The organism is Vibrio sp. B4-6, from assembly GCF_963888245.1.
Taxonomy (GTDB): Bacteria; Pseudomonadota; Gammaproteobacteria; order Enterobacterales; family Vibrionaceae; genus Vibrio; species Vibrio anguillarum.
Genome location: NZ_CAWPIM010000001.1, coordinates 1 through 57671, shown reverse-complemented (window position 1 = coordinate 57671; position 57671 = coordinate 1). Strand labels below are relative to the sequence as shown.

The following is a 57671-nucleotide window of genomic DNA, read 5'->3' as shown; positions in this document are numbered from 1 at the left end:
GAGCTGCTTGATAAAAGTGTTCCTAAATATAATGCCAGTTATCTGCTCGAAAGCAGTAGTTCGGAAATTAAAAGACGGATCGAAATCATCTCAAATACGCGTAACAAAGTTGAGTTGGATGAGCAACGGCAACGTTTGGATAACGATTTAACGACGATCAGCAAAATATTAAGCGAGATTGAATTGAACAGCGAGCAGCAACGGCTGCTTGCTGGGTATCAACGGCTACGTAATCTTAGTGAGCAATTTGGTCTTCTGGTCGGGCAACGGATTGATCAAAGTCGTCAAATTGAGTTACTTCAAGAGCAGATCCAATGGCTACATCAAGATATTGGTTCTGAGTTGACTCCGCTGCGCCAAGAAATACAGTGGCAGCTAGAGCGTAAAATGAAAGGTAATGAAAGCGACATGCTGTTTGCGAGTTTAGGGGCTGTCCAGTCGATCTTAGATGGTGAGGCTCAAACGTTTATGTTCGCAAAAGAGCTCATCCAATCTAAGCATATTAGCCAAGTGAATAATGGCATGAAAGTACTACAGTTCCGCCTTGAAGAACTGTACGCACAGAGTGCGCCGATTTTTTCACAACCTGCAACCATCGCCTATCAACAATTACTCAGTGAGCTAATGGATGTATTGAGTTTGAATGGCTCTTTCCATCAAAACTTACGTTCTATGGTGCGTTTAAATGCCCAGCTTGATGATATTCGAGCTGAAGTTCAGCAACAGCTTCTCCACCAACATACTGATATTGCGATGTTGGTCGCCAACGCCGATGAGTCGTTTGTTCAAGCGAAAAAAGAGACCACGGAACTGGTTTCTCATGGTACCCGTATTCTGTTTGTCTGCTTTAGCTTATCGATCATTATCAGTTTGTTTTTGACTTACTATTTCATCAATCGTCGGATTGTGGGCCGACTTAACCGCCTTAGCGACAGTTTAGATGCCATCATTCATAACGATCTTTCACACCCTATTGTGGTAGACGGCAGAGATGAAATTGGCCGGATCAGTGAAAAATTGGTTCAGTATGGTAAAAAAGTGGAGGAAATGGACCGAACCAACGCACTGAGTTTGATTAACAATACGCAAGCGAGTTTAATCACTTGTGATTTGGATGGTTATATTGAATCGGCTAACTTAAGCGCTCGTGTTCGCTTGAATATAGACCAGAATGAGGACCCGAAAGCCTTTTGGCTCTGTTTTTCAACGTCAACTCAATCGCAGTTGCAAGCACTGTTTAACCCAGAGGCTAAGTTGATCGAAAATGGTGCAGATGTCATTACGCTATCGTTAGGCGATGTGGATAAACCTTATTACTTGCGCTTGTATTTACGTAAGTATACCCACGGTTTAAGCGATAAAGTTATCATCACGATTACGGATGTTACCGATCAAGAGCACGCTAATCGATTATTAGAAGAGCGAGTTCGAGCAAAAACTCATTCATTACGTGAAAAAAATCATCAGTTACTCGCTGAAATTGAGCAGCACCACCGGACCGAAAACCATCTTAAAAAAACACAAAGTGAGTTAGTACAAGCCGCTAAAATGGCGGTGGTCGGGCAAACGATGACCAGTTTAGCGCACGAATTGAATCAACCATTAAGCGCAATGTCGACTTATCTCTATAGCGTAAACCTTGCTTTAGAGCAGAAGAAAACAGAGCAAATCAGACATTCCATCGATCATATTGAACATTTAACAGAGCGAATGGGCAAAATCATCAATGGGCTACGTCATTTTTCTCGTAAAAGTAGCAGTGATGAAACCCTTACCCCTGTCTTGATTACTGATGTTATCGGTCAGGCTATGTTGTTGGTTGAAACGAAAGCGAAACGTCAACAAATAGTATTGCAAAGCCATATTCATCAACCAATTCAAGTCATTGCAGATCAAATCGGCTTGGAACAGGTATTGATTAATTTGTTGGTAAATGGCTGTGAAGCGGTTGTGGGATGTGAGCACAAAAAAGTTGACGTGATATTGCTGTCGAGTACGCCAACGCATCACGTTGTTGCAGTATGCGATTCAGGGGCTGGATTTGCTCATGATGTCGTTGAAAAACTCTTTACGCCCTTTACCACGACCAAAGAAGTAGGGTTGGGCTTAGGGCTGAATATTTGCCGCTCGCTCATAGGAAAAATAAAGGGTCAAATTTATCTTGCCTCGACAGTCAGCCGAGGTGCAATGGTCGTGCTGGAGTTGCCTTATGAATCATAATTATTCTGTTTTATTGATTGATGATGACCAAGATGTCCTTGACTCATATTCTCATCTTATGTCGATAGCTAATTTGCCATCAAAAGCACTTCTTAACCCCACCAAAGCGTGTGAGTTTATCCATTCTGATTGGGCTGGAGTGATATTGCTTGATGTCTATATGCCACAAATGAACGGCATTGAATTGCTTAAAGCGATTAAATCGATTGATGAGCATATTCCTGTGATTGTCATTACTGGCCACGGAGACATTCCTATGGCGGTAGAGGCGGTCAAAATAGGGGCATGCGATTTTCTTGAAAAGCCAATCAATCCTGCGGAGTTATTGAGCTTAGTGAAGAAAAATCTCGATATTCGTCGTCATTTTGTACAACAAAAAGCGGCTATGGCCAACTCAATCAAATGCGAACTCATCGGAAAATCCGCTCAAATGGGGCAAATTCGCCACCATGTTGCTCAGTATTCAATGCTGAACAGTCATGTTGTTATTTGTGGCGAATCGGGTGTTGGGCGGCATACTATTGCATATCTCATCCACCAACTGACACAGGGTAATCATGCTTCATCTTTGGTGGAATTAACCGTTTCATCAGCGACCACGCTCGCACAGATTGAACAAAAATTAGATGCAAGTGAAAACGGTACATTGCTAATAGACCACATCGAATTACTTTCTGAAGAATTGCAGCGTTATTTGACTCAGAGGATGCTTAACCAAGAACGCCTAAGCAAAGCTCGAACGCGCGTGATTGCTATTTTAGGTACGGAACCTGAAGCCTTGATTACGGCTAATCGGTTGCAGCCAGAACTCTATTATTTGCTAAACCAAGGCGTGATAGAGGTGCCTGTACTTCGACATCGTCCCGATGATATCGCTACTTTGTTCCATTATTTTCTCAAGCAGAGTTGTAATAAATTGGCGAAACCTTTGCCAGCGGTAGAACTGAGTTATTTGTCGCTACTGCGTGCACATCAATGGCCGGGAAATGTACGAGAGCTGAGAAATGTAGCTGAATTATATGCGATAGGTATTGTAAAACTGACGGGAAAAGAGCGTTTGTACAATCAGTCTGATCTTTTATCACCGCTTGATGAATTGGTGGATGATTACGAAAAGCAAATTATTGAAGATGCATTATTTCTCCATTCTGGTCGCGTCGCTGATGCCGCAAATTATCTGCAAGTACCGCGTAAAAAGCTCTACTTACGAATGAAAAAACATGGTTTAGAAAAGGATGACTTTAAAAGTCGTCATTAGTTTTTCAATTTTAGGTGGTGGATCAGTTTGATAATGCTGGCATGGTAATGAAAGGCCGCTACATAAAGTATCCAATACAAAAAAAGTACAAAAAAAGCAGCGCCCAATTGCGCTGCTTGATGTAGCTGAATCTATGCTATTGGAATGTGGAAATCACTATTCACTCGTCTAAAAAATGAGGCTAAATGATAGCTTGTTCCAAAATTTCCCGTGATTTTTCAAGCGTGATGGCTTGCTGTTCACCCAAAACAAGCATTCCATGTGCGTTCAGTTGAGCGATAACTGCGTCTATGGCCGCTTGCTTGCTACTGTTATGATCCGCAAATTGAGTTGGAACATTCAAGCTGTGGTAGAAGGCTTCAATCGCATCGATTGTGCGTAAGGCAAGATCGCTAGTTTGATTGAGCCCAAAGACATTTTTGCCCATTTGCTCAAGTTTAGCGCGTTTGTTCTCAAGTTGATTGCGCAGTAGGGAAGGCTGCACAATCGCTAGCGAACGGGCGTGATCAACATGCCATAATGCGGTGAACTCGTGACCAATCATATGAGTCGCCCAATCTTGTGGAACGCCAGTACCGATCAGGCCATTTAGTGCTTGGTTCGCTGTCCACATCAGGTTTGCTCGCCATCCATCATTATCACGCTGGTCATATTGTTGACCCAATACCAGCAAGTTTTTAAGTAAAGTTTCGGCATAGCCGTCTTGAACCATTGCATTGGTTGGCAAGGTTAAATATTGCTCACAGACGTGTACCCAAGCATCAACAATACCGTTGATCAACTGGCGCTCAGGCAGTGATTTCATTACGTCTGGATCAAGCACTGCGAACTTAGGCTGTACCGCTGGAGCCATAAAGGCCAGTTTGTCTTGTGTTTGTGCTTTGGTAATGACCGCGCCCATGTTGGATTCAGAACCGGTTGCTGGCAGAGTCAGAATTGCACCGATAGGCGTAGCTTCAGTAACTTGATGTTTACCCACCATGATGTCCCAGCCATCCCCATCATACTTAGCCGCCGCGGCAACGTATTTTGAACCATCGATAACCGAACCACCACCCACGGCAAGAATAAAGTCGATGTCCTGTTCTTTGACGATAGCAACCGCTTTATCTAAGGTTTCTTTGGTTGGGTTTGCTTCTACACCTGAAAACTCGACCCATTGGTGGTCAGTGAGTGCACTCACGACTTGGTCATAAACACCATTTTTTTTGATCGAACCGCCACCGTAGATCACCAGTACTTTTTGGTCATTTGGAATCGCCTGACTGATCGCCGAGATTTGGCCTTGGCCGAAGTGAATTAGAGTAGGGTTAACATAAGTAAATTTCATTATTCTCACCTTTGCTTATAGAAAAGGAGGCGGCGCCTCCAAGGCAGTGTTTTACGATGTGCATATTAGTATTAATTATCCAGTCAATATAGACCAATTTCTCGAAATTAATTGCCTAATTCTCTAATTGTCGTATTCTTCCTTCAGTTTTGATAAGGGGGCATTATGAGTAAATTGGCGCAACTGATGCAGCAATACATTGAAAAACAATCTTTAGATCATTTGGAAGGTATTCACCAAACGGCAGTGCCGGGCGTATTGTTTTATCGCAGCAGCCGCGGTAATGGTAGACAACCCCTTGTGTATCAATCCGGTATCATATTGTTGGGGCAAGGACATAAACGCATTCATATTGGTAGCCAACCCGTAAATTATGGCCCCAATGATTACTTGGTTGTTGGGGTACCTTTACCACTTGAGTGCGAAGCTTTTGCGTCAGAAAGTGAACCGTTATTGGGCTTGACTATTAATATCGATCACTCACTTCTCCTTAAACAGGTTGATCGACTTGAGGCTTCTGGTTTTTTATCTGATTGCATAGACAAATCAAAATGCGGGCTGAAATCAGTAGAAATGGGCGCAAAGATGCAAGCAAGTGCGATTCGTTTGATGTCTGCATTGGTTGATGATCTTGAAGCTAAAGTGCTTGGCGAAAGCTTAGTCGAGGAGATTGTGTTTCGGGCATTAACCAGCGAGCACGGTTATGTGCTTTTTGATCTCGCTCATCAAGAAGGGCACTACGCCCGGATAGCCAAAGCGTTGAGTAAAGTACATCAAGAATATGATCAGTCCATTACCGTTCAGTTACTCGCCGAAGAAGCCAATATGAGTGTTTCGGCGTTTCACCACGCCTTTAGGCTGGTGACGTTAGAATCTCCTTTACAATATTTAAAAAAAGTCAGGCTTAACAGAGCGAAAGAGCTGATTCGTGTGGAAGGCAAGCGTGTGAACGATGCCGCTCGTTTAGTTGGTTATGCCAGCGCATCTCAGTTTAGTCGAGAATATAAGCGACATTTTAATGAAACCCCAAGAGGAGTACAGCGTTAGAAATAGCGCATAAAGTTAAACTCTACATTTTTGTAACAATTAGTGTTATTGCATATTTTTTGCTCTTTTTGATAGTGTATAAGTTAAATAACCGGCAGGTAGCCCGTATATCGTTCTGATTTCGGCGCTTTTTTTAGAATCGGAAAATTAACTAATAATTAGTTGTTGATGCAAAATAACGATGTCTCTTTTGCAGAAATAGTGCAACTTGTTGCGAGTGATTTTTGATATTTGAACAAATTGAGGTGCTTATTTATCGCTCTGTCCTACAGTTGTTTCACGTGAGAATTAAAGTCTGGTTTCTTCTTGATACGAGGCTTTTTATAGTGAAACAATAACTTAAGGAATGAGCAGCTATGCATTTAAACAACAGGACAGTGGCAAAGGGTGTTTTTACATTGAGCACTTTAACGGCCTCTTGCTTGATGGCTTTTAACAGCTATGCAGCCGTTGATTGCACGACACTAAGCCCTTGGGAATCGTCAAAAGTTTATACTGGCGGTAACAAGGTTCAGCACAGTGGTACCGCCTACCAAGCTAACTATTGGACTCAAGGTAACGATCCAGCCAACTTTTCTGGTGATTATGCCCAGTGGAAAGTGTTGGATGTTTGCGCCACTTCCGGTGGTGAGAACCAGCTACCGACCGCGAATCTCTCTTCACCTTCCGCAGCAGATGTGATTGCTGTCGGTGATACCGTAATATTAAGTGCGAACGCAACCGATAGTGACGGCAGCGTTGCTCGAGTCGAGTTTTCTGTCGATGGTGCAATTGTGGGTATAGTCACCACGGCACCTTATAAAGCCACGTGGGTCGCAACCGCTGGTCAGCATGAATTCAGTGTTGTAGCCATCGATGATAAAGGTGATGCCAGCGTGAAAAGTGCAACGACCTTAACGGTGAAAGAGGCACAACAACCAGGCAACCAGGCTCCAACTGTTGATATTACGCTCTCTGCGGTCTCCGTTGACGTGGGGGCTTTAGTCACCTTAACCGCAAACGCTGCTGATACTGATGGAAGCGTCGATAAAGTTGATTTCTTCGTTGCGGGAACGCTGGTTGGAACGGCTGTTAGTGCTCCGTATACCTTAGAATACACCGCGACAAAATCGGGTAACTTGGCGGTGTTTGCACGCGCCACTGATAACCTTGGTGCGACGACAAATTCCACGTTAGCGACTTTAACAGTCAATGGCGCGCCAATAGCTAATAATTGTCGTCCTGATGGTTTATATCAAACCGAAGGTGTGAATGTACCTTATTGCACCGTTTACGATGCGGAAGGTCGTGAGATCATGGGGGCGGATCATCCACGTCGTGTGATCGGTTATTTCACCAGTTGGCGTGCGGGTGATGATCCGCAATCGGCTTACCTTGTAAAAGACATCCCTTGGGAGCAGCTCACGCACATTAACTATGCCTTCGTCAGCATAGGTTCCGATGGCAAAGTGAATGTGGGAGATGTGAACGATCCCAATAATGCGGCAGTGGGCAAAGAGTGGCCAGGGGTTGAGATTGATCCTGCATTAGGCTTTAAAGGTCATTTTGGTGCGTTGGCAACAGCGAAGAAAAAATTTGATGTTAAGACCTTAATTTCTATCGGAGGCTGGGCTGAAACTGGCGGGCACTTTGATACGGCAGGCAACCGTGTCGCCGATGGTGGTTTTTATACGATGACAACCAACGCTGATGGCTCTATCAACCACGCTGGTATTGAAAAATTTGCAACATCGGCTGTTGAAATGATTCGTAAATATCAATTCGATGGTGTCGATATCGACTATGAATATCCAACCTCAATGGCGGGCGCAGGTAATCCAGATGATAAAGCGATTATGGAACCTCGCCGTGCTTATTTATGGGCGTCGTACCAAGAGTTAATGAAGGTACTACGTCAGAAGCTTGATCAAGCATCGGCACAAGATGGTCACCATTACATGCTGACGATTGCAGCACCGTCTTCTGGTTATCTATTGCGTGGTATGGAGACGTTTGATGTCACTCAGTATCTTGATTATGTGAACATCATGTCTTATGACTTACACGGCGCATGGAATGATCACGTGGGTCACAACGCGGCTTTGTACGACACTGGTAAAGATTCAGAGTTAACACAGTGGAACGTATATGGTACGGCTCAATACGGTGGTATTGGTTATCTCAACACTGACTGGGCTTATCACTATTTCCGCGGCTCTATGCCCGCAGGGCGCATCAACATTGGTGTTCCTTACTACACGCGTGGCTGGCAAGGTGTCACGGGTGGAGAGAATGGTTTATGGGGGCGAGCGGCATTACCTAACCAAGCGGAATGTGCTCCGGGCACTGGTGAGGGTGAGAAAAACAACTGTGGCCACGGCGCGGTGGGTATTGACAACATGTGGCACGACACCGATCCGAAAGGAAACGAGATGGGCGCAGGTTCAAACCCAATGTGGCATGCCAAAAACCTAGAGAAGGGAATTTGGGGCTCTTACGCCCAAGCTTATAACCTTGATCCAGTGAATGAGCCTGCCGATCAACTTGTCGGTCTTTACCAACGTCACTACGACAGCGTTGCTGTCGCGCCTTGGCTGTGGAATGCCGATAAAGGGGTGTTCTTATCAACTGAAGATAAAGAGTCTATCAACACCAAAGCCGATTATGTCATCGATAAAGAGATCGGCGGCATCATGTTTTGGGAGTTAGCAGGCGATTATAACTGTTATGTATTGGACGCTAATGGTCAACGCACTCAAGTGGATTCAACAGAGCAAGCTTGTGCAAGCGGAAATGGCGAATACCACATGGGTAATACCATGACGAAAGCAATTTATGACAAGTTTAAGTCGGCAACGCCTTATGGTAACACGCTTGCAACAGGAACGATTGCCAGTGAAACCGTAGACATCGCGGTCTCCGTTGGTGGATTTAAGGTGGGTGATCAAAACTACCCAATCAATCCGAAAATCAGCTTTACTAACAACACAGGTCAAGAGATCCCAGGTGGTACTGAGTTCCAGTTTGATATCCCCGTATCTGCACCGGATAATGCTAAAGACCAATCTGGTGGTGGTTTGAAGGTGATTGCTTCTGGCCATACTCGCGCCAACAACGTCGGTGGTTTAGACGGCGTCATGCACCGCGTAGCGTTTAGCTTACCTAATTGGAAAGCTCTGCCCGCAGGCGGCGTGTATGAACTGGATATGGTTTACTATCTGCCTATTTCTGGGCCTGCAAATTACAGCGTAAACATTAATGGTGTCGATTACGCCTTCAAGTTTGAACAACCGGATCTTCCACTTGCTGACCTATCTTCTGGTGGCAGTGACGGTGGAGATACTGGCGGTGGCGATACCGGTGGTACCACGAATCCTAGCAATGTCATTACTTGGGTTCCCGGATCCACACAGGTGAAAACTGGCGATGTTGTGATTTACAACGGGAAATGTTTTATTGCCAAAAACAACCCCGGCGTTTGGGAGTCACCGACTCAGTCAAATTGGTTTTGGGATGCAACAACGTGCCCATAACCGAGCGTGATTAATCGGTATGTTTTGAACTCAGTGTAAAGTAAGAAGCCTTAGCGTGTGCTAAGGCTTCATTTTAATGAGGGATAAATTGAGTGGGCAAAAAATATAGGTTTAGAATTGATAACTTTCGGGTACCACAACAATGCCATTTTCTGAAATACGGAAACGCTGGGCATCTTCAACTGGGTTTAAGCCAATTTGGGTATGTGGAGGGATTTTTACATGTTTATCAATAATACATCTCATGAGCTGACACCCTGCGCCGACTTCAACATCATCAAATAAAATGCTATCGACCACTGTTGCACCATCATCAATTCTGACGTTTGAAGAAATAATGGAGTGTTGTACAGAACCTCCAGAGTTAATCACACCGTTTGAAATGATCGAATTAATGAATATACCTTCGTTACCTGTTGCAGAAGAAACCGTGCGCGCAGGTGGGTATTGCGCTTCGTATGTTCGAATGGCCCAGTTTTTTTGGTATAAGTTCATTGGTGGAACGGGTTCGAGTAAATCCATGTTAGCGTTATAAAAAGAATCAAGTGTTCCGACATCACGCCAGTAACAATCTTTAGCGACTCGCCCCCGGTCACCGCAAAACTCATACGCATAAACAGCATGGCTTTCAATCAATTTGGGAATGATGTCATTGCCAAAATCGTGACTCGAGTTTTCCAGCTCAGCATCATTAATCAAAGCACTTTTTAATACTTCCATATCAAAAATGTAGATCCCCATAGAAACTAAGCTGCGATGAGGATTATTGGGCATGGAGGGTGGGTCACTTGGTTTTTCGATGAATGAGGTGATTTTGAAGTTATTATCCACATTCATCACGCCAAAGGCAGAAGCTTGTTCTCTTGGGACATCCATGCAGGCGATAGTCAGTGCAGCATTTTTTTGCTTATGAGCTTCGAGCATAGAGGCATAGTCCATCCGGTAGATATGATCACCAGATAAAACAACGACGTGTTTGGCATCACTGCGTGAAAGTAGCCACATATTGTGATAGATAGCGTCCGCCGTTCCTTCGTACCATTTTCCGCCTTTTCTCATCTGCGGGGGGATCACAGAAATGAATTCGCCGAGTTCTGGATTGAAAATAGACCAGCCATCACGTAAATGTTTTTGTAATGAATGAGATTTATATTGAGTCAGGACCAAAATCTTTCGCAGCCCTGAGTGTAGGCAGTTGGTGAGTGTAAAATCAATGATTCGATATTTTCCACCAAAGGGTACAGCCGGTTTTGCTCTGTCATCAGTTAGCGGAGATAGCCGCGAACCGACGCCACCTGCTAACACAACGGTTAGTGTTTCTTGCATCTTATTTCTCCCTAAATATGTGCAATCTATTTACCATATTAGAGAGTAGTACAAGTTTTAAGCCAAAAGTAAAAATGATAGCGAACAATACGTTACAAACTAAGTTTGCGATAATTGCACGAAAATAAACCCATTTTATTTCTCGATGCACTTAAATGGTGCTAATTGTTAAGCAAATTCTTCCATCTCGACACTGGTCAATACCGAGACAAGATTACGTCCCGAAGCTTTTGACTCATACAATGCAATATCGGCCCGTTTATACACTTCTTCTGGTTTTTCTGTAATGTCAGTGATGCCACCACTGATCGACACTTCTAAACGATGATTTAAGTGAACGGCTACTCGTAAACGGTGCATGACCAACTCAGCTTCTGCCAGTGGTGTATGAGGCATAATGATGGCAAACTCTTCGCCTCCGATGCGAGCTAAAAAGTCCGTTTCTCTTAGGTGCTCACTTAATTGTGTTGCGACAGAACGAATGATTTTATCGCCTTCTGCGTGGCCTAATTTATCATTAATGCGTTTAAAATGGTCGATATCAATAATCGCTAAGCACGACTGCACTTGAGCTTGGTAACGTTTTACGCGTAAGCATTCTGAACGCATTTCTTGATCAAATTTCCTGCGGTTCCAAATGTTGGTGAGCGCATCTTTCTCGCTGAGCTCACGCAGGCGATTTTCTAGCTCTTTGCGATGACTAATATCAACAAAGGAGGCCACATAAAACTGAATAATTCCGTCTGAATCACGGATGGTTTGAATACGTAAGATCTCGGTTTGCATTGAGCCATCTTTACGCTTATTAATGACTTCACCTTCCCATAGCCCTTCGTCTTGCAGCACTTTCCACATATTCATGTAAAAAGCTTGATTGTGTTTACCGGAGGAAAAAACGGAAGGTTGTTTACCTCTTACCTCGGCTAAGGTGTAGCCGCTGATCCGGGTAAACTCATTGTTTACTTTGATAATGCGGTTATTACGATCGGTAATCACCATAGCGGACATACCATTCATCGCCGCCCTAGCCAGTTTGCTCTCAATACTGTTTTTATCGTGGTTTGCGTTCCAACGAATAAAACCGGCCGCAATCGTCATTACTAATAGCGCGATGCCAACCGCTTGAAAGCCAATTTTTAGCTCTGTGGCAGAAAGCAATTTATTGAGCGCATCACCATTTAATGACTGAATTAGGTAAATTGGCTCCATTTCAGGGAATATGGATTGCAAAGGAACCTGAGTAAAACTATACCAGCGGTTGTTATCCCATACCGTGCCAGAAGCTTGCTCTTGCATACTTTTCCAGAGTATAGGGACGACACTGTTCACATTCATCAGGTGGTATTTCGACGGGTTTTCTTGTTGAGATAAGATCTCATTTTCATGATGAATATACTGCCCCTTGAAACTGATGATGTCTGGGCGACTCAGTGAATTTAACCTCTGGTTAAATTTTTTGTACAACTGGGTTAAATTAAGATTTGCTACAAAATAGCCTTGCCTTTTTCCATCAAAATCTATTGGTGCAATAATCCTAAATACTGCGGTTATCTGGGAAGTAGCACCATAATTTTCTTCTTCTCTTTCACTATCAACACCGAAGATCCCAATTTGGTTTGGGGAAAGGTTTTGTGCATACTGAAAATAGTCTCGGTGCAATTTGTTTTTTAGTTGTGATCTTGGTACTGCTTCTGTTGATCCATTACTCTGATTCACGCGAATTAATTCGTTACCCGCTATATCAAAAAGCCTGAGCCGAGAATAAAGGGTTTGAATACGAGCTGCTAATAACCAAAACGCCTGTACCGCTTCGATATTTTCGGTGGAGGGAAGACGTAATGCGCTGTACAACATGGTGTTGTTTGACAATATTTGAGTGGAATTGTAAACGTCATTAAACGCAGTAAGCAGTTCGTGCTTATTGTATTCGAGTTGAGAATGGCTTTTTTGTTCGATCATTTGCACAGTTTGTTCATGAGCTTTGTCGAATTCTTTGACGAAATAAAGAAAGGGCACAACCCCAAGCACGACACTAACAAATAGCCATTGAGCTAAGTATTTATAGAAAGAGCGAAACATAGCGGCACATATAAGTTATTGAGTGCATAGTATATCGCTGATATATGAGAAGTCGCTTCCAAATATCTGATATCGTGGAGTACATCAAATTTGTGGGGTAATTCTGTTGATACAAAGAGTAAAAAGAAGCGCACAAGTAGCGAAGAAGCATCATGCGCTTAAGCCTGAAGGCCGCTTTACGTTTTAGAACTGAAAACGAACATTCATGACGATCTGTGGGCCGTAAACGCCGTTGTTTTTGGTTTCAGCTCCTAACGATAATTGTTCGGTAGAGTGAAAACGTAATCCAGCGCAAAATACCGAGTGTTCATCGTTCTTACCCAGTTTAATATTGGCTTCAATTTGGCTCGATAACCAGATCCGGCTGCCAATATTAAACTCCAACTGGGTTTCGCTTTTGCCACCCTGTTCATCGGTAGGTCTAATGTGGTGAACAAGCATTTGTCCGTAGACATCAGCAAATTGGTTTATTGGACCGTTAAAGCCAATTCCGCCAGCGGCATCCCAATCTCCGTCAAATCTCGAATCGTAACGAGCGACCAGGTGTGTGTTATCGGTTAAATAAGTACTAAATTCTGCACCTGAGGATTCAGGGCTGATAGCGGTTCTGACTTCAAAGAAGTTATAATTAAAATTGTTAGCTTGCGCAGAGAAAGAAAGAACGCATGACAAACCGACTAGGCCTAGTGAGTACGCTTTTTTATACATGTACGCTTCGTCCTGAAAAGATGAAAATTAAGCTGAATAAGATACAGCAATGGCCTGCAAATTACAGGCCATTTTCACAAAAAAATCCATCTTATTTTTTGTGTTTTACCATCAAGAGAGCAATAAACAGTAATGATTATAGAACTTGGATCTGATCCACTTCGATTTCAGGTGTCAGTCCTCCTTCATATTCGCCATAAAGGCGAACCTTAGTCTCGGCATTGAGTGGTGCTGTGAAGTGGATATCATCATCCAGTTCTACTTGAATCTCACCGTTGCCATCACTGAATACGAATGTGTCTTTTCTGATTTGACGAATCAACTTTCCTTCAACCACAACATGCTTTTCTGTAAACATATTGGTGTCTTTTAGCAACGATTCCACAGACGTAAGTTCGATAGGACCATTGTAATTGATGGTATTACTGTTTTGGTTATGGTTACCTGCAAAAGCGAAAACAGGAGCAATAATCATCGAAGCTGCTAGGGCTAGTGTTGTACGTTTCATTTTTAATTCCTCTATGGGTTTGTTGTTTTGATGAAGCGATTTAAACACTAAGATGTTGAACACACTCTGAGCGGAACATTAATATTCCATTCATTTTATTGAGTGAGTAGCAGCTGTGACGGTATGATTACCAGCAAACGTCTATCGTAGAGTTAATATGGAATCAACATTAAGGTCATTGATGGTGCAGGGCACCACTTCCGACGCTGGAAAAAGTGTGCTAGTTGCAGGCTTATGCCGAGTGTTAGCACGTCGAGGAATAAAAGTAGCCCCTTTTAAGCCGCAAAACATGGCGCTCAATAGTGCGGTGACGGCCGATGGTGGCGAAATCGGGAGAGCGCAAGCTGTTCAGGCTCAAGCGTGTGGCGTTGAGCCATCGGTACACATGAACCCTGTATTACTCAAGCCAAATTCAGACACGGGTGCGCAGGTTATCCTGCAAGGCAGAGCGCTCTCTAATATGGAAGCAACGGGTTATCACGATTATAAGAAAGTCGCGATGAATACTGTGCTTGATTCCTACGCTCGGTTACAAGCCGAGTATCAAAGTGTCATGATTGAAGGGGCGGGAAGCCCGGCTGAAATCAACCTACGCGAAAACGACATTGCTAACATGGGGTTTGCTGAAGCGGCCGATGTACCTGTGATTATCATTGCCGATATTGATAGAGGCGGTGTATTTGCTCATCTGTATGGCACGTTAGCGCTGCTTTCTGAATCGGAACAGTTGCGTGTAAAAGGGTTTGTGATTAACCGCTTTCGAGGTGATATTGCGTTACTGCAATCTGGCCTTGATTGGTTAGAAGCAAAAACGGGTAAACCCGTCATTGGTGTGCTGCCTTATTTACATGGCTTTGATTTAGAAGCTGAAGATGCGATCACTCAAGCGCAAACCCTCAGCAGCAACAATAAATTGAATATTGTGGTGCCAGTGTTAACTCGTATTAGTAACCATACTGATTTTGATGCGTTGCGTTTAAATCCTGATGTTGACTTACGTTATGTGGGAAAGGGTGAACGGATCGAAAATGCGGATCTGATTTTGCTTCCAGGCAGTAAATCTGTAAGGGACGATCTTGCGTATCTTCGCTCGCAAGGTTGGGATCAGGATATCAAACGTCACTTGCGTTTCGGAGGCAAAGTGATGGGCATTTGTGGTGGTTACCAAATGTTAGGTCGGGTAATTCGCGATCCACTCGGCGTTGAAGGTGAAGCGGGCGAAAGTGAAGGACTGGGGTTGTTGAACGTCAGTACAGAACTCACCGCTGAAAAAACGCTCAGGAATGTTCAAGGCGAGCTTATTTTACCGCAAGGTAAAGCGAAGCTCTCAGGCTACGAGATCCACGTTGGACGCACAACGCTCGATGATGCATCCTCAGCAATCATCACGTTAGACAATGGCAACCGTGACGGTTTATTAAGTGATTGCCAGCAAGTGTTGGGGACTTACATGCACGGAATTTTTGATAGTTTTCCTGCAACTGAGCTTATCTGTCGCTGGGCTGGTGCCGCTGATATAAGTTATTACGATCATGTGGCGCAAAAAGAACAAGCCATTAACCGCATTGCGGATGCGATTGAAGAGCATTTGAACTTGGCCTTATTATGGCCAGAATTAACGGAGCGTTAACATGAGAAAAATACTGCTCTCTATCGTCGCCATGCTGTGCTGCACGGCGGTTTATGCACAAGAGAAAATCACTGTTTATGCAGCGTCATCCATGACGAATGCGGTTAATGAATTGATTGCGGCTTACCAGCCGAAACAACCGTTAGACATTGTGCCCGTTTATGCGGGTTCATCCGCGCTTGCTCGTCAAATTGAGCAAGGTGCACCAGCGGATATTTTCATTTCAGCCAATGATAACTGGGTTACTCACTTGCTTAACAAGAACATTGTGACGAGCGATAAGGTCACATTGTTGGCTGGAAATCAGCTGGTGCTTATCGCCCCTCAATCGTCGAAGCTCAATTCGCTGGTAGTAAATGATGTTGCGGCATGGCTTGACGCCTTGAACGGTTCACGTTTAGCGATAGGTAACACAATGGCGGTGCCTGTGGGAATGTATGCCAAAGAGGCACTAGAAAAGTTAAAAGTGTGGTCGTCGCTCGCCCCTATGCTGGCTCAAACCAATAACGTACGTTTAGCGCTTGCGCTAGTTGAACGTCAAGAAGCCGCACTTGGTATTGTATATAAGACGGATGCATTGATGAGCAATAAGGTCAAAGTGGTACACGAATTTGATTCAAGCCTACACAGCGCCATCCATTATCCTTTAGTGCAGCTAACTGAGCGTGATACGGTGAATCAATTCATGCTTTTTTTACGCAGCGATCAAGCAAAAAGTATCTTACAGAACTACGGTTTTAGCGTGATGACAGGAACGGATTCCTTTGCTTTCTGAGTACGAATGGGTTGCACTGCAACTGAGCTTAAAAGTCGCGATTTATACCGTGCTTTGGCTCTTACCGCTGGGAATGTTTTTTGCGTGGCTACTCGCCAGAAAGCAGTTTTGGGGTAAAAGTATACTGGATAGCCTAGTGCATTTGCCGCTCGTATTACCGCCAGTGGTTGTGGGGTATCTTCTGTTGATCACCATGGGTAAACAAGGCGTAATTGGGCAATGGCTTGATAATATGTTTGGCTTGCGTTTCAGCTTCAGTTGGCGTGGAGCCGTGTTGGCGTGTGTCATCATCGCACTGCCCTTGATGGTTCGTGCGATTCGTTTAAGCCTTGAAAGCGTCGATCCTAAGTTAGAGCAAGCGGCTCGAACCTTAGGCGCTTCACCACTCAAAGTTTTTTTGACCATTACATTACCCTTAACGATACCCGGGCTGATCACTGGCGCGATGCTCTCTTTTGCTCGCAGCCTAGGTGAGTTTGGAGCCACCATTAGCTTTGTGTCCAATATTCCCGGTGAAACACAAACGCTTCCTCTTGCGATGTATAACTTTTTAGAAACGCCAGGAGCCGAAATGGAAGCGATGCGTTTGTGTATTATCTCCATCGCGATTGCCTTGGCTTCGTTATTCATTTCTGAAGTGATTAGCCGCCGAATGACTCGGCGCTTAGGGACTCAATGATGAGTGGGTTAAAGATTCAATTTGAAAAACAGTTAGGTGATATCAAGCTTAATGCGGATTTGGTTTTACCAAGCCGTGGTATTTGTGCGGTTTTCGGGCGTTCAGGGGCGGGGAAAACCTCCTTCATCAATATTATCAGTGGATTGGTGAAGCCTGAACTTGGTGAAATCGAGATCAATGGCCGCATCCTATTTAGCCAACGAAAAAAGATTAACTTGCCTGTTGAAAAGCGCAACGTTGGTTACGTTTTTCAAGATGCTCGATTGTTTCCACATTACACCGTTTATGGCAATTTAAACTATGGTGTCAAAAAAAAGGATGCCGACCACTTCGCCGCCATCGTAAAATTATTGGCTTTAGCGCCATTACTTACACGTTATCCGCATGATTTATCGGGTGGGGAGAAACAGCGAGTAGCGATTGGCCGAGCCTTACTATCCAAGCCCGATATTTTATTGATGGATGAGCCGTTGGCATCGCTCGATATGCCGCGCAAACGTGAAGTGATGCCTTTTTTGGAAGAGCTGGCTCATAGCGTGCATATTCCAATTCTCTATGTGACGCACAGCATGAATGAAATTTTGCGTCTGGCTAATCATTTAGTTGTGTTAGAGCAGGGCGCTGTGCTGATAAGCGGTGAGCTAGAGCAAGTGTGGTCTTCAAATTATATGCGTCCTTGGCAATCATTTGCCGACCAAAGTAGTCTGTTTTCTGCCCACATCTGCCAGCACAACAAAGATTATGCGCTCACACAGGTCTTACTTGCAGATGATGTCAAACTTTGGGTGCAATATGTGGAAGGCGAGGTAGGCTCTGCACTGCGATTACAGATCCGTGCAAATGATGTTTCGGTGGCGCTTGATAAGCCAAACCGGACGTCAATTCGTAATATTCTGCCTGCGCAGATTTGCCAGCTTGAAAAGCAGCCTCAAGGTACTGATAAACAGAGTGTGGGGATAAAACTCAAGTTAGGCGAAGGGTGTTACCTGTGGGCTACGGTAACCAAATGGGCGGCCGATGAGCTACAACTGGATGTTGGTGATTCGCTGTATGTGCAAATTAAAGGGGTGAGCGTGTCGCAGCGTGATATCGTCTTAACGCATTAATGTTTTTCATTATTAATGTATTGATTCAATAACCTAAGCCTCTCTTATCTCGAGTTCAGGTTCAATAGAAAAAGCCGTCATATAAAATTGACGGCTTTATGCTCAATGATGTGCGTTTTATTTTGCAAACACGTCTTTAAAATCGCGTTTTAGAATCGGGTCGCGGCGTGCTTTTTTGATCTGTTTAACCATATCTTTCACACAGTTATGCAGCACTTGATCAAGAAGCTCTGCTCGGTACTCTTCTTTATCTTGGTCTGTCATCTCTTTCGGTAAATTCAATGTTGGGAACTCCTCCATGACATTGACACCAGCAAAGGCTTGGCTGACAGAGATCAACGCATGAAACTGTTCAAAATTATCCAACACATTTTGCGCACTGGCTGGTAGAGAGTTCCAAGACTCGCGTACCGCTTCTTCAGAGACTTCATGTATAGACACGACCATGTAGTACATCTCTTGTGGCACTTGATCAAATTCAATTACTTGGCGCAATTCTGGCGAGATGGCGTCTAAGTCCACTACAGGTTGTTCGGTTTGCTTTACTTCAGACATGAAGATATCTCTTTAGGGGAAAAGCTACATGCTAAAAATTTATAGCGAAAAGTCAATATTGTGCGCAAAATTAAACAAAGAAAGTGAATAAATCTATGTTATACGTAAGCATATGATTGAAATTTAAAGGGGTTACAGATGGTAAGTTCGGGCTCTTCTATGAGGATCTTACTGGTCGATGACGTACAACTGGATCGAATGCAACTCACCATTCGTCTTAAGCAGCTCGGTCATCACGTGGAGGCGGTTGCCAGTGGACAAGCGGCATTGGATAGCTATTGCCAATTTGATCCAGAACTGATTCTGATGGATATTTCGATGCCCGGCATGAATGGTTTTGAATTGTCGAAAAAAATACGTCAGCAATACCATGAATGGGTGCCTATTATCTTTTTAAGTGGGCATGATGAACCGTCGATGATCGCGCAAGCGATAGAGGCAGGCGGTGATGATTACTTAACCAAGCCAGTCGATAAACTGGTACTCAACTCCAAATTATTAGCCATGCAGCGTATTGCAAGTATGCGTCGAGAGCTTAAACGCGCAACGGTTAAACTTGAAGAGCTAAATGGTGTTTTGCAGCAGCAAGCAAATGAAGATGGCTTAACGCAAGTCTTTAATCGTCGATTTATAGATGACAAGCTTAAAGAGATGATCAGTTGGCATGGGCGGCACAAATTTCCCATGAGCCTCATTTTAATCGATGTGGACTATTTCAAACGGTTTAACGATAACTACGGCCATATAGAAGGAGATAACTGCTTGATTACCATTGCGCAAACGGTGAATCAGTTATTTGTGCGTACTGGTGAGTATGTAGGGCGATATGGCGGTGAAGAGTTTTTAGTGCTGCTGGGCAATGCCAATTATGAACAAGCACTGATTGCCGCTGAGCGAATCCAACAATCAATGATTAAAGCACACTATCCTCATCAATACAGCGAAATTGCCGATCATGTCACCTTATCTCAAGGTGTCATCTCGTTAACGCCGAATGGCACTGAGTCTATCGCTAATATTTACAATCTGGCCGACGAAGCCTTGTACCAAGCAAAGCATCAAGGTAGAAATTGCTTTATTTCTTACGATGTTACCAATGCAGCATTAAGCTAATACACACACTTCACTCGCTCTTTTTTGTTAGCACTTAAGCAATATGGTGTACACTAGTACTAACGCTTTGGATTAGAAGTCAGGATGCATATATCAACTTTTTTGGCTCATGGGTGCACTTTATGGACGGATTGCAGTATTTTTCACCAGATAGGGTGGCGGACATGGTGGGTGAAGAGAATGTGAATGAGATGCTGTGCGGCTATCGAACAAGCCTATTGGAAGCTTTGAATAAACTTAGCAATGCGTTTTGTGGCAACCAAGTTGAGGTGATTCATCACATTTCACACACGATGAAATCGTCATCTCGGTTTGTCGGAGCGGATGTATTAGCATTTGAATTCCAGAAACTTGAAGCCGCAACTGATAATCTAACCAATGTTACTCAAGACACCGAGTTTTCAATCAGTTCTATCAATGATCAAAGTAAGTTGTTGTTGGACGAAATCAACCAATATATGAATAAATAAAACAATGAAGCTAAGTGAGAATCAAATGGAAAAAGTACATTTGAAGGTCATGTGCATAGATGATGATGTTTTTATGCTTAAAGCCATTGCTCGTTTGATCAGGCGTATTCGTCCAGAATGGGAAATCATACTGGTTTCGGAGCCGCTAAATTGGTTGTCAGAATGGAATAAGCATAATTGCCAACCACCAGCCATTATCATTTCAGATTTACTCATGCCGCATAAATGTGGCGATGAGCTGTTAGAAGAGGTAAAGCAGACTTACCCGCAAGTAGTGAGAGCTCTTTTAACTGGTAATACGCAGGAAAATCTGCCTCAAAAAGCGCATGCGTATTCCCACTTCGTTCTGCCTAAGCCATTCACACAAGAGGACTTTGAACGCTTATTTGAATGTACCGAACGTCTTTATCAAATGCCGTTTAACAATGAGTGCCGAACTAAACTCGGAAGTTTGAAAGATCTTCCGGTATTACCCAATTCGATACACCGTTTACAACAAACGATTGCCTCTCCTACTTGTGATCTTCAATCGATCGCAGACACCATTAGCCATGAGCCTGTATTAGTCGCACGAGTGTTTCAAATTGCCAATTCTTCTTACTTGGGTTTTCGTCGAACCACTGATTCACTATCGGAAGCTGTTGGACGTTTAGGCGCGACTTTAGTGGAGAGTATCGCCATATCGTTATTGAGCCATCACGCTAACAGCTTAGTTTCAAAAAAGGCCCACCAAGATATTTCAGAACAGGCGCTGAGGGTGAGCTATATATCCCGTTTACTGGCTAAAAACTTGGGGTACTCCCTACAAGATAAAGATCGGGTGTTTGTCTCAAGCTTGCTTACCGCAATCGGAAAATTGATTTTGATGGAGGAAGGCGCTGATATCCATAATGTTGATTCTTTCTTAGAGCTTCAACAAGAATATGCTGATTACTACATAGTAACGGCATACATGCTGATGATATGGGGATACGGTTCAGAGATTGGAGAGATCGTTCTTAATCAAAGTAAGAGTGATTTTTTTTCAGATGACAAATCTGTTGTACTTGGAAGTATTGTGGGGCTTGCAAATCGCATAGAAGCATGTAGGGGAAATGAGAGCTACCAAACACTGATTGATGGTGTACCAAGTTCCATTGCAAGCGTATTAGTTGAGCTAAAACCCATATTTATTGAGTAATTATATAATTACTTTTTTTGATTAGAGGGAGCGAGCATGGCAATTAAAATTACAATAGCAGACGATTCAAAGATGTCGAGAAAAGCGGTAATGAGGGCGATTCCTGAAGAGTGGGATGTAGAAATCAGCGAAGCCCAAAATGGCAAAGAAGCCCTAGTCAATTACCAAAATGGGTGCGCTGAAGTGATGTTTTTAGATTTGACCATGCCAGAAATGGATGGCTTCCAAGTCCTAGAATATCTGCACAGCGTTGATGCTAAAAGCATTGTCATTGTCATTAGTGCCGATATTCAACCTTTTGCTCAGCAGCGCGTAAGAGAACTCGGTGCAGTCACCTTTTTGCAAAAACCACTTGACCCAGCACAGCTAAAACAAACATTGCACGAGGTAGGACTATTATGACAATGGCACTTTCAGAAGACCATAAAGACGCCCTGCAAGAATTTATGAATATCTCAATGGGCAGAGCAGCAAATAAACTGGCTACCTTGCTTAATTTGCACGTCACTATATCTGTACCCAGTATTGGAGTGGCAACGGATGAGGATTTAGCGCAACTGCAATCTTATGAAACCGATTATTACTACACTCGGCAGTCTTTTTTTGGTGGCATGGATGGTGAGTTAGTGACCTTAATGAGCAGAAAAGGCTGTGAACAGATAGTGAGCGATCTAAAACAATCAACAGGTGATGCTCAAGATGTCGTGAGCCTAGAGGAGAGCATTTTAGATATCTCGAATATTTTATCTGGTGCAAGTCTAAAGGGTCTATGTCAGCAAATAGACATAAAAACTAAAATTCAGTCTCCAGTGCTGTTTTATCCGTCAACACAGCCGCTTCCCATTTCTCAGTGGAAGCTATCTTTAATTATGGAAATCTCTTTTTTAGTCGAAAAAGCGTCATTCTCTGCTAAAACCATCATCTGTTTTGCAGACAACGAATTGGACAAGGTACTCATTCACCTCGATGAGTTGATGTAGGAGTTTGGAATGGGAAAAAGCCGCTTACTGCTTTCTGATCTGCTGGATCAACTCTCTTTTGCGTTGTGCATAGTACGGCAGGATTACATTATCGTGAAAGCTAATGACTATTTCCAATCCCGAGTCATTTTTGATGGTGATGTGATGCAAGGAAAGAACATACTTGAACTATTTCCTCATTCCGCCGACTACCTTAAACGAAAAATTGATACGGCATTGGTGATTGAAACTTCAAGCTTTAGTAGTTGGGAGCAGAAGCCTCACCTATTGCCCTTTAAAAGTTCCCGCCCTGTATCGGGTGAAGAAGAACAGATGTATCAAGATTTGGAGATCATCCCTATTCATAGTGAAGATGGGACTATCGAGCATGTCTGTATATGTGTCTATGACGTAACAATTCAAGCTAGTCAGCAGCAGGAACTTAAGCGCATTTCGCATCAATTAGAGCAAGAACATCAAGCGCAAAAAGTATTGATTAAAAAACTCGAAGATGCACAAGGACAACTACTGCAATCAGAGAAAATGGCCTCTATTGGGCAGCTTTCAGCAGGCATCGCCCATGAGATCAATAATCCAGTGGGGTTTATCACATCCAATATTCAAACACTGAGTGACTATTTTCAAACGCTAGCCGCCGTTTTAGAAGGGATAAAACAGCAGGTTTCACAAGCAAATGATACCGCTCTAGCGGCAAAGTGTGAGTCATTACTACAAGAGAAACAGATTGATTTTATTTTAGAAGATACGGCAGATTTGATTTCAGAATCACTAGAAGGTTCATCTCGAGTAATGGCCATTGTGAAAAATTTGAAAGAGTTTTCACACGTTGATGGTTCTGAATGGAGCTATGCAAATTTGGAAAACTGTATCGAATCAACGCTGAAAATCATCAATAACGAAATCAAATACAACATTACTTTAGAGAAGATATATCAAGAAAACGTGCCTGACGTGTATTGCCAGCCAATGCAGATTAACCAAGTACTTCTTAATATTCTTGTCAATGCAAGTCAGGCGATTGTCGGAGAAGGCACCATCACCATCTCATTAGCTAAGTTAAATGAGAAACAGGTTGAAATTCGCATTAAAGATACGGGAAGTGGTATTCCTGATGCGATTAAAGATCGCATCTTTGAACCCTTCTTTACCACCAAAGCGGTTGGGTCCGGCACAGGATTAGGTTTATCAGTTTCGTACGGGATCATCAATGGTCATAAAGGCACCATTGCAGTTCATAGCGAAGTGAATAAAGGTACTGAATTCATCATTACGTTGCCAATAGACGCAATCGAATTGGCTACACTAGCAATAGAGTGAAAATTATCGTTATTTGATTAGGGAGTATGCATGTGAGTAAAACCCAGCAACAGGAAGAAAATAGACGCTTTCAAGAAGAACACAGCTTGGACTCAACATTTCACTACGTCGTACTTTCTTTGCTAGGAGTTATGTTTTCAAATCAATCACAAGAAGACAAGTTAGATCAGTTTATTACTCATGTTCAGCCTTTATTCCCTAATACACATATCGTGCTATTTTCTTACAATTCTGAGCAGAGGCTCAAGATACTGCGTTCTAGTTTTCCAATCACCGATGCAATGAAGTTAGGCACATACCCGGTCTTAGCCGATACGGAGTTTAGTTACTTCCCTGATTTAGCCAATGATGCGGGGAAATTCTCAGACTATCACAATGACTTTCCTGCTTGGAAAAGTGGCGTTACCTTTTCCGTCTCCTCACTGACGCGGCGCTATAGCCTGTTTCTTGCGCGAACAACGCTGAATGCTTTTGACTTAAGTGAATTAGAAAAAATCCAAGAAGGCATGTTACTGGTTGAGATGGCCTTAAAATTACTGTCGTCTATGCGGGAGAGTAGTAGTGATCTTCAACGAAATGAGCAAGATGCAAAAAGGGTTTCTTTAGGTAAATTGGCCGCCGGTGTTGCGCATGAAATCAATAATCCACTCGGCTTTGTGATGAGTAATTTCAACACGTTAAGTTCCTATCTTGCCCAAGTGAAGGCACACCCAGAGATCCAGCAGATCAACGACCGTCAGTTGGCAGAAATACTTGATGATAGCGAGTCTATCATTGTGGAAAGTTTAGAGGGGCTTTCGCGTATTAAAAACATTGTAGCGAGCTTGAATGTGTATTATCACGAGTCCAAATTATCAGTTGGAATGGTCGATTTAAGAGACGTGGTTAGCTCTGCGACTAATATGGTGTTGGGTGAAATGAAGCTGAAAGCACGCTTAAATTATGAACCTCCTCAAATACCATTTTATGTTCTAGGGCAAACCCATAAGCTCCAACAAGTACTGATTAATTTGTTAGTCAATGCGTTACAGTCATTCTCCCATACTGATGGTGAAGTCAATGTCGCCTTGTATATGGAAAACAGCTTATTAATCGAGAATAAATCTAGTGTCTGCCTATCGGTATGCGATAACGGTAAAGGCATTTGTCCGGAAGATTTAGTGTACGTTTTTGATCCTTTTTTTACCACCAAGCGTATCGGTGATGGCGCAGGACTTGGATTATCTGTTGCGAAAGAAATCATAGAAGAGCACCTCGGGAAAATTGAAATTCAGTCGACGATAGGTCAAGGAACCTGCGTCTATATTCGTTTACCGCTTTATGTTGCACCTCATCATTCGATGAAAGGATTGGGGTAATTGTATGTTTCGATATAAAGAAATTCTGCTTGTAGATGATGAGCCAGCGGTACTTAAAGCTTTAACTCGTGAATTCAAACCGCATTTTTCTGTGGTTCATTGTGCGAGTAGCGGCCTTGAGGCTCTGACTATTTTAGAGCGGCACCCTATCGAAATTGTGATTTCTGATTATCGAATGCCTAATATGGATGGGACAGAGCTGGTCGTCAATATTCGCAATAAGTATCCTCATGTTGTAACCATTATTCTATCTGGTCAAGCTGACATCAAAGGTTTGTCTCGTGCTTTGAACGAAGGGAAATTGCATCGTTTTCTCCAAAAACCATGGGATAGAGAGGAGCTGATTGAAACCATACGTTTGAGTTTATTGGAGCGTGAAGCATTGCTAGGTAGTGATGTGCTGACGAACTTAAAAAACCGGCGTACGTTAGATGAACAGATTATCGAATTGAAAAAACATGGTGACTCCTCATACGCTTTGGTCATGGTGAATATTGCTAATCTAGACGAAATTAACCATCAATACGGCGGAGCGCTTGGTAATCAATTTATTAAAACGCTGGCGTGGCATCTGAGTGATGGTAATACAGAGCCGGAAACCATATATCGCTACAAAGATAAGCTGTTTATGTGCATTCCATACAGCCCCAAAGGTTATCAAGTTGTGATGCGCCTATGTTCGCGACTCTCTCAGCCTGTTGAAGTCGACACACATCTTATTAAAACCAGATACACGGTTTTGCTCTGTGATGTTAAATCGTTGCATCAAGTCGATGATATATCTATTGCTGACCTTAATGAACGCTCGCGAGTGTGTTTGCACCATCAACTGCCGATTTACTGGCTCGATAATGATCCTCAATCCCGAGAGTTATTGGCGCTATTTTCTGTATTAAACGATATCGATAGACGCTATTTCTGCGCGTTTTATCAGCCGCAAATGTCGACGGTAACTGGTGATGTTTGTGGATTTGAAGCATTAGCTAGGCGAAAAACAGTTGAGAATGAGTGGCAATATCCAGCAAGTTTCTTACCCATAATTGAGCAGTATGGTTTAACTAAAGTGTTAACCGAAAAAATATTGGAAGACGTACTGATGTTCATCAAACAACATCAGAAACTAATTAAAGATCGAAATATCAGTGTTAATGTGCCTGGGAACATGTTGATAAATGGGCAATTTTACGAATTATTGACTAAGCTAACTACAAAGCTCAGTTGCGGTTTGAATAATTTGTCAATAGAGATAACGGAGCATGACTTTATTGAGGATTTTATTCAGGCGAAACAAGAACTCAGTAAACTGAAAGGGTTGGGATTGAGCTGTGCACTGGATGATTTTGGAACTGGATATGCGGGCTATGAATATCTGTGCGAAATGCCTTTTGATGTACTTAAAATTGATGGGCGATTTGTTCAAGCAATTGGCAAATCAGCGTCCAATGAAGTTATTTTGAGGGCAATGATAGACAGTGCTGAATCACTTGAAATGGGAGTGATTGCCGAATGGGTTGATACTCAGGAGCAAGCAGATAAATTGAAAACCTTGGGCTGTTCCATTATCCAGGGGCATTTGGTGAGTCAGGCATTATCATCAGACGACGTGGTCAGTTATTTGTCTAGAATGGAGGAGGAACGATGGAAAATGTCGCACAAAAAATAGCGATTGGTGGTGATAGACTTAGCCTTCTGCTGCTAGATGATGAGAGCGAAATTCTAAAATCACTAACGAGGGTTTTGCGTACAGATTATGACATAGTTTCTTTTAATAGCGGAAAGGAAGCCTTGGAATATTTAGATCAACATGAGGTCTCTATTATTATCTCTGATATGCGGATGCCAGAGATGGATGGTGCCGATTTTCTCGCAAAATCAAAAGAATTATATCCTGAGACGATTCGTATCCTGCTTACTGGATATAGTGATATTCAGTCAACCGTCAGGGCAGTAAATTCCGGCGGAATTCATACCTATATTGGCAAACCATGGGATAACGAAAACCTAAAACTGATCGTTTCAAAAGCAGCGGAGTTTTATCGTCTGACAAAAGAGCGAGAACATTTGGCTATCGAGTTAGAAAAACGCAATAGCGAGCTCGAAGTGGTGAATCTAGCCTTGGAGGACAATAATCGTAAGCTGGCTGAATTTAATCAAGATTTAGAGCAGAAGGTAAAAGAGAGAACGTTAGAGCTGCAATCATCTAATAAAAAGTTAGAACATTTGTTGATAAGTCGTAACAAGACGTTTAAAGATATACTAGGTATGGTTACTGCGATCATTCAATATCGAACGGGACACCCAGCCGATCACGCAGAGCGTATTGCTAACCAAGCGAAGGTAGTAGCGCAGCGGTTAAAACTACCTGAAAGCCAAGTAAGTCATGTCTACTTGTGTGGTTTGATGCACCAAATAGGATTAATCGGTGCGAAAGATAAAGAACTTGAAAAGTTGATTGTTGATCCAGAAACCTCAATTCCTCAGAGTCCTAATGCCAATTCTGTATTAGGTGCCGAGATTTTAGGCCGAATTAAGCGCTTTGAACCACTAGTTGAGATCATTCGCCACCAAGATGAGTTGTATGACGGTACTGGTAAGCCAGGCCATTTACATGGTGAAGAAATACCTTTGTGTTCACGTATTATTAAAGTGATTAAAGATTATGACTACTATATTGCATCACCAAATAATCCACGTCGTATGCATACCAAAAGTGCGCAGAGTTATATAAAAGAGCAGGCTGGAACCTTGTATGACCCCACAGTCGTGGATGCTTTTTTAATGGTAGTAACTTCGTTAAAACACTTGGAGGATGGCCTAGAATTGTGCATTGGTTTGAGTGAAGTGAAACCGGGTATGAAAATTAAGCGTGATTTGTACTTACCCAATGGAAACTTAATGTTGACCGCTGGCAATCAAATTAACTCAGCTTTGTTGGCGAAATTAAAAGAGCTTGAAGAACAGACTAATATGCCAATCGCGGTTTACATCGGTTAACTTAAAAAGAGTGCCGCATCAGCAGCACTCAATTGAATCTTTTATTGTTTTGCAAACAGATAAGTACGGAACCCACCAATCAAGTTACGTGCTTTAAAGCCATTATTGGTCAGTTGGCGGTAGGCTACATTACCGCGCAACCCGACTTGGCAATAAATGATGATCTCTTTGTCTTTGGGCAGTTCATCCATACGTTGACGAAGTTGGTCAACCGGAATATTGATGTCGCCTTTGAGATGATTACCATTTTCACGTTCACTTGGATTACGTACATCCAAAATAATATGCGTGTCATTTAGCGAATCGATTTGATCAAAATGAATGGCTTTTGCATCGCCTTTCATTATATTTGTCGCGACAAAAGCTGCTTGGTTAATCACATCTTTCGCGCTGCCGTATGGTGGCGCGTAAGTCAGCTCTAAGTGTTGTAGTTGTTCTACTGTCATACCTGCACGTTGAGCGACAGCCATCACGTCGATACGCTTGTCGATGCCATCTTTACCAACCGCTTGTGCCCCGAAGATTTTGCCTGATTTTGGATCGAACAGCATTTTGAACGACACCACTTCAGCGCCCGGATAGTAGCTCGCATGGCTGGCTGTGTGAACGTACACTTTTTCGTAATCAACGCCGTCACGTTTTAGTTGCTTCTCATTTTTGCCTGTGGATGCCACGGCTAAGTCGAATATTTTACAGATTGCGGTTCCTTGTGTTCCTTGATAGGTTTCGTTACGACCAAGCATGTTATCAGCTGCCATGCGACCTTGGCGATTGGCAGGACCTGCGAGTGGAACCAGCGTTTGTTTGCCTGTAACAAAATCCTTTTCTTCGATCGCATCGCCGACGGCGTAAATCGCTGGATCGCTGGTCTGCATCTGTTCGTTCACCCAAATGCCACCAAGTTCACCGAGTTGTAAGCCCGCTTCAGCAGCCAGTTTGGTTTCTGGACGCACACCAATCGCCATAATCAGGATGTCAGTGGTGAGTATTTCACCATTGCTGAGCACAAGATCCAGTTCACCTTCGATGTGTTTGTGCTCCAGAGTTTCACCCGATTCTGTGCTAGGTAACGTTGCCGCTGGTTTATATTCGACCGATTTTAAGGCAACACCTAAACGTAAATCGATGCCTTTAGCGCGAATCTCCGCATGAGCAAAGCCCGCCATTTCACTATCGACAGGTGTCATTACCTGATCAGCCATTTCGATCAGCGTGGTTTTGATACCGAGGTGATGGAATGCTTCCATCATTTCCAAACCGATAAAACCACCGCCGACGACAGTTGCATGCTCAGGTTTATTCATTTGCAGCGTCTGGATGATTTTATCCATATCTGGAATGTTGCGCAGCGAATGGGTCAGTGGGTTTTGAATCCCAGGAATCGACGGGACAATAGGACCCGCTCCAGGGGAAAGCAGCAAAAAATCATAGCTTTCTTGGTACTCTGACTGATCGAGCAGATTGCGTACAGTGATGGTTTTCGCTGCACGATTAATGCGCAGCACTTCATTCATAGTGCGCACATCCACATTAAAACGCGCTAAAAAGCTTTCCGGTGTTTGTAGCAGCAAATTGCTGCGCTCTTTGATGTCACCGCCTATGTGATATGGCAAGCCACAGTTAGCAAATGAAACGAAGGGGCCCCGCTCAAACATAATGATTTCAGCTTCTTCGCTGAGTCGACGAGCACGAGCCGCTGCGGATGCACCACCCGCGACACCACCAATAATCACAATCTTAGTCATAAATTACTCCAGTAAAATTAAACAAAAGCGGCATGGTAAGGTAAGTAAATCCTCAGTGCAGGCCAAGCTTTTTCAAGAAAAAGGCCGCTGGACAAATCCCTGTGAAAGCGCTTTGAATTAAGTTCACTCCAACAAATACCGTTAGCCAAATAAAGTTTGAATGGACAAACACAGTTAAAACGATCGACAGCAGTACCATGCTACCCGCCAATATTCTTACCCCATTTTCAATCGTCATGTTGTTACCCTCCGTTGTAAATTAAAGTCACTATAAATTAATTGATTAGCAATGTCTAATGTTAATTTATCTAATTTTGAATAAACTAAATAAGCGTTGACTAAAATTAATTCATTAGTATTATCTAATTAAATGCAATGCGAAGGGGGCGTGATGGAGATCACATCAGTCAATGTGGAGCAAATGAAAACAAATGCGATAGAGGTTTCAGAGTTGCTTAAAACGATGGCCCATCCTGAGCGTTTGATGGTGCTTTGCCAGTTAATTAATGGTGAGGTGGGCGTTGGAGAATTGCAGCAAAGCTCGATGTTAAGTCAATCAGCCTTTTCGCAACATTTAACCGTGCTTCGTAAGCAGAATATGATCAAAGCAAGAAAGGAGTCACAGCAAGTCTTCTATTCGCTATCGGATCCGCGGGTTGTGCAGCTTATTCAAAGTTTGCAGACCGTTTTTTGTAATTAGTTCATTTGTCATAGGTTAAAAGGATAAATAATGTTGTTTTCTGTTCCTTGGGAATCGTTGTTAGGTGGTGTTTTACTAGGGATATCGACTTCACTCATGTTGCTGTTTAACGGCAAAATTGCTGGGATAAGTGGGGTATTAACGGGATTGATGACGCCTAAAACGCATGATTTTGCATGGCGTTTGTTATTTGCACTTGGCATGGTAACTGGTGGTGCTATTGCCGTTTGGTTTTTAAATGCACAAGTGCCGCAAACTTTTAACTTTAATAACGGTGTTTTGGCGCTTGCTGGCCTATTAGTTGGGGTAGGCACTCGATTAGGAAATGGTTGCACCAGTGGCCATGGTATCTGTGGTGTTGGCCGACTATCCACTCGCTCTATTGCGGCGACAGGTATCTTCATGGGCGTTGCTGCCATTACTGTGTTTGTACGCCTTCATCTTCTATAAGTGAGTCAAAATGAATCAGATGTTGTTTAGATTAACCTCGTTAGTGGCAGGTATTTTGTTTGGTGCGGGTATGGTTATCTCAGGAATGGCCAATCCAGCCCAAGTCGTAGGTTTTTTGGATGTGGCTGGTGCTTGGGATCCAAGCTTAATGTTTGTGATGGGAGGCGCATTGGCCGTTTTTATGCCGACCTATTTCATCGTTATTAAAGCAAGACAGCAGCCTATAAATGCAGAAAAATTCTGTTTAGCGACGACTCGCAGTGTTGATATCCGGCTTATCTCTGGTGCTGCGATTTTTGGGTTAGGTTGGGGATTAGTGGGCATTTGTCCAGGGCCAGCACTATCAAGTCTTGCATTGGGTAATATTGAGGTATGGCTATTCTTTGTCTCAATGATGGTTGGGCTTGGTGCAACTAATTTGTTGATCTGCATTAAGAATAATGAACAACAGCAAACGCAAAAGGTTTAATCTAACTAGAATTCAATAAGCAAGTGGAATCGTAACGATCAACATGAGGGATGGGTATGAAAAGGCGAATTTTGATTGCGTGTATTGCCTTAATCACGAGCGGTTATTGGGCCGTTGGCTATGCTGATGATCGTTATATCGTGACCTATGAGCAGATACCACAGCAGATTGCATTTGAAGGTGTTGTCCAGCCAGTTAATAAAGGGACAGTTGCGGCTCAAACCTCTGGTCGAGTCGTTGGTGTGTATGTCGACGTTAACGATTTTGTTAAAAAGGGCGACGTGCTATTAGAAATCAGCGCTATTCAGCAATCGGCTTCTTTAGACGCATCTCAAGCTCAGTTAACCAGTGCAGAGGCTCGAAATCGTGAAGCTCAAGCTCAACTAAAGCGTTATCGACTGCTGTTTCCTAAAGGTGCTATTTCACAAGACCAAATGGATGGCGCTGAAGCTCAAGCTCGAAGTGCTGCTGCGGCCGTCAAGGCGGCAAAAGCCGCGGTTGTGCAGGCGAAGGAGTCACTTGGATACACCAATATTACCGCCCCTTATGATGGTGTCGTGACGGAGCGACATGTAGAGCTGGGTGAAACGGTGGCTCCGGGTACTGCGCTGCTCAGTGGTTTCTCATTCAATGAGTTGCGTGTTGAAACGGCTATTCCGCAGCGCTATCAGCCTGCAGTCACCAATGTTGCTCAATTCCAAGTCATTATACCCACGGGCGATAAAATAACCCCAATCGATTACAGCTTATTCAGTTATGCCGATCCTCAATCACATACATTCAAAATCCGTCTTGAGTTGCCTCGTGCAGACCAAACTGACAAGCTCGGGCAAGTGATGCCAGGAATGTGGGTCAAGACAGAGTTTAATTATGGTCAACGTGAGGTGATGCTCATTCCTGTTGCCGCTGTGATTCGCCGAGCAGAACTGAGTGCCGTATATCGCATCGTTGATGATAAACGACGGCTAAATCCAGTGCGATTAGGGCAAACCTATGGTGAATATGTGGAAGTATTATCTGGCTTGGAACAAGGTGATACTGTCGCAAGCCGTGTATTTACACAAGTAGGTGAGTAATATGGATAATCGTTTAGGCGTCTCAGGACGTATTGCCAAAGCTTTTCAGACTTCAGCGATGACGCCGTTGCTCGCGATTGTTGGGTTACTGATGGGCGTTTTTGCGGTAATGGTTACTCCTAAAGAAGAAGAGCCGCAAATCGATGTGACCTTTGCCGATGTGTATATTCCTTTTCCCGGAGCTTCTCCGGCGGAAGTGGAAAGTTTAGTGACGAACCCAGCAGAGCAGATCATCTCTGAAATTGAGGGAATTGATAAAATTTACTCTTTTTCGCAACCCGATGGTGCGATGATTGTGGCTATCTTTGATGTCGGCGTCCCTAGAAACGACGCCGTGGTTCGTATTTATAATAAACTCTATTCCAATAAAGATTGGATGCCAAAAGGCGTTGGGGTGGGCGAGCCGATCATCAAACCTAAAGGCATTGAAGATGTGCCTATCGTCAGCATTACGTTATCCGATAAAACGGGCACTTTGGACAACCAACAGTTAACGCAAGTGGCCCATGGTTTAGAAACAGAGCTCAAACGCATTGATGGTACACGAGATATTTATACGATAGGTCGCCACCCTACTATTGTTGATGTACGTTTAGACCCCGTTAAAATGAACAGCTTTGGCATCACGTTAGATCAACTGAATCAGCATCTTCCTGCGGCGAACCACAGCTCTCCAATGTTGAAACTGACGCATGAAAATCAGCAGTTTCCCATCCAAATTGGTCAGTTTTTAACAAAAGTTGAAGAAGTAAAGCAATTGGTGATTGGGCTGCATAACCAGACACCGGTATATTTAGCGGATGTCGCTGTGGTTCAATTGGGTGTTGATACACCAACCCAACAAGTTTGGACCAGTGATAAGCAAGGTATTTATCCAGCAGTTACTTTAGCCATCGCTAAAAAAGGAGGCGAAAACGCCGTTCGTGTGGCTGAGATGGTTGAAGCTCGAGTTGCAGAACTTGAAAATCAGTTAATTCCACACGGAATCAGTGTTGAAATCACGCGTGACTACGGGAAAACCGCCGCCGATAAAAGTAATACATTGATCGCCAAATTGATTTTTGCGACCACGGCGGTTGTTATTTTGGTGGTCATTGCGATGGGATGGCGCGAGGCTATCGTGGTCGGTATGGCTATTATTGTGACCTTGATGATGACACTGTTTGCATCATGGGCATGGGGTTTTACACTCAACCGGGTCTCGCTTTTTGCGTTAATTTTCTCTATTGGTATTTTAGTGGACGATGCCATTGTTGTTGTGGAAAATATCCACCGTCATATGGCGTTAGGTAAGCGCAAACTGGCGGATCTCATTCCTACGGCGGTTGATGAAGTGGGTGGACCTACAATCCTTGCCACCTTAACCGTGATTGCCGCACTGTTGCCAATGGCCTTTGTCTCTGGGCTTATGGGCCCGTATATGAGCCCAATTCCCATCAATGCTTCGATGGGAATGCTGATTTCATTGGCGGTTGCATTTGTTTTTTCACCTTGGTTAGCGGCCAAGTTTCTTAAGCCTTCATCGCATCAAGCACAATCTCAATCAACTCAAGGCATCTTTCACCGAATCATGAATCCTTTCGTGGTCTCGGCTGCACAAAGACGTAACCGGCTTTTCTTGATGCTTGCGGTATTTGCGCTTATTGCTGGCTCCCTATTATTGCCAATCACGAAGGCCGTGGTTTTAAAAATGCTGCCTTTCGATAATAAATCAGAGTTTCAAGTGGTATTGGATATGCCTGAAGGGGCGTCGCTTGAGAAAACGCAACGCGTTTTATTTGAACTTGGCGCGGTGTTAAATAGCGTGCCTGAAGTCAGTGGGTATCAGATTTACGCAGGTACAGCCGCACCGATCAACTTCAATGGCCTTGTGCGTCATTATTTTATGCGCAATCAAGCCAACCAAGGTGATATTCAGGTGAACCTGTTAGGGCGAAAAGAGCGCGATAAAGATAGTCATACGATTGCAAGTGAAGTACGCCCCAAGCTTAATGAGGTTGCCAGCCGATTTGGCGGTAAAGTCAAAGTCGTTGAAGTTCCACCGGGGCCACCCGTTTGGTCACCTATTTTAGCGGAAGTTTATGGTCCGACACATGAGATTCGGGCACAAGCGGCAAGGATGCTACGCGGGATCTTCCACGAAACAGCGGATATTGTCGATATCGATATGTATCTACCGGAAGTGCATCAAAAATGGCAAGTAGTGATTGATCGCAGCAAAGCGTCACACTATCAAGTACCTTATGCTTCGATAGTTGATGCTTTGGCGACGGCCGTCGGTGGAAAGCCGATCACCTATTTGCACAGTGAGCACAGCAAGTACCCGATCCCGATTCAAGTGCAAGCTAGTGAAAACGTCAAAGTCCGATTAGATCAAGTGTTGAACATGAAAGTAGCGAGCACGGCGGGTAGTGCATATCCATTGTCTGATTTAGTCACTATTCGCCAAACTCAAATGGATGACTACATTGTGCATAAAAACCTGTTACCAATGGTGATGGTGGTGGCGGATATGACGGGTGAAACAGACAGCCCCTTATACGGTATGTTTGATATGGCGTTCAACATTAATGCACTTGGTCTATCTGTGGAACAGTATTATATCCACCAACCTACAGGGTTAAATGGTGTCGAAATATTCTGGGATGGTGAATGGACGATCACTTATGAAACATTCCGCGACATGGGCATTGCCTACGCGGTTGGGATGATCCTTATTTACTTACTGGTTGTCGCGCAGTTTAGGTCCTACCTTGTTCCGTTGATCATTATGGCTCCAATCCCGCTGACGATTATCGGCGTCATGCCCGGCCATGCGTTACTTGGTGCTCAGTTCACCGCCACGTCGATGATTGGGATGATTGCGTTAGCAGGGATTATTGTGCGTAACTCTATCTTGCTGGTTGATTTCATTAATCAGCAGGTTGAAGAAGGCGTGGCATTTTCCGAAGCGGTTATTCAGTCTGCGGCTGTTCGTGCTAAGCCCATCATGCTTACCGCTTTAGCGGCCATGATCGGGGCGGTATTTATTTTAGATGATCCCATTTTTAATGGCTTAGCTATTAGCCTGATTTTCGGCATCTTTGTTTCTACCGTCTTAACTTTATTGGTGATTCCTGTTTTGTATTATACGGTTATGCGTCATTGATCTTTCTGTTCTAACTATTCCCTTGCTCTAACTATAAAGAGGGCGCTGAGTAGTCAGCGCCCTTTTTATCAGCTTTAAAATGTCAGCAGGCAATGGATATTAAAAATGCAGTTTTAAATAGGTAGATTACGGATAAATTCGCTATGATTATAACTAAAGGTGTTTCATAACAAGAAAAGCGGTGCGAGCTTAATCGTGTTTGAGTCAACTAAACTCCCCAGTTAGGAAAACATGAAACTGAAATCTGCGTTATTGATAATATTTTCTCGAGTGATGGCTGTATTGGCGCTGCAGCTTCCAGTCATCGCTTCTACGGCAGAAGTCGGCGAAGCGCTCTCCAGCGAGCATGATCTTTCTCAACCTCTGGTCATTACAAGCTCAGCCAAGTGGAAACCGTATTCGTATATTAATAAGCAAGGAGAGCCTGCCGGAATCTTAGTCGATTATTGGAAAGTCGTTGCTGAGCAAAGCGGGTTCGATGTTGAATTTAAACTAGTAAGCTGGAACGAATCACTAGAGCTGGTTAAACATGGGCAAGCCGACGTTCATGCGGGTCTAATTCAATCACCTGAGCGAGATCTGTTCCTCGATTTTGGACCTGAAATTATGGCGATCGAGACGCACGTATTCTTAGATCAACACTTACTCGGTACGGATTTTGACAAAATATTTTCAGGTGAAATCGATATTAAGGTTGGCGTTGTATCGGGTGGCTATGAGGCGTATTACGCAGCTCAATATTTACCTAAACTAAACTTGGTCCACTTTGCCACGAATGAATATATGTTGTATGCCGCTTCCAGTGCAAAATTAGAAGGGTTTATTAGCGATTATCAAGTCGCTAATCTCTTTATGTTTACAGAAAATAGCCCGAAAAAATATGTGCCAGTTAAGTATCTCTATTCTGAGCCGTTGCGCTTTGGGGTGAAAGAGGGCAATGACGTTCTTTGGCAGAAGCTCGCAAATGCGACAGATAAGGTATCTGATGCCTCTAAAATGCAGTTATTTAGTCGCTGGATCTACATGGAAACGGTTTACCCAAAATATTTTATCCCGATCATCATTAGCGTAGCTCTGATGGTTCTCTGTATTTACATCTTGATGTTAAGACGCGCAGTCATACATAAAACCATCGATTTAGAGAGAGCAAATCACTTGCTAGAGAAATTGGCGCAAACTGATGAGCTAACAAAAATCAGTAATCGCCGACACTTCCAATCAAAGATAGCAGAATTGCAAGGAACTCCCGTCCCCTTTACCTTATTGGTGTTTGACATTGATAACTTTAAGCTAATCAATGATCAGTTTGGTCATGAAGTGGGTGATCAAGCCATTATTCATGTGGTTAGACATGTACAGAGAAAGTTATCCAATAATGACTTTATTGCTCGTTTAGGTGGAGAAGAGTTCGCCATTATTCTTACTCTCTATACCTTTGAAGAGGTCAAATTGAAAGCTCAATATATCTGTCAATCTGTCTATGAAAATCCAATGCGAGTAGCCAGTGATATCATCACGCTCAGTATTAGTTTGGGTGGCGCCTATTACGATCTTGTTCCTGATAAGGTCTCACTTACTGTTGCGGACAGTTTAATGTACCAAGCCAAGTCGGCGGGTAAAAATCGTGCTGTAGTTGTTAAAGTCGATCAATGTGCGGATTGATCATTCCTATTAACTTCATTTCGGCCATCTATTATCACTTGTCTCGCCCGAGGACAGTGTTTCAAGAAAAGCCATTCCAAGAAAAGTATGGATGATGTTTTTTGGCAACGAAATGACCTCGATTAATCATGAAATAGTGTGCTGGAATTCGACATTTCATGTCGCTAATGTGAGACTTTGTGCCCAAGTCGCGAAAGAGGGAATAAAGAGTATTGCTGCCGCTAATCGACATACACATTTTGATTTTAACATCGCAATACCTCACTGATCGAATCCGAAGGCTTAGCCTATCAGGTTCGGTGAAATTTCAAGAGGAAAAATCAAAAATTTGCAATTTTCATCGTTTCTTTTCTAAGTGAGATCTACTACTCCAAGATCGCATTGATCTTGTTCAATGCTCGGTTTTTATTGATCCAAATCAATACCCTAAGTTGGGAGTTTTCGTTAAATGCACCACAATATATTGTGTCAGTCGGATAATAAAATGCTCTATATAGTGTATTTGTGGATAACTCTGTGAGTATGCTAGGGGTAAGGAGAAATGGTGAAACCTATCGTAATCAAACGTGACGGATCGAGAGCCCCGTTCAACCGTGATCGCATTCAATCTGCCGTGGAAAGTGCAGCTGAACATATTGATAAAGAGATCGCTATTTACGCACTCAATGTGGCGTTGGCGGTAGAACTGAAGCTCAAAGATTACGATGAAGTCCATATCGCCGAGATTCAAACCTTAGTAGAGAACGAGCTAATGCAAGGGCCCTATAAAGCATTAGCTCGTTCATACATCGAGTACCGACACGATCGTGATATCGCGCGTGAAAAGCAAAGTGCCTTGACGCAAGAGATTGAAGGCCTTATCGAAGAAAGTAATGCCGATCTGCTCAATGAAAATGCGAATAAAGACGGCAAAGTGATCCCAACGCAGCGTGACTTACTGGCTGGTATTGTGGCGAAACACTACGCTAAAACCCGAATTTTACCGCGTGATATTGTGCAAGCGCATGAAGAGGGTGATATCCACTATCATGACTTGGATTACGCTCCCTTTTTCCCAATGTTTAACTGCATGCTGATTGATTTAAAAGGCATGCTCACTCATGGCTTTAAGATGGGTAATGCCGAAATTGATACGCCAAAATCAATTTCAACCGCCACCGCAGTGACCGCACAAATTATCGCTCAGGTTGCGAGCCATATTTACGGTGGCACCACCATCAACCGTATCGATGAAGTGCTTGAACCCTATGTGACAGCCAGTTACGACAAACATTTAGAAATAGCAAAAGAGTGGGATATTCATCATCCCGAAGCCTTTGCTATGTCTCGTACAGAAAAAGAGTGCTACGACGCATTCCAGTCACTTGAATATGAAGTCAACACTTTGCATACCGCGAATGGGCAAACTCCGTTTGTCACTTTCGGCTTTGGTCTAGGGACCAGTTGGGCCTCTAAATTGATTCAACAGTCGATTTTGAAAAATCGCATTGCTGGCTTAGGCAAAAATCGTAAAACGGCTGTATTCCCTAAGTTGGTATTTGCCATCAAAGATGGCTTAAATCATAAAGCGGAAGATCCAAATTATGACATTAAACAACTCGCATTAGAGTGTGCGACCAAACGCATGTACCCGGATATTCTCAACTACGACAAAGTAGTTGAAGTGACTGGTTCATTCAAAACCCCAATGGGTTGCCGCAGCTTCTTAAATACCTATGAAGAAGGTGGTGAGCTGATTCATGAAGGGCGGAATAATTTGGGGGTAGTCAGTCTCAATTTACCTCGTATCGCGCTGAAAGCGGGCCGAAATATTGAACAGTTCTACACATTACTCGATAAAAAATTAAAACTGGCTCGCCGTGCTTTAGAAACTCGCATCAGCCGCCTTGAAAAAGTCAAAGCACGCGTCGCGCCTATTTTGTATATGGAAGGGGCATGTGGTGTTCGATTAAAAGCCGATGATTCTATTGCCGATATATTCAAAAATGGCCGAGCATCTATCTCTTTGGGCTACATCGGTGTGCACGAAACCATTACTGCACTCTATGGCAGTGATACACATGTTTATGATGATAGCGAACTGCGAGATCGCGCGTTAGATATCATTAAATACCTGAAAGGGGCCGTTAACCAATGGGCGGAAGAAACCGGTTACGCATTCAGTTTGTACGGTACGCCAAGTGAGAACCTTTGCAGCCGTTTCTGTCGTATTGATACCAAAGAATTTGGTGTGATTGAAGGCGTAACGGATAAAGGCTATTACACCAACAGCTTCCATTTGGATGTGCAAAAGAAAGTTAATCCATACGATAAAATTGATTTTGAGATGCCATATCCAGAGGTTTCAAGTGGTGGCTTTATCTGTTATGGAGAGTTTCCGAATATGCAGAAAAACATAGAAGCTCTTGAAAACGTTTGGGATTACAGTTACAGCCGTGTTCCTTATTATGGGACCAATACGCCAATTGATGAGTGCTATGAATGCGGTTTTACTGGCGAATTTGAGTGTACGAGTAAAGGGTTTACCTGTCCTAAATGTGGTAATCACGACTCATCCAAAGTCTCCGTAACCCGCCGCGTGTGTGGCTACCTTGGTAGCCCAGATGCTCGTCCGTTTAACTTCGGTAAACAAGAAGAAGTTAAACGTCGCGTTAAACACTTGTAAGTGATAGTGAGTAACCTGTTGGCATGAATTATCACCAATATCATCCGATTGATGTTGTGAATGGCCCGGGGACGCGTTGTACGCTGTTCGTCTCCGGCTGTGAACATCAGTGCAAAGGATGTTACAACAAAGGGACTTGGTCGCTGCATTCTGGCCACACTTACAATGAGCAACTAGAGCAGCAGATCATCACCGATTTGAACGACACGCGCATCAAGCGCCGAGGATTATCCTTGTCGGGTGGCGATCCCTTACACCCACAAAACCTTACTTCTATTTTGCAATTGGTTAAACGAGTAAAGACTGAATGTGTGGGGAAAGATATCTGGTTATGGACGGGATATACCCTAAACGAACTCAGTGATCTTCAAAGACAAGTCATTGAATATGTTGATGTCTTGATTGATGGAAAATTTGAACAGGATAAAGCCGATCCAAGCTTAGAATGGCGAGGCAGTGCCAATCAAATAATCCATCAATTTAAACTGTAAAAATTATGTATCTAGTGCTAACTTGAAGGTCATTACTTGAATTTCAAAGGGTTGTGACCTTCATGTTTTCACATTTACCAACACCAACACTCGATCCAATACTTTCATTATCGGTTGCATACCGAAACGATCCTCGCAGCGAAAAAGTTGACCTAGGCATTGGCGTTTATCGTAATAGCCAAGGAGAGACGCCGATTATGCGCGCCATTGCCAAAGCGCAAGAGCACGTGATTGCCACACAAACCACTAAATCGTATGTTGGACTTGCTGGGTGTGAAGAGTTTAACCAAAGCATGGTGAACTTATTATTGTCTGGCACTTCAGTGCTTGATCGTGTGGCTGCGATTCAAACGCCCGGAGCAAGTGGTGCGCTGCGTATGCTCGGTGACTTAATGCACGTAGCACAACCAGAAACGACGGTGTGGATTACGGACCCAAGTTACGTCAATCATAAACCTGTGATGGAAGCGGCGGGTTTAAAAGTGAAATATTATTCTTACTTCTGTCGCGAGACTAAGCAAGTCGATACTGCACGGATGCTTGATGATTTATCGCAAGCAGGGCCAAAAGATGTGGTGCTTATCCATGGTTGCTGCCATAACCCAACTGGCGCGGATATTGATTTCGCCGCATGGCAAGCGATCACCAGTCTTGCGCAGAAAAATGGCTTCATCCCTTTTGTTGATGTTGCCTACCAAGGGTTTGGTGAAGGTCTTGAAGAGGATGTGAAAGGGCTGCGTTTTATGGCAAACAACGTCGAAGAGATGTTGATCACTACCTCTTGTTCAAAGAACTTTGGTCTCTACCGAGAACGAACTGGTGCCGCGATTGTTGTCGGTAAAAACGCACAAGATGTAGCGAATGCAAAAGGTAAATTACTAACGTTAGCACGTTCGACCTACACTATGCCGCCCGATCATGGTGCTGCACTGGTGAAAACTATTTTACAAAATCAAGCATTAACCGCGATTTGGAAGCAAGAGTTAAGTGAAATGCAACAGCGTTTGTTAAACCTGCGTCAAACCTTGTGTAATCATTTGAGAAATCAGCACAATACTTCACAATTCGATTTTATCGAAAGTCACAAAGGGATGTTTACTGTGCTAGGCTTTACTCCAGAACAGATGGCTCAGCTACGTGATCAATATGGAATCTATGGAGTAGGTGATGGCCGAATTAACATTGCAGGCTTATCAGAACAACATATTCCGTATGTTGCTCAAGCCATAGTGAATGTCTCTTAAATATTTATCAGTTTGATTAGGTGGGTCAATGAAACAACACTTGAAACTTATTGCTCTTTTAATGTTGAGTACTGGTTTGATGGCATGTAGTACGCTAAACCAAACCTCAACACAACCAGAGCAAAAGCCAAAAGTTGAAGAGCCAAAACAACAAAATACTGAGGCACAAAAACCGGTTGAAAAACCTTCAAAAGAGCCAGTTGTGGTGAAGGCCAAAAAAACCTCTGATGGTAAGCTTATTTTGGGCGAAAAAGAGTGGGTTTATGTGCCGAGTTTGAACGAAAGCTTCAAAGCGCGTATCGATACCGGGGCGGCCACCTCTTCAATTAGTGCCGTGGATGTTGTTGCTTTTGAACGCGATGGAAATGATTGGGTCAAGTTCAGGATTGAACACGATGACATCAAAAGTGATGAGATAAGTTTACCTGTTGAACGTTGGGTCAGAATTCGGCAATCCAGTGCAGAGGGGACACAAAGGCGTGCGGTCGTTGTCGCTTGGATTGAAATTGGTGATCTCAAAGAGAGAACCGAATTTACGCTTGCCGATCGTACACATCTGACTTACCCACTGCTACTTGGTCGTAGTTTCTTTAAAGATGTAGCGCTTGTTGATGTGAGCCGAAAGTACGTGCAGGATAAACGTAAATAGATATACCTTACTTCTTAGCTCAACCTAGCAGCCAGCACTTGTTGCTGGCTTTTTCTTACCTCCAATTCCCTAGTTGTAACAGCAGTCTTCATTCCTCATTACTTTATTCGATATTTGCTCAATAAAATGATGCGCTGTGTTGAATAATGTTTGAAAACCATTATGTTAAGTTTGTTAAAAAGACGATGGCGTCTAAAATGAAAACATACCACCTGCATTGGTAAACCTAAAAGGTGTTAACTCAGGATCTGATATACAAAACACTGCTTAAACCCACGCCGAGCAGTGATATGACTGCTAATAAGGAAATTGTCTATGTCTGAGCATCAACAAGCTGAAAGTAAATTTAGATTAGTGACACGCAGCGATTTTGATGGGCTGGTTTGTGCCGTGTTGCTCAAAAAACTCAACCTAATTGACGAGATCGTGTTTGTTCACCCAAAGGATATGCAAGATGGGAAGGTGACGACAACTGAGCGTGACATTGTCACTAACCTGCCTTACGTCGCTAATGCTCACTTAATTTTTGATCATCACTTATCGGAAACTATTCGCAATCAAGGTGAAAGGCCGAATCATATTATTGATCCAAACGCGCCGTCTGCCGCGCATGTAGTATGGCAATATTATGGCGGACTAGATACGTTTCCCACTCAGTGGCAAGAGATGCTGATTGCTGTCGACAAAGGTGACTCCGCGCAGTTTACTCGGGATGAAGTGCTTGATTCTGCGGGATGGAATTTACTGAATTTCCTGATGGATGCAAGAACAGGTTTAGGGCGCTTCCATGAATTTCGTATCTCCAATTATCAGTTAATGATGGATCTTATCGACTACTGTGCGAACCACTCCATTGCCGAGATTCTTGCTCTGCCGGACGTTCAAGAGCGCGTTACTTTGTACCGTGAGCATGAAATTCTATCTAAACAGCAGATTCAACGTTGTGCCAAAGTATATAAAAACCTTGTCATTCTTGATTTGACGGGCGAAGAAATTATTTACGCGGGGAATCGGTTTATCATTTATGCCTTATTTCCCCAGTGTAATATCTCGATTCACAAAATGTGGGGCTTTCAGAAGCAAAATATCGTGTTTGCTACGGGGAAATCTATTTTTGATCGTGGCTCTAAAACCAATGTGGGCGGATTAATGCTCAAATATGGTGGTGGAGGCCATCAAGCGGCTGGAACGTGCCAAATTGCTCTTGAAATGGCCGAGCAGGTAGAAAAAGAGCTGATCAGCCAAATTACCACAGACGGCTGAAGCTGGTGGAGCCCTGCATGGCGGGGCTTTTTATCTCATCGCGGCGTTTTCTATACGTTTCGTTCCTAAAACCACAAAGTTACCAATTCTTATTGCGACGCACCACTTACCAGCAATGCCAAGTTGTTTCGTTATAATTGCAGCTTGGGGTTTCGTAAATCTTATTTTTCTCTATACTTACCCAAGTGACTGAATTATTAATAGTTTACACCGATGGAATGTCGCGAAGTTATCAATGGAAGGATTCTAGTATGAGAAAAATTAAGCCTACGCTGTTAGGTGTGACTGTGCTGCTGATGAGTGCTTTGGCGACTGCGGATGTTGTAGAAACCACAACATTATCCGGCGTTGGGCAAGCCAAATATCCCGCCAATTTTTCTCATTTCGATTATGTTAATCCAAGCGCACCTAAGTACGGAAAAGTAACTTATGGCGAGGTAGGTACTTACGACAATTTTAACCGCTTTGCTTCCCGAGGCGCTCCGGCGGCAGGCAGTGGTGAGCTTTATGATCCACTGATGTTTGCGCCCAGTGACGAAATTGATACCTATTATCCATTGATTGCTTCTAAAGTCCGTTATTCTGATGACTATTCGTGGCTAGAACTAGATATCAACCCGAACGCACGTTTTCAAGACGGTAAACCGATCACCGCGCAAGATGTTGAGTTTACGTTCAACAAGTTCATGACAGAAGGAGTGCCTCAATATCGACTGTTTTACAAAGCGGTTAAATCGGTAACGGCGATCCATCCTTTAACGGTTCGTATTGAGATGTCAGAACCTAATAGAGAAAAGCTTTTTAGTTTGGCTCAATCAACTCAAGTGTTGCCTAAGCACTATTGGCAGGATAAAAACTTAGCAGAACCATTAAATGAACCGCCAGTCGGCAGCGGTCCTTACAAAGTCGTACGTTATCAAACTGGGCAGAGTGTCACTTATGAGTTGCAGAAAGATTATTGGGCTGCCAACTTACCAGTCAACATTGGGCGGCATAATTTCAAGCAGATCCAATACGACTATTACCGCGACGATACCGTAATGCTTGAGGCATTTAAAGCTGGGGAATTTGATATTCGCCAAGAGAGTTCGGCGAAGTTTTGGGCCAGCTCATACACTGGATTGAACTTCGATAAAGGATTCATCAAGAAAGAAGCGATCGCGCATAATAGTCCAGCTTCAACCCAAGGTTTTGTATTTAATATTCAACGAGAAGTGTTTAGTGATCCGAAAGTGCGCGAGGCTTTGACCTATGTGATGGATTTTGAATGGATGAACAAAAATATGTTCTACGATCAATATTCGCGAACGCGTAGCTATTTTCAAAACACAGAGTATGAAGCGAAAGGTCTTCCCTCTACTGATGAACTCACTATTCTTACACCACTAAAAGATAAGATCCCAGAACGTGTTTTTACCCAAAAATACCAACCACCAGTGACGGATGGGTCTGGTCGTATTCGTCAACAACTACGAGTCGCTTTTCAATTGCTCAAAGAGGCGGGGTGGGAGCTGAAAGATAAAGTGATGACCCATAAAGAAACGGGTAAAGCGTTTGAGTTTGAGTTATTGATCTACAGTCCGACCACGGAACGCATTGCTATTCCTTTGCAAAAAAATCTAAAACAGCTTGGTATCGAGATGAAGATTCGCTCAGTGGATACCACACAATATCTTAAGCGTTTGCGCGATAGAGATTTTGACATGCTTTCGTCGGCCTATGCGGCGAATCCTTACCCAAGTCCTAACTTGTTGATTATCTGGAATTCAAACTACATCGATTCAACGTACAATCGCGCCGGAGTGGCAGACCCAGTTGTCGACTTCCTCACTGAACAAATTGCCGCCAATCAAGAGCATCCAGAAAAATTATTGCCTTTAGGCCGAGCATTAGATCGCGTTCTACAATGGAATTTTTATCTGATCCCACAGTGGTATCTGAGCCAATATCGTATCGCAACTTGGGACAAATTCGAGCGCCCTAGCGTGATGCCAAAATATGATATTGGTCTTGATACTTGGTGGGTTTCGGAGCAGAAAGCGCAATTGCTACCAGAAAAACGCCGTTAAGAGGATGCAATGACTGCTTATATTTTCCGCAGATTGCTGCTCGTTGTGCCCACGCTGTGGGCGATTATTACCATTAATTTTTTTATCATCCAAATTGCCCCTGGAGGCCCAGTTGAGCAAGCGATTGCACAAATGGAAGGACATGGTGACGGAATTATGGAGCGATTTACTGGAGGCGGCCAAGAGGTGGATATGTCGCTGTCGGCTAACACTGGAGGATATAAAGGTTCCCGAGGTTTAGACCCCGAGGTAGTCGAAGCGATAAAAAAACAGTTTGGTTTCGATAAGCCTCTTCATGTCCGTTATTTTGAAATGCTAAAAAATTACGCAACCTTTAATTTTGGTGACAGCTTATTCAAAGGAGGCAATGTTATTGATTTGATCACTGAGCGTTTACCCGTTTCGATCTCTTTAGGGCTGTGGAGTACGCTGATCATCTACCTTATCTCCATTCCTCTCGGAATTTTAAAAGCCATTCACCATGGCTCAAGGTTTGATGTATGGTCAAGCGCAGTGGTTATCATCGGTTACGCTATTCCGGGCTTCTTGTTTGCGATTATTTTGATCATTATTTTTGCCAGTGGAAATTATTTCAGCTGGTTCCCACTGCGTGGTTTAGTATCAAATAATTTTGCTGATCTGACTTGGTATCAACAAATTGGCGACTATTTTTGGCATTTGGCTTTGCCCATCTTTGCAATGGTGATCGGTGGGTTTGCCACTTTGAGTATGCTAACGAAAAACTCATTTCTTGATGAGATCAACAAACAGTATGTGGTGACGGCTCGAGCAAAAGGACTGGATGAAGGACGTATTCTTTATCAGCACGTTTTTCGTAATGCGATGCTGATTATTATTGCCGGTTTTCCGAGTGCTTTTATCAGCATATTTTTCACCGGTTCGATGCTGATTGAAGTGATGTTTTCACTGGAAGGTATAGGGCTACTTGGTTTTGAATCGACCATTCAACGGGATTATCCTGTAGTGTTTAGTTCTTTATACATCATGACGTTACTTGGATTAGTCCTCAGCATCATTTCCGATTTGACCTATATTTGGGTTGATCCTCGAATCGACTTTGAGGCTCGTTCATGATGGTAAAAAAAAGGCTGTCCAACCCATTAAACGTATTGCGCTGGCACGGTTTTAAGTCCAATCGGCGCGGTTTTTATTCACTATGGTTGTTTACGCTTTTATTTGTGGTGAGCCTATTTGCTGAGCTGATTGCAAATGATAAACCCCTTTTGGTTGAGTACGATCAGCAGTGGTTTTTCCCCACCTTTCAACAATATGCAGAAACTCGTTTTGGTGGTGAGTTTGAAACCGAAGCGGATTATACCGATCCTTACGTCATCGATCTGATTGAACAAAAAGGCTTTATTGTTTGGCCATTGATCCCATTTAGTTACGACACCATCAACTTTAATATCAATAATGCAGTGCCGTCAGCGCCAGATTCAGTGAACTGGCTTGGTACTGATGATAAAGGGCGCGATGTGCTGGCTCGTATTATTTACGGGTTTCGTATTTCGGTTTTGTTTGGCTTTGTATTAACACTCGTCTCGTCAGTGATAGGCGTTATCGTTGGTGCCACTCAAGGTTATTATGGCGGTTGGCTTGATTTACTTGGGCAACGTTTTATTGAAGTTTGGTCAGGGATGCCAACGCTTTTTCTGCTGATCATTTTATCGAGTTTCGTCGAACCGAATTTTTGGTGGTTGCTTGGTATTATGGTGCTTTTTAGTTGGATGAGTTTAGTGGGCGTGGTGAGAGCGGAGTTTTTACGCTGTCGTAATTTTGATTATGTGCGGGCTGCGCAAGCGATGGGTGTGAGTGATCGCCGCATTATGCTTCGCCACATGCTACCTAACGCGATGGTGGCTTCTTTAACCATGATGCCCTTTATTCTTTCAGGCTCAGTTACGACTTTAACATCCTTAGATTTTCTCGGTTTTGGCTTGCCAGTCGGATCGCCCTCTTTGGGCGAATTATTGGCGCAAGGGAAAGCCAATTTACAAGCTCCATGGTTAGGTATTTCAGCATTTGTGGTGCTCTCGTTAATGCTGACATTATTGGTCTTTATCGGCGAAGCTGTACGCGATGCCTTTGACCCGCATTCGACAGGGAGAATATGATGAGTAAAACCGTACTCTCTATCCAAAATCTTTCGGTCGGGTTTGGTCAAAAAAACAATATTGAACCTGTGATTAAAGCGGTGTCACTTTCTCTCTCCGCAGGGGAAACTTTAGCGCTGGTGGGGGAAAGTGGTTCTGGTAAATCAGTGACGGCGAATGCCATTTTGAAGTTGTTACCGAAAAGTGCTGCCCACTATTTGCAAGGGGAGATCTTTTTTGATGGTATCAATACGTTGAACTGTAGCGAGAGGCAATTAAGAGGTGTACGAGGTGGGCGGATTGGTATGATTTTCCAAGAGCCAATGGTCTCACTCAACCCTCTGCACAAAGTTGGTAAACAGTTAATCGAAGTTGTGGAGATTCATCGAGGACTAAAAAGCAGCAAAGCACGTCAGTTGGCCATTGCATGGTTAGAAAAAGTGGGTATTCGATCGCCAGAAATTAAGATTAATGCTTATCCACATGAACTTTCTGGGGGAGAACGCCAGCGAGTCATGATTGCGATGGCTTTGATCAATGAGCCTGAATTACTGATTGCTGATGAGCCAACCACGGCACTGGATGTTTCTGTGCAGGCGCAAATATTAGATCTACTTAAAAACCTGCAACAAGAACTGGGTATGGCCATGTTGTTCATTACTCATGATCTCAGTATTGTTAAGCGTATCGCTGATCGCGTTGCAGTGATGCAAAATGGGCAAGTGATCGAGGTGAATGATGCCAAAACGCTGTTCTCATCCCCCTCTCACTCTTATACCAAAAAATTGATTGAATCCGATCCTCGAGGTTTGCCCGTTGACGTAAACCCTGACAACCCAATTCTAGTGCAGCTTCAGCATCTCAAAGTCTGGTTTCCCATCACTGGCGGCTTATTCAAGCGCACGGTCTCGCATATTAAAGCTGTCACCGACATGCAGTTTAAGCTTAAAAGAGGACATTCATTAGGAATTGTTGGCGAGAGCGGTTCGGGTAAATCGACCACTGGTATGGCGATACTAAAATTAGTCCATTCGGAAGGCTCGATTTGTTACGACAATAATGAGCTGCAAGGGTTAGATAGGAAAGCTATGTTACCTTATCGCAGCAAGATGCAAGTCGTTTTTCAAGATCCATTTTCAGCACTGAATCCGAGAATGTCGGTGGCGCAGATTATTGGTGAAGGGTTAGAGGTTCATAGCCGTTATGATCGACAAACTGTTGAACGAATGATTTGTGATGTGATGCGAGAAGTTGAGCTCGACCCAGCCACTCGCTACCGTTATCCCAATGAGTTTTCAGGTGGGCAACGACAACGTATCGCGATTGCTCGGGCATTGGTGCTTAAACCTGAGTTCATTTTACTTGATGAACCAACTTCTTCTTTAGATCGTACGATTCAAGCGCAAGTGTTGGATTTACTTAAATCGCTGCAACAAAAATATGGATTAACGTACTTGTTCATTAGCCATGATTTACATGTGGTGAAATCATTATGCCATTACACTATGGTGATGAAACAGGGTGAAGTCGTTGAGCAAGGGGAAACGCAACAGCTGTTTCTCAATCCTCAGCACCCTTATACCCAAGAGCTTATTTCCTTTTCTTATTAAACATCACGCTATGTCAGACAGTTAAATAACGTGATGTTGTCGCTAGGAAAACAGTGAGTGAACCTTGAAAGTAGCGGTAAAGTTGGGGTGCTATCGCGAATGTAAAGAATATCGCGATTAAATGGCCATCTTAATGGCTGGTACTATCGCTTCCGGCATGGCTAGAAAATAGCCTTGAAACATATCAATATCGAGTTTTTGCATTGCTTCGAGTTGCTCTTGGGTTTCGATGCCTTCTACAACGGTATTGGAACCATTCTGTTTCGCAAGGATAATACCATCCATAAGTGGGTCACAATCACCTTGCATATATTTGAGTAATAAGCTTCGATCAAATTTGATGATATCAGGCGTCACCAAATTAACCCGTTGTGGTGTTGAGGCTTGAGTACCAAAATCATCAATGGCAATTTTAAAACCATTTGCAGCCAGACTTTGCGTTGCGCATTGCAGCTTGCTTTCATTTTCTGAATCGATTTCAATCAATTCCATGACCAGTTGATTATGTTCTATATGCAGTTCTTTGAGGCGATCGCATAGCAATGCTTTGTTGATGTCGCTGATGGCAAACAATTCACCCGCGACAGGCAGTAAATTTAGAAATAATTGGCATTGACGATATTCGGAAAGGGCATAGTTTCGGATGTGGATAACTCGGCTGAGTCTTTCTACGTTAAGTTTGTCGATGGGATTAATAGTGTCGGAATGGAAAAAACAATCGGGGCGAATGGTCGTGCTGCCATTGGCGGTTATTCTCACTAGGGCTTCAACGCCCACAATACGGTTATCCCGCGAGAATATCGGCTGGAAAACGCTTCGCAGCACAAGATGTTGGTAATGAGCAATAAACTGGCCATCGGAATCCAGAGACATGCATTTTGAAAACTGAGTTTTGTTAGTTAAAAGCATACAATTTTCGACATCCTAATCATTAATTTTTGCTTGAAGCATCCGAGCGCCAATATGCCATGCCATATTATTGACTCACCTTGACCTTTGTCAATTGTACCTTTGGCTAAGATGAAAATTTGTGGGTTGTCAAAATAGCGTCACAAATATTGAATTATTTAGTGAATGTGATGCGGCAGGCTCAATTGATTGAGTGTGTGCTAAATCAGAAGACAGCCCAATGAAGAGGGTAATAAGGTAAAATCTAGAACTTGGAAGAAAATGAGGGCGGTTTGTTTACGTTACGCCCATTGTAATACGGCATATAATTGAACGTATTTTCGGACTAGTTGCTGGTTTTTAGAGCGTTTTAAAGGATGGCTAAATTTAATATAACAAGGGCTAATTTGAAAACGGTTCTCTAAAGATTGAGTTAGCAATGAGTCACTTTCATACAGCGTGATACCTTGTGCTAGGTATTGATCTATTTCATCGGGTAATTGCCCTGTCCACCAATGAAGTAACTCGCGACTTTTTTGGCTACGACTGATCCAGTGATCGGTCAGTAATAACAGTAAATCATTCGGTTGAATCGCGTAAGCGTACTCATATTTCCACTGCGCAATGTCTTGCATCAACTTTTCTCGACAGGTTTTACCAGCACTGACCATATGGTGAGTCAGGATCCATACCGTTCCAGCATCACTGCTCACTCGGTAATGGTGCGGCATGTCTCGCTGAGGGATTGATTCAATAACAGAATAGTGGCATGGGTGCCCAAATTCACTGAGTGTACGAGCCAACCTGCGAGCAAAAGCCTGCCCTAAGTGATGTTCACTCATTCCTTGGTTGTGTATGGTGGGGTAGTGCTTTTCACAAAGTTTTAGGCAGTCAGCTTGAAATTCGTTGACGCTTTGCGTGAGTATGTCCAGTAGCAACTCGTTGTTCTCCTTTAATAAAGCCAAGCAAGATTACCACAGTTATCAACAAGCACGAGCAGCAAATGGCGAGTTCTTGATCTTTCACACTATTCTTCTAATACGAGTATTCTACAGGTGTTAAACCCTTATGATTTGAAGCTACCGTTGTTTCAAGTTGTTTGAGCCTAAGTCGTGGTTATCTATATCCACAATAAGTTCCTTCAGTTTTTTCGAATAACTCAATCAGTACTAAAGTATGTCCACAATGTAAAGTATGGTAAATACTGTGTTAATAATTTAGGCTAGAATATAGATTCAATTCACTTTGTTGCTGTTTCACTTGCTGGTTTAGAAAATTTATGACAACTGAAGTTAAAAATTACAACTTAGTCACGCGTCTTATCCATTGGTTATCCGCACTCGTTATCATCGGTATGTTTGGTGCTGGGATCTGGATGGTTGAGTTAACCTATTACAGTCAATGGTATAACACCGCGCCACATTGGCATAAATCTGTCGGTTTGTTGCTGCTCGCGGTCACCCTGTTCCGCATACTATGGAAGTTGGTGAGTGTCTCTCCTGCCATTGGTGGCGGCCACTATGAGCGCATTGCGGCTAAAGCGGCGCACGGATTAATGTATTTATTATTGATGACGCTGTTTGTATCAGGCTATTTGATCTCAACAGAAGATGGACGAGGGATTGATGTTTTCAATTGGTTTACTGTACCAAGTATGGGCTTGTTGTTTGAAGGACAAGCCGATCTCTCTGGTACGGTTCACTTTTACGCAGCTTGGACGCTGATTATTTTAGCAGGCGTGCACGCTGTTGCCGCACTCAAGCACCATTTTATTGATAAAGACGATACGCTACGAAAAATGATAGGAGCTTCTAAATGAAGAAAACGTTACTTGCTACTGGATTGGCTTTCGCAACACTCATGCCGCTAGGTGCAAACGCTGCTGACTATGTTATAGATACCAAAGGTGCGCATGCTTCAATTAACTTTAAAGTCAGCCATCTTGGTTATAGCTTTACCAAGGGTCGCTTTAACAAGTTTGATGGTGAGTTTTCCTACGATCCTAACGACCTTGCAAGCTCAAAAGTGAAAGTTAATGTGGATACTCGCAGCCTGGATAGTAACCATGCTGAACGTGATAAACATATTCGTAGTGCTGATTTCATTGATGCATCAAAATATTCACAAGCCACGTTTACCAGTACTCAAGTGGTTGATAAAGGGAATGGTAAACTAGAAGTGCTCGGTGATCTTACTCTGCATGGGCAAACCAAACCCATTACTATTGATGCAGAATTTATTGGTGCAGGTAAAGACCCATGGGGTGGCCAACGCGCTGGTTTTTCGGGGACAACACGTATCGAACTCGCGGATTTCAATATTGCAGTAATGGGCACTTCAAGCTATGTCGATATGGAACTCTATGTTGAAGGAATACAAAAGTAATCCACATCTTGTTATGCTTTAAGCAAACATGAATAAAAGGGTCTAACTCTAGACCCTTTTCACTAACTCTCGCTATATTTTATCTCTATACATTGGCTAACTGACGGATTTCTGAGTCTGGAATTCGGCGACCGCGTTGTCCATGTCGTTTGCTTGTTTGGAAACGATATCGACTTCAATCAAACACTGTTTGGCTGAGTGCATATTATTATCAGAGATAGAGTTAAGTTCGGTGATCGATTCACTGACTTGGTTCATCACAATGCCTTGTTCTTCAATTGCAGAGGCGATTCGCTCAGAGTTACTTTGTATCATTTCCATGTCAGAGAGAATCTGACGTAAACTATTATCCAGTTCTCCTGAAGCCGTTAGCGTCGCATGGCCTTGAGTGTTGCATTGTGCAATATCAGTGACAACGGTGCTCATTTGGCTTTGAATTGCAGAAACGACATTGGTGATCTCTTCCGTTGACTGATGCGTGCGGCTGGCAAGTGCGCGGACTTCATCGGCGACCACAGCAAAGCCTCTGCCTTGTTCTCCGGCGCGAGCGGCTTCAATCGCGGCATTTAATGCCAGTAAATTGGTCTGCTCTGCGATACCTTGAATGATGTTAACAGCACCGCCAATTTGTTCGACATGCTTGTTCAATGAGGCGATGGAGATTTGACTTTTTTCCAATGTTCGTGAGAGTTCATCGACATTTTTTACCGTTGATTCCACCACCAAACGCCCTTGCTGAGCATTGTGCGCGGCTTTGTGTACACCTTCTACCGCTACACTGGTACTTTCTGAAATTTCGCTGATGGTGGACACCATTTCTTGAACGGCCGTTGCCATTGTCGTGGTGTGGTCAGCCTGAACGTGAAACTGTTCAATCACATCTTCTAATTCGTTATGCATACTTGATGTACTGTTCGATAGCTGGTGAGACTTTGTTTGAGAGCCAGCGATAAGAGTTTCGAACTTATCGAGTAAGGTATTAAAATAAGTTGCGATCGATACCAGCTCGTTGCGGCCAGTCAGTTCAACACGCAAACTGATGTTGTTGCTGTTTGAAATCATTTGCATCACTGATAACAACTTACTCACTTGCACGTTAATGGAGCGCGCTATTTGGAGAATAAATCCAAGGATTAGCACGATCACTAACGCACTGAGCCCTTGCTTCACATAGTTAAGTTCTTGCTCAATACTTGTAATCTCTTTATTTAACACTTCAGAAAAGGTGACAAACTGTTGTTCAACATCATGAGAAAGGTTACGTACTTCACCAAGTAGCCCTTGATTATATTTCAAACCAATCACTTTTTTCTGATCGACAAGCTGTTGGGCGGCCTGTGCTAATGCCGGAAAACGGTTGGCCACTGTGCTGTTTTGCAGCTCTCCAACCTGCACGCTTTGATCAAACGCCATTAGCTCTAAAAGTAATGCATCATCAGCATTAGGTTTTATGGTTTCCAATGCTTGTAAATAAGTGGCTAAAAGGCCGGATTTTTCATTTAATCCGTATAGGCTATAAGCCTGCACCAATTTTTCAAAACCTTGTTTATAAGCCAAAAGATCTTGTCGGAGTTGGCTACTAGAGGGGAGATCTCGATCTAACAGGATGAGGGAAAGTTGCTGTTCCAGATCTAAAAAAAGAGTGCTGTTTTTTTTAAAGGTTTCAAGGTATTTCACGTCGCTTCGCAGAAGAAAATCTTTCTCATTGCGCCGCAAATTGAGCAGTCTAATTTCAAGTTTATCGACTAAGTTAATGGCTTGATTGAGCGTTTCGGTGGTTTGGGAAAAATGTGTGGTAGTGGCTAACATTACCAGAACCCCGATAACCGCAATAGCACCCAGTGAATATAATTTTTGTTTGATACTCATGAGATTATACACCTAAGTAAAATGACAATAATTGATGAAAATGTAATTATTAGTATGTTTAATTAGAATGTTAGGATTAAATGAAGCGTATATCAATGAACGCAAAAATATAAATTACATGCATTATCGTGACACAATAGTGGAACTTTTATTTTGTTGATTCCCATAGAATTTGTTAGAGGCGCTCTGTAAACATGATTGAATTAGAAAATTACCAAGGACTTATTTTTGATATGGATGGTACGTTGCTTGACACCATGCCAGCGCATTTAGAGGCTTGGTCAAAAACAGCGCAACATTTTCGTTTCCCATTCTCAGAACAGTGGTTGCACAGTTTAGGTGGCATGCCTAGCGCTAAAATCGTTTCACAAATCAATAAGCTGCACGATCTCAAATTGGTGCCAGAGCTGGTCGCTCAATTTAAAATGGCGGCATTTTCTTCTATCGAAAATAGTGGCGAGGTAATTTCTTGTACTCATGAAGTTGTTGAGCAGTTTTATGGTAAAAAGAAGCTTGCGGTTGGGACTGGAAGCCAAAGGCAAAGTACACTCGCATTGCTTAAAAAGTCTGGGCTATTAAATCGCTTTGATGCTGTAGTAACGGCGTCTGATGTTGAAAACCATAAGCCGAATCCAGATACATTTTTGCGTGCAGCCTTTTTATTAGATCTCGAACCTAAGCATTGTGTGGTATTTGAAGATACTCATTTAGGTAAACAAGCCGCTCACGCTGGAGGAATGGATTGTGTGATGGTAGAGGAAGGAAAACTGGTGTTTTATCCAGTCCCTTCTCAAGAATAGAGCCGCGTAATGCGGCTCAACACCGCTTTACTGGATTTCAATTAATTCCACATCAAAAATCAGTACGGATGCAGGTGGGATAGGGCCGCTGCCACTTTTGCCATAACCTAAATTACTGGGTATAAACAGGCGCATTTTTTGTCCTTCCACCATCAGTTGTAGACCTTCCTGCCAGCCTTGAATCACCTGCTTCAAACCAAACACAATCGGGTCGTTACGTTCAACTGAGCTATCAAACACCGAACCGTCAAGTAAAGTACCGTGATAATGCACTTTTACACGACTGTTGGCTTTCGGATGAACGGTGCCAGTACCTTGTTGGAGTACGAGATATTGTAGGCCACTTTCGGTTGTTATCACGCCATCTTGCTGAGTATTTTCAGCCAAAAACGCTTGGCCTTTAGCAAAATTTTCATCGGCAATTTTGTGGTTATTCCACGTACGATAGATGAAAAAGCCAGCCAGTAAAAAAATAATAATTGGAAATACAAATTTAGACATATTTTTAAAGCCTTGTGGATTAGGGGTGAGTCAATAAATATGAGATGGTATTCGCGATATCTGCTGCATCTTTATGACCGGAGGTGATGACTAAATATTTGCCTTTCACAATAAAGGTTGGAACGGCATTGATTTGGCCTTTTACTGAAATATCATCAGCGAGCTGAATCTCTTGGAATAACTGTTTTTGCTGCTCATCATCTAACGAATACGGGCTGATTAGCCCTCGTTGGCTGAAGGCCAAATCAATCGCTTCTTTACGCTCACTTAACGTTACTTCTTCATCCATTTGCACGACCGAAAATAGCTGTTCCATCATGGCATGATCGGGAATTGCTCCTAGTTGCATCACGGCTGAATAGTAAATCATGGCTCCAATCTGTGCGCCTTCGTTAAAGGTGACATGCAGTTTACCAAATGTTTCACCTGTTATTTTCTCTAGCTCTGGGATGACCTTTTCCATTGAACGACAGTGTCCGCAAGTCAGCGAAAACACTTCCGTGACGGCTGGCAGGCGGTATGTTGCAAGACTTACGGGAAGCTCATCATATTGTTTCCCTTTTTGTGGCGTAGTGTTGTCACCGCAGCCTGCTAGAATCAGTAGTGTTGTGATGAGAGCCAACCAATAGCGTGTGTTTTTTTTCATAACGAGTATTGAGTTAAAAAAGAATACTTGAATTCTAACGGCTTACCGTGACAAGGAAAACAGAAACAACCACGAAATTGCTACCAAATATATATAAAGTTTTACAGTCTTGGCCGATACAGTTTAGGTAGTAAGAGAATGGAGTGATGCTTGAATGAAGTATTTAGCCTTACCGTTATTGATGTTGTTAACGGGGTGTGGAACATTAGCCACCGCAGATCGGATGTTTAGCGACAATCTATTGGATGCAGCGCCAAAAGGTGATTTTGACGTGCTCTATCCCGAATGGGGCTATGCGCCGAAGATTGCTTCAACAGGTGTTCAAGGCCCGATGGGACAGCAGCGCGTGAGTAGCTATGATTCTTTGCAAAGTTTTTTATTGAAGAATGGCGTTGATTACGAGGTTCTCCCGGGTAACCACATTATGGTTAAATTGAAAGATACGGTGAAATTTGAAACGGGCTCGTCCACCGTCTCCTCTGGCTCTGGTGACTGGCTTACTATGATGGGACGTTATTTAGCCTCAGAACCCGGTATTGATATTGTGATTGATGGCCATACGGACAGTAGTGGAGCGCCCACTTTTAATGATGGTTTATCTGAACGTCGAGCGAAAGCGGTAAAGAACACTTTAGTGAAAAGTAATGTGGCGATGGACTCTATTTTTACCCGTGGATATGGTGAATACGTTCCGGCTTGTACGAATAAAACCAATGCAGGTAAAGCATGTAACCGTCGTGTGGAAGTGTTATTTATTGTTTCCAATAATTAAGTTATGCCTTTTGGTGGCGTGCCTTTTAAGTGATGTATCTCTTTTCACACGCGACAAGATCAAAAAAGCCCAGCGAATGACTCGCTGGGCTTTTGCATTAAAAATAAGAAGACTTAAGCAAGCAGTTCTTGTGCTTGTTTCACCACGTTTTCAGTTGTAAAGCCGAACATTTTGAACAGTTGATCCGCCGGTGCTGACTCACCAAAGGTAGTCATACCGATGATCTTGCCGCCAAAACCCACGTACTTGTACCAGAAATCCGCGATACCTGCTTCAATTGCAATACGCTTAGTCACGGCTGCTGGTAGTA

The 57671-nt window shown here is 43.2% G+C and carries 50 protein-coding genes (1 of these 50 running past the window's edge); 36 read left to right on the top strand and 14 right to left on the bottom strand.

Annotation, left to right across the window (positions count from 1 at the left end):
* Both AACV20_RS00250 and AACV20_RS00245 read left to right on the top strand, forming a co-directional pair.
* Positions 1–2220, top strand: the 3' portion of a protein-coding gene (locus AACV20_RS00250) for an ATP-binding protein (RefSeq protein WP_170907739.1). Its footprint begins 129 nt before the window's first position; 2220 of the gene's 2349 nt are visible here — the last part of the coding sequence; the start codon falls outside the window, past its left edge; the stop codon is at positions 2218–2220.
* Positions 2210–3478 (top strand): sigma-54-dependent transcriptional regulator, encoded by a 1269-nt coding sequence (locus tag AACV20_RS00245; RefSeq protein ID WP_170907738.1) that lies wholly within the window; start codon positions 2210–2212, stop codon positions 3476–3478. The genes AACV20_RS00250 and AACV20_RS00245 overlap by 11 nt, the downstream gene beginning before the upstream one ends.
* Positions 3479–3659: 181 nt before the next feature.
* Here the strand turns inward: AACV20_RS00245 and AACV20_RS00240 are convergent, their stop codons facing one another.
* Entirely contained in the window at positions 3660–4808 is a 1149-nt protein-coding gene (locus tag AACV20_RS00240) for an iron-containing alcohol dehydrogenase (RefSeq protein WP_029189759.1), read from the bottom strand.
* Between the two features lie 165 nt (positions 4809–4973).
* Here AACV20_RS00240 and AACV20_RS00235 point away from each other — a divergent pair, with 165 nt between their 5' ends.
* Positions 4974–5855, top strand: coding sequence for an AraC family transcriptional regulator (locus AACV20_RS00235; RefSeq protein ID WP_017047225.1), 882 nt, complete (start codon positions 4974–4976; stop codon positions 5853–5855).
* A 356-nt stretch (positions 5856–6211) separates the two neighbouring features.
* A complete protein-coding gene (locus AACV20_RS00230; protein ID WP_170907737.1) occupies positions 6212–9367 on the top strand; it encodes a chitinase C-terminal domain-containing protein in 3156 nt (1051 codons plus the stop codon).
* Between the two features lie 111 nt (positions 9368–9478).
* On the opposite strand, the gene glgC is transcribed toward AACV20_RS00230, so the two are convergent.
* The 4 genes from glgC to AACV20_RS00210 all read right to left on the bottom strand — a co-directional run bounded on the left by glgC (position 9479) and on the right by AACV20_RS00210 (position 13988).
* A complete protein-coding gene (gene glgC, locus AACV20_RS00225) occupies positions 9479–10693 on the bottom strand; it encodes a glucose-1-phosphate adenylyltransferase (RefSeq protein WP_170907736.1) in 1215 nt (404 codons plus the stop codon).
* 168 nt (positions 10694–10861) lie between these two features.
* Complete coding sequence (locus tag AACV20_RS00220; RefSeq protein WP_170907735.1) at positions 10862–12772, bottom strand: sensor domain-containing diguanylate cyclase; 1911 nt, start codon at positions 12770–12772, stop codon at positions 10862–10864.
* Positions 12773–12955: 183 nt separating this feature from the next.
* The gene (locus tag AACV20_RS00215; protein ID WP_017046411.1) at positions 12956–13480 is read right to left on the bottom strand and encodes a hypothetical protein; all 525 of its coding nucleotides are present in this window, start codon (positions 13478–13480) and stop codon (positions 12956–12958) included.
* A 136-nt stretch (positions 13481–13616) separates the two neighbouring features.
* A complete protein-coding gene (locus AACV20_RS00210; RefSeq protein WP_026029118.1) occupies positions 13617–13988 on the bottom strand; it encodes a YgiW/YdeI family stress tolerance OB fold protein in 372 nt (123 codons plus the stop codon).
* Positions 13989–14145: 157 nt separating this feature from the next.
* Here AACV20_RS00210 and AACV20_RS00205 point away from each other — a divergent pair, with 157 nt between their 5' ends.
* From AACV20_RS00205 to modC, 4 genes are read left to right on the top strand one after another with little or no spacing between them, the layout of a single operon-like run.
* Positions 14146–15618 carry a cobyric acid synthase gene (locus AACV20_RS00205; RefSeq protein WP_170907734.1) on the top strand — a complete coding sequence of 491 codons (1473 nt, stop codon included), beginning with the start codon at positions 14146–14148 and terminating at the stop codon, positions 15616–15618.
* Position 15619: 1 nt separating this feature from the next.
* Positions 15620–16393: a molybdate ABC transporter substrate-binding protein gene (gene modA, locus AACV20_RS00200; protein ID WP_017048761.1), complete on the top strand. Its 774-nt coding sequence runs from the start codon at positions 15620–15622 to the stop codon at positions 16391–16393.
* A complete protein-coding gene (gene modB, locus AACV20_RS00195) occupies positions 16383–17072 on the top strand; it encodes a molybdate ABC transporter permease subunit (RefSeq protein ID WP_017046414.1) in 690 nt (229 codons plus the stop codon). The genes modA and modB overlap by 11 nt, the downstream gene beginning before the upstream one ends.
* On the top strand, positions 17072–18178 hold the full coding sequence (gene modC / locus AACV20_RS00190; RefSeq protein ID WP_170907754.1) for a molybdenum ABC transporter ATP-binding protein ModC: 1107 nt from the start codon (positions 17072–17074) through the stop codon (positions 18176–18178). Before modB ends, modC begins: the two co-directional genes overlap by 1 nt.
* Positions 18179–18295: 117 nt before the next feature.
* On the opposite strand, the gene AACV20_RS00185 is transcribed toward modC, so the two are convergent.
* The gene (locus AACV20_RS00185) at positions 18296–18733 is read right to left on the bottom strand and encodes a DUF3069 domain-containing protein (RefSeq protein ID WP_017046416.1); all 438 of its coding nucleotides are present in this window, start codon (positions 18731–18733) and stop codon (positions 18296–18298) included.
* 138 nt (positions 18734–18871) lie between these two features.
* Between AACV20_RS00185 and AACV20_RS00180 the strand changes: the two genes are divergently transcribed.
* The 9 genes from AACV20_RS00180 (at position 18872) to AACV20_RS00140 (ending at position 28145) form a co-directional block, all read left to right on the top strand.
* On the top strand, positions 18872–19846 hold the full coding sequence (locus AACV20_RS00180; RefSeq protein ID WP_170900256.1) for a diguanylate cyclase domain-containing protein: 975 nt from the start codon (positions 18872–18874) through the stop codon (positions 19844–19846).
* 164 nt (positions 19847–20010) lie between these two features.
* Positions 20011–20316: an Hpt domain-containing protein gene (locus AACV20_RS00175; RefSeq protein WP_017048759.1), complete on the top strand. Its 306-nt coding sequence runs from the start codon at positions 20011–20013 to the stop codon at positions 20314–20316.
* A gap of 4 nt (positions 20317–20320) precedes the next feature.
* A complete protein-coding gene (locus tag AACV20_RS00170; RefSeq protein WP_170888499.1) occupies positions 20321–21496 on the top strand; it encodes an HDOD domain-containing protein in 1176 nt (391 codons plus the stop codon).
* 36 nt (positions 21497–21532) lie between these two features.
* Positions 21533–21898, top strand: coding sequence for a response regulator (locus AACV20_RS00165; RefSeq protein ID WP_013867878.1), 366 nt, complete (start codon positions 21533–21535; stop codon positions 21896–21898).
* Positions 21895–22476, top strand: a complete 582-nt coding sequence (locus tag AACV20_RS00160) for a chemotaxis protein CheC (RefSeq protein WP_013867877.1) — start codon at positions 21895–21897, stop codon at positions 22474–22476. Before AACV20_RS00165 ends, AACV20_RS00160 begins: the two co-directional genes overlap by 4 nt.
* A gap of 9 nt (positions 22477–22485) precedes the next feature.
* Positions 22486–23793, top strand: a complete 1308-nt coding sequence (locus tag AACV20_RS00155) for a sensor histidine kinase (protein ID WP_017047214.1) — start codon at positions 22486–22488, stop codon at positions 23791–23793.
* A gap of 26 nt (positions 23794–23819) precedes the next feature.
* Positions 23820–25151, top strand: coding sequence for a sensor histidine kinase (locus tag AACV20_RS00150; RefSeq protein ID WP_170907733.1), 1332 nt, complete (start codon positions 23820–23822; stop codon positions 25149–25151).
* Positions 25152–25155: 4 nt separating this feature from the next.
* On the top strand, positions 25156–26814 hold the full coding sequence (locus tag AACV20_RS00145; RefSeq protein ID WP_170907732.1) for an EAL domain-containing protein: 1659 nt from the start codon (positions 25156–25158) through the stop codon (positions 26812–26814).
* Positions 26790–28145 carry an HD domain-containing phosphohydrolase gene (locus AACV20_RS00140; protein WP_170907731.1) on the top strand — a complete coding sequence of 452 codons (1356 nt, stop codon included), beginning with the start codon at positions 26790–26792 and terminating at the stop codon, positions 28143–28145. The genes AACV20_RS00145 and AACV20_RS00140 overlap by 25 nt, the downstream gene beginning before the upstream one ends.
* A gap of 41 nt (positions 28146–28186) precedes the next feature.
* Here the strand turns inward: AACV20_RS00140 and AACV20_RS00135 are convergent, their stop codons facing one another.
* Both AACV20_RS00135 and AACV20_RS00130 read right to left on the bottom strand, forming a co-directional pair.
* Positions 28187–29890, bottom strand: coding sequence for an FAD-dependent oxidoreductase (locus tag AACV20_RS00135; protein WP_170907730.1), 1704 nt, complete (start codon positions 29888–29890; stop codon positions 28187–28189).
* A 52-nt stretch (positions 29891–29942) separates the two neighbouring features.
* Positions 29943–30128, bottom strand: coding sequence for a YgaP family membrane protein (locus AACV20_RS00130; RefSeq protein ID WP_017042380.1), 186 nt, complete (start codon positions 30126–30128; stop codon positions 29943–29945).
* Between the two features lie 132 nt (positions 30129–30260).
* On the opposite strand from AACV20_RS00130, the gene AACV20_RS00125 reads away from it, so the two are divergent.
* The 15 genes from AACV20_RS00125 (at position 30261) to AACV20_RS00055 (ending at position 49500) form a co-directional block, all read left to right on the top strand.
* Positions 30261–30590, top strand: coding sequence for an ArsR/SmtB family transcription factor (locus AACV20_RS00125; RefSeq protein WP_170907729.1), 330 nt, complete (start codon positions 30261–30263; stop codon positions 30588–30590).
* Between the two features lie 30 nt (positions 30591–30620).
* Positions 30621–31040: a YeeE/YedE family protein gene (locus AACV20_RS00120; RefSeq protein WP_170907728.1), complete on the top strand. Its 420-nt coding sequence runs from the start codon at positions 30621–30623 to the stop codon at positions 31038–31040.
* Positions 31041–31050: 10 nt separating this feature from the next.
* Positions 31051–31509 (top strand): YeeE/YedE family protein, encoded by a 459-nt coding sequence (locus tag AACV20_RS00115; protein WP_170907727.1) that lies wholly within the window; start codon positions 31051–31053, stop codon positions 31507–31509.
* A gap of 56 nt (positions 31510–31565) precedes the next feature.
* Positions 31566–32585 (top strand): efflux RND transporter periplasmic adaptor subunit, encoded by a 1020-nt coding sequence (locus AACV20_RS00110; RefSeq protein WP_371319568.1) that lies wholly within the window; start codon positions 31566–31568, stop codon positions 32583–32585.
* Position 32586: 1 nt separating this feature from the next.
* Positions 32587–35733 (top strand): efflux RND transporter permease subunit, encoded by a 3147-nt coding sequence (locus AACV20_RS00105; protein ID WP_170907725.1) that lies wholly within the window; start codon positions 32587–32589, stop codon positions 35731–35733.
* A 231-nt stretch (positions 35734–35964) separates the two neighbouring features.
* Positions 35965–37395: a transporter substrate-binding domain-containing diguanylate cyclase gene (locus AACV20_RS00100; protein ID WP_170907724.1), complete on the top strand. Its 1431-nt coding sequence runs from the start codon at positions 35965–35967 to the stop codon at positions 37393–37395.
* 544 nt (positions 37396–37939) lie between these two features.
* Complete coding sequence (nrdD, locus tag AACV20_RS00095; protein ID WP_026028505.1) at positions 37940–40060, top strand: anaerobic ribonucleoside-triphosphate reductase; 2121 nt, start codon at positions 37940–37942, stop codon at positions 40058–40060.
* A 23-nt stretch (positions 40061–40083) separates the two neighbouring features.
* Positions 40084–40551: an anaerobic ribonucleoside-triphosphate reductase-activating protein gene (gene nrdG, locus AACV20_RS00090; RefSeq protein WP_017046428.1), complete on the top strand. Its 468-nt coding sequence runs from the start codon at positions 40084–40086 to the stop codon at positions 40549–40551.
* Positions 40552–40613: 62 nt separating this feature from the next.
* Positions 40614–41795, top strand: coding sequence for an amino acid aminotransferase (locus AACV20_RS00085; RefSeq protein ID WP_013867862.1), 1182 nt, complete (start codon positions 40614–40616; stop codon positions 41793–41795).
* A gap of 28 nt (positions 41796–41823) precedes the next feature.
* A complete protein-coding gene (locus tag AACV20_RS00080; RefSeq protein ID WP_013867861.1) occupies positions 41824–42444 on the top strand; it encodes an ATP-dependent zinc protease family protein in 621 nt (206 codons plus the stop codon).
* Positions 42445–42759: 315 nt separating this feature from the next.
* Positions 42760–43707, top strand: coding sequence for an exopolyphosphatase (locus tag AACV20_RS00075; protein ID WP_038169737.1), 948 nt, complete (start codon positions 42760–42762; stop codon positions 43705–43707).
* A 251-nt stretch (positions 43708–43958) separates the two neighbouring features.
* The gene (locus AACV20_RS00070) at positions 43959–45776 is read left to right on the top strand and encodes an extracellular solute-binding protein (protein WP_170907723.1); all 1818 of its coding nucleotides are present in this window, start codon (positions 43959–43961) and stop codon (positions 45774–45776) included.
* Between the two features lie 9 nt (positions 45777–45785).
* Positions 45786–46871, top strand: coding sequence for a microcin C ABC transporter permease YejB (locus AACV20_RS00065; protein ID WP_013867858.1), 1086 nt, complete (start codon positions 45786–45788; stop codon positions 46869–46871).
* Positions 46868–47911: an ABC transporter permease gene (locus AACV20_RS00060; protein WP_094133588.1), complete on the top strand. Its 1044-nt coding sequence runs from the start codon at positions 46868–46870 to the stop codon at positions 47909–47911. The genes AACV20_RS00065 and AACV20_RS00060 overlap by 4 nt, the downstream gene beginning before the upstream one ends.
* Positions 47908–49500 (top strand): ABC transporter ATP-binding protein, encoded by a 1593-nt coding sequence (locus AACV20_RS00055; RefSeq protein ID WP_170907722.1) that lies wholly within the window; start codon positions 47908–47910, stop codon positions 49498–49500. The genes AACV20_RS00060 and AACV20_RS00055 overlap by 4 nt, the downstream gene beginning before the upstream one ends.
* Before the next feature lie 117 nt (positions 49501–49617).
* Here AACV20_RS00055 and AACV20_RS00050 read toward each other — a convergent pair whose 3' ends face one another.
* Both AACV20_RS00050 and AACV20_RS00045 read right to left on the bottom strand, forming a co-directional pair.
* Positions 49618–50409, bottom strand: a complete 792-nt coding sequence (locus AACV20_RS00050; RefSeq protein WP_170907721.1) for an EAL domain-containing protein — start codon at positions 50407–50409, stop codon at positions 49618–49620.
* Between the two features lie 281 nt (positions 50410–50690).
* A complete protein-coding gene (locus AACV20_RS00045) occupies positions 50691–51326 on the bottom strand; it encodes a hypothetical protein (protein WP_170907753.1) in 636 nt (211 codons plus the stop codon).
* Between the two features lie 341 nt (positions 51327–51667).
* Between AACV20_RS00045 and AACV20_RS00040 the strand changes: the two genes are divergently transcribed.
* Both AACV20_RS00040 and AACV20_RS00035 read left to right on the top strand, forming a co-directional pair.
* Positions 51668–52207 carry a cytochrome b gene (locus AACV20_RS00040; RefSeq protein WP_017047204.1) on the top strand — a complete coding sequence of 180 codons (540 nt, stop codon included), beginning with the start codon at positions 51668–51670 and terminating at the stop codon, positions 52205–52207.
* On the top strand, positions 52204–52773 hold the full coding sequence (locus AACV20_RS00035; RefSeq protein WP_094147472.1) for a YceI family protein: 570 nt from the start codon (positions 52204–52206) through the stop codon (positions 52771–52773). The genes AACV20_RS00040 and AACV20_RS00035 overlap by 4 nt, the downstream gene beginning before the upstream one ends.
* 96 nt (positions 52774–52869) lie before the next feature.
* Here the strand turns inward: AACV20_RS00035 and AACV20_RS00030 are convergent, their stop codons facing one another.
* The gene (locus AACV20_RS00030) at positions 52870–54642 is read right to left on the bottom strand and encodes a methyl-accepting chemotaxis protein (protein ID WP_170907720.1); all 1773 of its coding nucleotides are present in this window, start codon (positions 54640–54642) and stop codon (positions 52870–52872) included.
* Positions 54643–54836: 194 nt separating this feature from the next.
* Here AACV20_RS00030 and AACV20_RS00025 point away from each other — a divergent pair, with 194 nt between their 5' ends.
* Positions 54837–55442, top strand: coding sequence for a beta-phosphoglucomutase family hydrolase (locus AACV20_RS00025; RefSeq protein ID WP_096037098.1), 606 nt, complete (start codon positions 54837–54839; stop codon positions 55440–55442).
* 27 nt (positions 55443–55469) lie between these two features.
* Here AACV20_RS00025 and AACV20_RS00020 read toward each other — a convergent pair whose 3' ends face one another.
* Entirely contained in the window at positions 55470–55943 is a 474-nt protein-coding gene (locus tag AACV20_RS00020) for an FKBP-type peptidyl-prolyl cis-trans isomerase (RefSeq protein WP_017046439.1), read from the bottom strand.
* 19 nt (positions 55944–55962) lie between these two features.
* A complete protein-coding gene (locus AACV20_RS00015; RefSeq protein ID WP_096037097.1) occupies positions 55963–56589 on the bottom strand; it encodes a thiol:disulfide interchange protein DsbA/DsbL in 627 nt (208 codons plus the stop codon).
* A gap of 154 nt (positions 56590–56743) precedes the next feature.
* Between AACV20_RS00015 and AACV20_RS00010 the strand changes: the two genes are divergently transcribed.
* The gene (locus tag AACV20_RS00010) at positions 56744–57361 is read left to right on the top strand and encodes an OmpA family protein (protein WP_013867846.1); all 618 of its coding nucleotides are present in this window, start codon (positions 56744–56746) and stop codon (positions 57359–57361) included.
* Between the two features lie 113 nt (positions 57362–57474).
* Here AACV20_RS00010 and AACV20_RS00005 read toward each other — a convergent pair.
* Positions 57475–57671 (bottom strand): transketolase-like TK C-terminal-containing protein (locus tag AACV20_RS00005; protein WP_442712883.1); only part of this gene is annotated, 197 nt, incomplete at its 5' end.

Bases quoted from the DNA above. Each gene is read 5' to 3' on its own strand.
- AACV20_RS00035 (WP_094147472.1), top strand. From the start codon at position 52,204: ATGAAGAAAACGTTACTTGCTACTGGATTGGCTTTCGCAACACTCATG.
- AACV20_RS00070 (WP_170907723.1), top strand. From the start codon at position 43,959: ATGAGAAAAATTAAGCCTACGCTGTTAGGTGTGACTGTGCTGCTGATG.
- AACV20_RS00205 (WP_170907734.1), top strand. From the start codon at position 14,146: ATGGAATCAACATTAAGGTCATTGATGGTGCAGGGCACCACTTCCGAC.
- AACV20_RS00180 (WP_170900256.1), top strand. From the start codon at position 18,872: ATGGTAAGTTCGGGCTCTTCTATGAGGATCTTACTGGTCGATGACGTA.
- AACV20_RS00105 (WP_170907725.1), top strand. From the start codon at position 32,587: ATGGATAATCGTTTAGGCGTCTCAGGACGTATTGCCAAAGCTTTTCAG.
- AACV20_RS00030 (WP_170907720.1), bottom strand. From the start codon at position 54,642: ATGAGTATCAAACAAAAATTATATTCACTGGGTGCTATTGCGGTTATC.
- AACV20_RS00215 (WP_017046411.1), bottom strand. From the start codon at position 13,480: ATGTATAAAAAAGCGTACTCACTAGGCCTAGTCGGTTTGTCATGCGTT.
- AACV20_RS00135 (WP_170907730.1), bottom strand. From the start codon at position 29,890: ATGACTAAGATTGTGATTATTGGTGGTGTCGCGGGTGGTGCATCCGCA.
- AACV20_RS00115 (WP_170907727.1), top strand. From the start codon at position 31,051: ATGAATCAGATGTTGTTTAGATTAACCTCGTTAGTGGCAGGTATTTTG.
- AACV20_RS00060 (WP_094133588.1), top strand. From the start codon at position 46,868: ATGATGGTAAAAAAAAGGCTGTCCAACCCATTAAACGTATTGCGCTGG.
- AACV20_RS00165 (WP_013867878.1), top strand. From the start codon at position 21,533: ATGGCAATTAAAATTACAATAGCAGACGATTCAAAGATGTCGAGAAAA.
- AACV20_RS00110 (WP_371319568.1), top strand. From the start codon at position 31,566: ATGAAAAGGCGAATTTTGATTGCGTGTATTGCCTTAATCACGAGCGGT.
- AACV20_RS00240 (WP_029189759.1), bottom strand. From the start codon at position 4,808: ATGAAATTTACTTATGTTAACCCTACTCTAATTCACTTCGGCCAAGGC.
- AACV20_RS00015 (WP_096037097.1), bottom strand. From the start codon at position 56,589: ATGAAAAAAAACACACGCTATTGGTTGGCTCTCATCACAACACTACTG.
- AACV20_RS00150 (WP_170907733.1), top strand. From the start codon at position 23,820: ATGCATGTGAGTAAAACCCAGCAACAGGAAGAAAATAGACGCTTTCAA.
- modC (WP_170907754.1), top strand. From the start codon at position 17,072: ATGAGTGGGTTAAAGATTCAATTTGAAAAACAGTTAGGTGATATCAAG.
- AACV20_RS00065 (WP_013867858.1), top strand. From the start codon at position 45,786: ATGACTGCTTATATTTTCCGCAGATTGCTGCTCGTTGTGCCCACGCTG.
- nrdG (WP_017046428.1), top strand. From the start codon at position 40,084: ATGAATTATCACCAATATCATCCGATTGATGTTGTGAATGGCCCGGGG.
- AACV20_RS00210 (WP_026029118.1), bottom strand. From the start codon at position 13,988: ATGAAACGTACAACACTAGCCCTAGCAGCTTCGATGATTATTGCTCCT.
- AACV20_RS00025 (WP_096037098.1), top strand. From the start codon at position 54,837: ATGATTGAATTAGAAAATTACCAAGGACTTATTTTTGATATGGATGGT.
- AACV20_RS00075 (WP_038169737.1), top strand. From the start codon at position 42,760: ATGTCTGAGCATCAACAAGCTGAAAGTAAATTTAGATTAGTGACACGC.
- AACV20_RS00010 (WP_013867846.1), top strand. From the start codon at position 56,744: ATGAAGTATTTAGCCTTACCGTTATTGATGTTGTTAACGGGGTGTGGA.
- AACV20_RS00130 (WP_017042380.1), bottom strand. From the start codon at position 30,128: ATGACGATTGAAAATGGGGTAAGAATATTGGCGGGTAGCATGGTACTG.
- AACV20_RS00120 (WP_170907728.1), top strand. From the start codon at position 30,621: ATGTTGTTTTCTGTTCCTTGGGAATCGTTGTTAGGTGGTGTTTTACTA.
- AACV20_RS00100 (WP_170907724.1), top strand. From the start codon at position 35,965: ATGAAACTGAAATCTGCGTTATTGATAATATTTTCTCGAGTGATGGCT.
- AACV20_RS00185 (WP_017046416.1), bottom strand. From the start codon at position 18,733: ATGTCTGAAGTAAAGCAAACCGAACAACCTGTAGTGGACTTAGACGCC.
- AACV20_RS00055 (WP_170907722.1), top strand. From the start codon at position 47,908: ATGATGAGTAAAACCGTACTCTCTATCCAAAATCTTTCGGTCGGGTTT.
- AACV20_RS00040 (WP_017047204.1), top strand. From the start codon at position 51,668: ATGACAACTGAAGTTAAAAATTACAACTTAGTCACGCGTCTTATCCAT.
- AACV20_RS00245 (WP_170907738.1), top strand. From the start codon at position 2,210: ATGAATCATAATTATTCTGTTTTATTGATTGATGATGACCAAGATGTC.
- AACV20_RS00125 (WP_170907729.1), top strand. From the start codon at position 30,261: ATGCAATGCGAAGGGGGCGTGATGGAGATCACATCAGTCAATGTGGAG.
- AACV20_RS00140 (WP_170907731.1), top strand. From the start codon at position 26,790: ATGGAAAATGTCGCACAAAAAATAGCGATTGGTGGTGATAGACTTAGC.
- AACV20_RS00235 (WP_017047225.1), top strand. From the start codon at position 4,974: ATGAGTAAATTGGCGCAACTGATGCAGCAATACATTGAAAAACAATCT.
- AACV20_RS00160 (WP_013867877.1), top strand. From the start codon at position 21,895: ATGACAATGGCACTTTCAGAAGACCATAAAGACGCCCTGCAAGAATTT.
- glgC (WP_170907736.1), bottom strand. From the start codon at position 10,693: ATGCAAGAAACACTAACCGTTGTGTTAGCAGGTGGCGTCGGTTCGCGG.
- AACV20_RS00155 (WP_017047214.1), top strand. From the start codon at position 22,486: ATGGGAAAAAGCCGCTTACTGCTTTCTGATCTGCTGGATCAACTCTCT.
- AACV20_RS00220 (WP_170907735.1), bottom strand. From the start codon at position 12,772: ATGTTTCGCTCTTTCTATAAATACTTAGCTCAATGGCTATTTGTTAGT.
- AACV20_RS00170 (WP_170888499.1), top strand. From the start codon at position 20,321: ATGAAGCTAAGTGAGAATCAAATGGAAAAAGTACATTTGAAGGTCATG.
- AACV20_RS00230 (WP_170907737.1), top strand. From the start codon at position 6,212: ATGCATTTAAACAACAGGACAGTGGCAAAGGGTGTTTTTACATTGAGC.
- AACV20_RS00175 (WP_017048759.1), top strand. From the start codon at position 20,011: ATGGTGGGTGAAGAGAATGTGAATGAGATGCTGTGCGGCTATCGAACA.
- AACV20_RS00050 (WP_170907721.1), bottom strand. From the start codon at position 50,409: ATGCTTTTAACTAACAAAACTCAGTTTTCAAAATGCATGTCTCTGGAT.
- modA (WP_017048761.1), top strand. From the start codon at position 15,620: ATGAGAAAAATACTGCTCTCTATCGTCGCCATGCTGTGCTGCACGGCG.
- AACV20_RS00020 (WP_017046439.1), bottom strand. From the start codon at position 55,943: ATGTCTAAATTTGTATTTCCAATTATTATTTTTTTACTGGCTGGCTTT.
- AACV20_RS00145 (WP_170907732.1), top strand. From the start codon at position 25,156: ATGTTTCGATATAAAGAAATTCTGCTTGTAGATGATGAGCCAGCGGTA.
- AACV20_RS00085 (WP_013867862.1), top strand. From the start codon at position 40,614: ATGTTTTCACATTTACCAACACCAACACTCGATCCAATACTTTCATTA.
- AACV20_RS00080 (WP_013867861.1), top strand. From the start codon at position 41,824: ATGAAACAACACTTGAAACTTATTGCTCTTTTAATGTTGAGTACTGGT.